We start from the raw sequence: 57,367 nt of genomic DNA on the forward strand, positions 1-57,367 counted from the left end.
GGCGCGGGTGATGCGGGCCCAGCAGCATGGGGCCGTCGTCCCGGCGCTGCAGGTGGATGCCTTCACCCGCACCGAGGGTGAGCGCTTGTCGATCGGGCTGCGTGTCGCCAATAATGGCGTCGGCCCAGCCATGGTGCGCAGTGTCAATGTCCTCCGCGATGGCGCGGCGACGGATGACATAGACGAAATGTTCGCCAGCCTGCCGCAAGACCAGGCCGACCGGTCGTGGGTGAGGCTGACCGGCCGCGTCATCGCGCCTGGCGAGCTGGTCACGCCGATCTCGGTCGACTGGCCGGTCGCGGAGATCGGGACTGACGACATCACCAATCTCTTTGCGGAATGGAACCGCTGGGACATCGAGATCTGTTATTGCTCGGTGTTCGATCGTTGCTGGATCGCCACCGTGCAGATCCAGGAGCGCAGACCCGTCGCCAGCTGCCCGGATCCGGGCGAGGACGTGTTCGAGCGCTACGGGTCCGAAAGCTTCATGATGTCACGGCCGCTGCCGGACGACACACAAGAACCGGCGGGAGCCGAGCAATGAAATTCACCCTCTCCTGGCTGAAAGAGCATCTGGAAACGGATCGTCCGCTCGACGAGATCGCCGAAGCCATGACCATGGCCGGGCTGGAGATCGAGGACATCGACAATCCGGCCGAGGCGCTGTCGGATTTCACGGTGGCCCACGTCAAGGCGGCGGAAAAGCACCCCGATGCCGACAAGCTGAAAGTCTGCACGGTCGACACCAAGGACGGCGAGAAACAGATCGTTTGCGGTGCGCCGAACGCGCATGCCGGGATGAAGGCCGTCTATGCGCCGCTGGGCACCTACATTCCGGGCGCGGATTTCGCGCTCGACAAGAAGCCGCGCAAGATCCGCGGTGTGGAATCCTATGGCATGCTGTGTTCGGCCAAGGAGCTGAATGCCGGCGAGGACCATGACGGCATTATCGAGTTGCAAGGCGATTGGGCGGTTGGCGATCCGGCTGCCGAGGCGCTGGGCGCGAACGATCCGGTGATCGATTTCGAGGTGACGCCCAACCGGCCGGACTGGCTGGGCGTGGACGGGATTGCCCGCGATCTCGCCGCCGCCGGTCTGGGCAAGATCACGACGCATCAACCGAAGACGATCAAGGGCGCGTTTGCCTGCCCGATCGACATCCAGCTGGAATGGGAAGCGGCCTGCCCGGTGTTCGGCGGACGCTATATCCGCAATGTGAAGAACGGCCCCTCGCCGGACTGGCTGAAGCGCAAGCTGGAAGCCATAGGTCTGCGTTCGATCAGCATCCTCGCTGACATCACAAATCTCGTTTCTTACGACCGCTGCCGGCCGCTGCACGTCTATGATGCCGACAAGATCGGCAAGACGATCCTGGCGCGCCGCGGCAAGGGCGAGGCGGACACGTTCGAGGCGCTGGACGGCAAGTCGTACACGCCGAGTGCCGAACAATGCGTCATCGCCGATGAGACCGCCTGTCTCGGCTTCGGTGGGGTGATGGGAGGTGAAGCCTCCGGCGTCTCCGATAAAACCGTCAACGTGTTCATCGAATGCGCCTGGTTCGACCCGGAGATCACCCGGGCGACCGGCCGCGCGACGGGCATTGAATCCGATGCGCGCTACCGGTTCGAGCGCGGGGTGGATACCGGCTCGATCCAGCCAGGGCTCGATCTGGCGACCGAGCTGGTGCTGGACCTGTGCGGTGGCGAGCCTTCGGAAATCCTCATTGCGGGCGAAGCCCCGGGCGTGCCGGAGCCGATCGATTTTCCTGTGAGCGAGGTTCAACGCCTGACCGGGATTGATCTACCGGCAGAACGCATCACCCAGATCCTGCAAACGCTGGGCTTTGGCGTGTCGGGCGTGGGCGACAGCCTGCATGTGGATGTGCCGACCTGGCGGCGTGACTGTACCCAGAAAGCCGATCTCGTCGAGGAGATCGCCCGGATTCACGGTTATGACCAGATTGAAGCGGTCTCCCTGCCGCCGCTTCCAGGGCGCCGGGAACCGACGGCCACGATCGGCCAGAACCGGGCGCGGCATGCGCGCCGGGCGCTCGCCATGCGCGGCTATAACGAGGCGGTCACCTGGTCTTTCTGTCATCGCGACCAGGCCGCCCTGTTCGGCGGTCATGGCGAGGGGCTGGAGCTGGAAAACCCGATCTCGTCCGATCTCGACGTGATGCGGCCGACCGCGCTGGTTCATCTTCTGACCGCCTTGCAGGCGAATGCCGACAAGGGCGTCGAGGATCCGCGCCTGTTCGAGGCCGGGCCGGTTTATCTGACTGATGCGCCGGACGGCCAGCGCCTGGCGGTGGCCGGCGTACGCTTCTGTGCGCCGGGCCGGCACTGGGCGGGAACGCGCGAAGCCGATTTGTTCGATGCCAAAGCCGATGCGATGGCGGCGCTGGAGGCGGCCGGTGCGCCGGTCGACTCCCTGCAAGTGGCCGCAGAGGCCCGCGCCTGGTGGCATCCGGGCCGGTCGGGCGTGTTGCGTCTCGGACCGAAAAATGTGCTCGCGGAGTTTGGCGAGTTGCATCCGCGCGTCCTGAAAGCGCTCGGCGTCGAAGGCCGTGTTGCCGGCTTCGAGGTCGTGCTGGATTCGATCCCGGTGCCGAAGAAGGTGGCCATCAAGGCCCGTCCGCCACTCGACCGCGCCGAGCTGACGCCGGTGAAGCGCGATTTTGCCTTCCTCGTCGATGACAGTGTCGCGGCCGATACGCTGGTGCGCGCGGCCAGGGGCGCCGACAAGGCGATGATCGCCGATGTGTCGGTGTTCGATGTCTATGCTGGTCAGGGCGTGCCTGACGGCAAGGTCTCGCTTGCCATCGAGGCCGTGATCCAGCCGCGCGAGAAGACGCTGACCGACAAGGAGATCGACGCCATTGCGGCGAAGATTGTCGCCGGTGTCGAAAAGGCGACGGGCGCGAGCCTGCGGGGATAGGCATGGCGCTCGACCCGCGACGCATGGCAGATGCCCCTGAAGCCGAGCAAAGGGCGTTTGTCATCGACGCGGTGATGGCGAATTCCACCGCTGCGGATGTGCTCGAACGGGCGCGGACACTCGATCTGCCGGACTGGGCGTTGATGGCGGGTGCCGTCTATCAGGCGGTCTGGAACCGGCTGACGGGCCGGCCTGCCGATTATGGCGTCAATGATTATGATCTTGCCTATTGCGATCCGTCGGACCTGACGGCGGAGGGCGAGGCGGCGGTGGTGAAACGGGCCGCCAAGGCGTTTGCCGATCTCGAAGCCGAGGTCGAGATTTGTAACCAGGCGCGGGTGCCGATCTGGTTTGCCGCCAAGTATGGCGTGGATCGCGCGCCCATTCGTTCGACCGAAGATGCGGTGCGGGATTTCGCCTCGCTGACGCATGCTGTGGCGATACGCCTGGACGCGAACGGCTTGCCCGAACTGATTGCGCCTTACGGTTTCGCCGAATTGTTCTCGCTGGTGGTTAAACCGATGCCGGATATTTCAATGCCAGAGCACTGGAATGCCAAAATCGCCCGGCAAAAAGAGCTCTGGCCGGAGATCGAGTTTGTGGCTGCTGTTGATTAAGGGTGGGTGCTCTTTCCTCCCCCGCTAGCGGGGGAGGGGGACCACGAAGTGGTGGAGGGGGCAACTGCCCCCCTCGTCCCTCCGGGACACTCCCCCCGTAAACGGGGGGAGAAAGAAGAGCTGCCCCTAAGCCTGCGCGGCTGCGCCCTGCGTCCCGCCCTTGCGGGCGGACCGGCGGCGGCGATTGCGGCGGCGCTGGCTGGCGCTTCTCTGGCCGGAACCACGTGCGGCCTGGCTGCCGGATTTCTGCCCGCCGCCCGGCTTGTGGCTGCGGCCCCTGGGTTCTTCCGAGAAGGGTTTCGAGGGATGCTCGATCTTGCCGTTTTCGTCGGTCACGGCGAGGCGATAGCCGATCAGCCGCTCGATATCCTTCAGGAGCGGCCGCTCTTCGGCGTCGCAGAAGGCGATGGCGGTGCCAGTGGCACCGGCGCGGGCGGTGCGGCCGATACGGTGAACATAGGATTCCGGCACGTTGGGCAGCTCGTAATTGACGACGTGCGAGACACCGTCAATGTCGATCCCGCGCGCCGCGATATCGGTCGCCACCAGTATGTTCGACCGGAAAGCCTTGAAGCCGTCGAGCGCGCGCTGGCGCTGGTTCTGCGACTTGTTGCCATGGATCGCGACGGCGGCGAGCTCGGCCTTGTTGAGGCGGCGGCAGACCTTGTCCGCGCCATGCTTGGTGCGGGTAAAGACGATGGCGCTGGTGACGCCGGGCTGGCTCAACACCTTGACCAGGCGTTCGAGTTTCTGCGGCTTGTCGAGGAATTGAACCGTTTGGTCGATCTGTTCGATCGGCCGCGCAACCGGGGCCACGGACACCTGCACCGGGTCGGTGAGGAAATCATGCGCGAGCGCGCGGATCGGCTTGGGCATGGTGGCCGAGAGCAGCGCCGTCTGGCGGTCCTTCGGCGTGGCGTTCAGGATTTTGCGGATGCCCGGCAGGAAGCCGAGATCCATCATCTGGTCGGCTTCGTCGAGCACGACGGTTTTCAGACCGTCCAAGCGGATGGCGCCAGTATTCATGTGATCCAAGAGGCGGCCGGGCGTTGCGATGAGCACGTCGACGCCGCCCTTCATGGCGCGGATCTGGGCGCCGGGCTTCACGCCGCCCATGACGACGGCAATGCGCGGACGGACGTGGCGGCCATAGGTCGTCACGGACTCGGCGATCTGCAGCGCCAGCTCGCGGGTCGGGGCGAGGATTAGCGCGGTACAGGATTTCGGTTGCGGCCGCGTGCCGGTTCTGACGATCGTGTTCAAGATCGGCAGGGTGAAGGCCGCGGTCTTGCCGGTACCGGTCTGGGCTGTACCCAGGAGATCGCGGCCTGCCAGCAGGGCCGGGATGGCCTCCGCCTGGATCGGCGTCGGTTCGGTATAACCTTCGGCATTGAGGGCCTGGAGAATCGGTTCGGCCAGGCCGAGCTGTGTAAACTGGGTCAAAAGACAACTTTCACAAATATGCGCCCGCCGCCGCAATGGGCTGCGCCGCGAATGTTCAAAAATAGGGAGCTTGCGTAGACCAGCCGCCTGGATGATCCCTCGTCCTCCGAGGGTGGGGCTTACTGCCAGCGTTCCGGATTGAACGATGGCTCGGCCTATCGGCACCGCATGTCCGGCGAGCGGACTTCTACGCGCGGTGCAAAGACGGGCGCTCTCTCACATGCCTTCATGGCAATAGCAAGGCGAAATTATCCGGTCCCGAACGCCGGATGGTAACGGACGATACCGGTCCCCGAGGGGAGGTCGCGCGGAATAACAATCTGGAAGGCGTCGCGTATTTCCGGGATGGAGCCGTCATCGGCCTGCCACGTCCAGCCACGTTCGATGGCCGGCGTGAAGCCGAAGCGGGCGTAGTAGTCCGGTTCACCGAGCACACAGAAAAAGGCCACGGGATAGGGTTTGAAATGCTCGAGACCGGCTTCGATCAGGGCCGTACCGATCCCCTTGCTCTGCTGGCCCGGTGCCACCGCGACCGGGCCGAGGCCCAGGCCGCGCAGGATGCGGCCATCCGAAAGTTCGGCGCTGGCCGGCGAAAACATGACGGTGCCGATGATGCGGCCGTGATGATCGGCCACCAGCTCGAGGCTGTCGGCGTCGTCGTCGCGCAAGGCTGCGACGATATCGGCTTCGTCCGGTTGTGCGAAGGCTGCCGTCAGCACCGCTGCGATGCCGGCATGATCGTCTTCGCCGGCGGTTCTGATTTGCATTCGCGACCGCCTAGAAAGGCAGCCAGTTGCGGCGCCGGGAATAGGCGAGATAGCCGACATTGGCGCCGGCGCGCAGGCCGACACCGGAGCGGATTGGGGCCAGCGTCATGCCGTCGGCACGCTGATAATTCACGCCCAGGCCGGCGACGAAATAGGCCGAGCCCTCAACGCCGGGAAAGCGGCGATAGATGCGGTCCGGATCGTCCATGTTGTAGACGAGAACGAAAACGCGGCTGGCATTGCCGCCGGTATCGAAGCCGATCGACGGGCCCTGCCAGTAGACATGGGCGCGCTCGCCATTGCGCATGGTCAGATAGCCTTCGCCATAGCGCAGGCCGACGCCGACAGCGCCGGCGATCTCTTCGCCAGCCACATAACCGACGGGGCGGCCGAGATCGGAAAAGACCCGCTCCACAACTGCGGCGGCCGCTTCGGCCGTCACGCCGAAGAAATCGGCGACGGCATCAACCATTTCTTCCTGGGAATAGGTGTCGACCCCCTCAGAATACTGGCTTGGCTGGCCGTAATCGGTTTCCTGGGCCCATGCGGGCGCGGCGAGGCCGGCGGCGGCCAATGCGGCGAGGGCGAGGCGGTGAAGCGACATTTCGGGTCTCCTGACGGTCGGTCTGTCCCGACATCTGAATCTGGGTGCCAATTCCGGCAACACAATGGCGATCCGGTTGAAGCGACGTTAAGCCGATTCTTTCAGCCGGACGCTCAAGAAGCTGGTGAACAATACGCGAATATCCGGATCGATGGCCGCCGGCAGTGATTTCTCGAGCTGACTTAGCGTCAATGGAAACCAGCCTTCGCCTTGCAGTATGCGGGGGTCGTCGAGCAGCGAGTATCCCATCGTCCAATTCGGAAACTGCCGCGGGACGCCGGTTTGGCGCATGATCAGCACGACATTGTGATGCCGGCCGTCCCTGCAGATCTCATCAAAAGTCTTCGAGACGTTGTCCTGCGGACCCTCGAGAAGCTGCATGAAGCTGGTGGAATCGTATAACAGCATGCCGGTGATGCCGCGTTCGGCGTTGACGCGGCGCGCGGTCGCGAGAATGTTCTCAACGTCCTTTTTCGTGACCCCGCTCTTTGCGGTCGAAATATATATGAGCCGGGAAACGTTGCCCGCCATATTCACCCCCCGGTTGAAGCCGCCAATATGAAGCCGCTTGCGATAGCTGACAAGCGGCCGTGGGCGCTAGCGCATACAGTGCTTGGCGGACCCTACCGGCAGTGCTACTTCCCGCGCCATGACCACCGATCCCAAGCTCATCCGCAATTTCTCCATCGTGGCGCACATCGACCACGGCAAATCGACGCTCGCCGACCGCCTGATCCAGATCACGGGCGGGCTGACAGAGCGCGAGATGAAGGAGCAGGTGCTCGACAATATGGAGCTCGAGCGCGAACGCGGCATCACCATCAAGGCGCAAACCGTGCGCCTGAAATACGAGGCGAAGGACGGGCAAACCTATACGCTCAACCTGATCGACACGCCGGGCCATGTCGACTTCGCCTACGAGGTGTCGCGTTCGCTCTATGCCTGCGAAGGCGCGCTGCTCGTCGTCGATGCCGCGCAAGGCGTGGAAGCGCAGACGCTGGCCAATGTCTATCAGGCGATCGAGGCGGATCTCGAGATTGCACCGATCCTGAACAAGATTGATCTGCCGGCGGCCGAACCGGAGCGTGTGAAAGCACAGATCGAGGATGTGATCGGGATCGAGGCGCAGGATGCCATCGAGATTTCGGCCAAGACCGGTCTGAATGTCGACCAGGTGCTGGAAACCATCGTCACCAAATTGCCGCCGCCCGCGGCGGGCGATCCGGACGCGCCGTTGAAGGCGCTGCTCGTCGACAGCTGGTATGATCCCTATCTCGGCGTGATCTGCCTGGTGCGGATCATGGAAGGCCAGCTGAAGAAGGGCATGCGGGTGCGCCTGATGGGCACGGGGGCGGCCTATGCGGTGGACGGGGTCGGCTTCTTTACGCCTGCGAAGAAAAACACGGACGTGCTCGGCCCGGGCGAGATCGGCTTCCTCAACGCCTCGATCAAGCAGGTGCGCGATGCCCGCGTTGGCGACACGGTGACCGATGACCGGCGCCCGGCCGACAAGGCGCTGCCCGGCTTCAAGCCGGCCATCCCGGTGGTGTTCTGCGGCCTGTTTCCGGTCGATAGCGCCGAGTTCGAGGATTTGCGGGACGCGATTGAGCGTCTGGCCCTCAACGATGCCTCCTTCTCCTTCGAGATGGAAACCTCGGCGGCACTCGGCTTCGGTTTCCGTTGCGGCTTCCTGGGCCTGCTCCATTTGGAGGTGATCCGTGAGCGGCTGGAGCGGGAATACAATGTCGAGCTGATCACCACGGCGCCGTCCGTGGTCTACAAGCTGAAAATGACGGACGGGACGGAGATGGATCTCCACAATCCGGCCGACATGCCGGACCCGGTGAAGGTCGACACGATTTCCGAACCCTGGATCACCGCGACGATCCTGGTGCCGGACGAATATCTCGGCGGCGTCTTGAAACTGTGCGAGGACCGGCGCGGCATCCAGCGGGAGCTGACCTATGCCGGCAGCCGCGCCATGGTAGTCTATGAATTGCCGCTCAACGAGGTGGTGTTCGATTTCTACGACCGGCTGAAATCCGTGACCAAGGGCTATGCCTCCTTCGATTATCAATGGAAGGATTACCGCGAAAACGACCTCGTGAAGATGGCGATCCTGGTCAATGACGAGCCGGTGGATGCGCTCTCCATGATCGTCCACCGCTCCCGCGCGGAAGCGCGTGGAAGGGCGATGTGCGAGAAGCTGAAGGATCTCATCCCGCGGCACATGTTCAAAATCCCGATCCAGGCGGCGATCGGCGGACGCATCATCGCGCGCGAAACGCTGTCGGCGCTGCGCAAGGATGTCACGGCGAAATGCTATGGCGGCGATGCGACCCGGAAGCGAAAGCTCCTCGAGAAACAGAAGGCCGGCAAGAAGAAAATGCGCCAGTTCGGGCGGGTGGAAATCCCGCAGGAAGCCTTCATTGCGGCGCTGAAGATGGACGGGGATTAATTTCCACCGCAGCGGGCTTCGGCTAGCCTCTTACCCATGACCATCGCTTACGAGACCCGTCATGAGGCCGGCACATCGCTGCCCATACACCGGCATGCGCGCGGCTATGCGGCGCTGGTGCTGGAGGGCGGCTATGAGGAATTGACCGTCGAGGGGCGGTTTGCCTGCACACCGGGGATGATGGTCGTGCATCCGGACTGGCATGCGCATGGCGATCAATTCGGGCGCGGCGGAGCCGTGGTGCTCAACCTGCCGGCCCCGTTGGCGGACGGGTTTTCCGTGATCCGGGTTGCCGATCCTTCTGCGCTCGAACGCCTGGCGCGGCGCGATGCTGCGCGCGCCGCGCACGCGGCCGCCGAAGAAGCGGACCGGGTTCTGCCGCTCGCCGCGGCGGAATGGCTGGTCGCTTTCACCCATCTGCTCGCCGCGAAGCCGTGGGCGCCGGTGGAGGAGCTGGCCGCCTCCTGCGGGGTCTCGGCCGAGCATGCGGCGCGGGCTTGCAAGCGCTGGTTCGGGCTGGGCCCGGTGCAATTGCGCAAGGAGCGCCGGCTTCAGACCGCGATCGCCCTGTTGCGAGCCGGCGCCAGCCCGGCCTCGGCCGCGCAGGAGGCCGGGTTTGCCGACCAGCCGCATCTGACCCGGCTGTTGAGGCAGGCGACGGGATATACGCCGGCGCGCTTTCCGCTCGCCTGATCCACGGGAATATCAATCCTGTTCAAGACGGATGCCGACCCGGCGCGCTCTATTGGGCTGCCGGGAAGGGGTTTGACCCTTGAGCATGGAGATGACCCTTGTTGCGAGTTTTGACATCCAGTTTCGCCGCCCTGTGGATGGCGGCGTCTTCGTTTGCCCAGGACACCGAGGGCAGCCGCGCGCACGGCCAACTCAATCCCGGCGCGGTGACCGACCTCGACGGCGTCATGACCACCGAATGGACGGTGACCCGGGCCGAAGGCATGGATGCCATTCTGCTGATCGGCGCGGCCGGCGGCGATATCATGCAGGCGGATATCTATCCCGGCGAGATTGCCTGGGTGCGCGAGCATGTTTCGGCCGACGGTCTGGCCGCCATCGATGCCATCGACCGGCGCCTGCGCCAGGAGATCGGGGTGCTTAGCGGTCCGTCCATGGCCTATTTCTTTTCTGCCCATGATGTGGCCACGATCGAGGATGTGATTGCGTCGGCCCGCGATCCGCGCGGCCGGCTGATGCCCGGATTAATGACCTCGCCGCATTGGGATGCGGACCGTTTCGAAGCTGCTGTCCAGTTGATGCCGACCATTCTGACGGCCTTCGAAGCCTTGCGGGATGCCGGGTTTTCGGCCTGGTATGCGCAGAATTTCGCCGCCGCCGTCGAAGCCGGGATCGCCACCAATCTGGCGGCTGTCTCGCCCTATGACCTGATCCCTGAGCAGGCCAATCTGCTGGGCCGCGAGCTGGACCCGCAAATCGAGATCCTGATCGCGAACTTTTCGCAGCCCTACGGCATCCGGATCATGGGCCAGCGCTTCATTGCCTATCAGGAATGGGAGCCGGCGATCCAGTTGCGGGTCGCCGCGCACGAAATCTTCCACCCGCCGTTCGACATCCATGATGGCGAGCTGGCGGACCTGCTGGGTGCGCTGGAGGCCGACCCGTGGATGGTCTCCATTGTGGAGGATCACGATCCGGCCTTCGGCTACAACACGTTTCGCGGCGTGATCAATGAGGGCTCGACGCAGGCGCTCGACCAGATCGTCGCCGACCGGCTGGGCTTTGCGCGCGATCCGGTGCAGCGCTGGCGGCATGCCGACGGTGGCATGCATTTGTTCGCGGCGGCGGCTTATCACGCCATGGTCGAGGACGGTTTCGCGGACACCGGCGGCCATTATGGCGACTGGCTGAAATCGGCGCTCGAGCGGGGCCTGCTGTCCCCGGAGGACACGCGGCGCAGAGCCGCGGAGATCGTCGGCTGGGACACGGTGAACCAGTGGGGGCCGGATCGGGTGGCGGACTGAACACCACGCCTCTGGTTGCCGGCGCCCTTTCGCCTATATTATGGCGCGGTATCAATTCCGGAGACCCGCCATGATCCGTTCTATTGTGGCCGCGAGTGCCGCGCTTGCCCTGTCCACTGCCGTTTTCGCTGAGCTCGAACCCGGTGACACGGCCCCCGACTTCACGGTCTCCGGCTTCCAGGCCGGCGAGCCGGCCGAGTTCACCCTGTCCGAAGCGCTGGCGAACGGACCGGTCGTTCTGTTCTTCTTCCCGGCGGCGTTCACCGGCGGATGCGAGGCGCAGGCGGCCAGTTTCGCCGAGAGCATTGATGAATTCGAAGCGTTGGGCGCGCAAGTGATCGGGATCACGGCGGGCAATACCGACCGCCTCGCCGAGTTTTCGACCCAGCATTGCGCCTCGGCTTTTCCGGTGTTCGCGATCGCTGACGGGATGATGAGCGAATATGAGGTCGGGCTGATGATGCGTCCCGGCTGGACGCAGCGCACGACCTATGTGATCGGCGCCGATCAGACGATCGCGCTCGAATATACAGAGATGAGTCCTTACGAGCATGTCGACCGTTCGCTCGCCGCGCTGCGGGCGATGTCGGACGCGCAGTAGTCAAGGCTTCTATTCGCTCCGGAATCCTGTTTTGCTGCTGTGCAGCAAGGCGGGACCGGACCGATGAAAGCACTCCTCCTCGAGAACATTCACCCCGATGCCGATGCGGCGCTGGAGCGCGTGCCGGGCGTTGACATCGAACGCCGGGCGTCGGCGCTGGATGCCGCCGATCTGAAGGCTGCGCTGCAGGGCGTGCATCTTCTCGGCATCCGCTCGCGGACCAAGATCACCGACGAGGTTCTGGCCGCCGCGCCGGACCTCCTGGCGATCGGATGTTTCTGCATCGGCACGAACCAGGTCGATCTCGACGCTGCCGCACGCCGGGGCGTGGCGGTGTTCAATGCGCCGTTTGCCAATACGCGGTCGGTGGCCGAGCTGACACTGGCCTCGGCCGTCATGCTGATGCGCGGGATTCCGGAGAAGCTGGCGGCGATCCGACGCGGCCAGTGGATGAAATCCGCGTCCGGCGCGCACGAGGTGCGGGCCAAGAAGCTCGGCATTGTCGGATACGGCAATATCGGTTCGCAATTGTCGGTGCTGGCGTCCGGGCACGGCATGCATGTCTATTTCTACGATACCGAACCGAAGCTGGCGCATGGCAATGCCCGCCCGGTCGGCTCGCTGGACGAGTTGCTGGCGCTGGCGGACGTTGTCACGCTGCATGTTCCGTCAACACCGCAAACGCGCATGATGATGGATCAGGCGGCAATCGCGAAGATGAAGCCGGGCAGTTTCCTGATCAATCATGCGCGCGGCGATCTGGTGGATGTCGACGCCCTGGCGGCGGCGTTGAAGTCGGGTCATCTCGCCGGTGCGGCGATCGATGTCTTCCCGGAAGAGCCGGCGTCGAAGGATGATGAGTTCATCAGCCCCCTGCGCGCTTGCGAGACGGCGTTGCTGACGCCGCATATCGGCGGCTCGACCGAGGAAGCGCAGGCGGCGATCGGGACCGATGCCGGGCTCAAGCTGACGCGATATGCGACCAGTGGCGGGTCGGCCAAGTCGGTGAATTTTCCCGAGCTGGAGGCGGGCGACATGGTGCCGGGGCGCACGCGCATCCTGGCGCTGCACGGCAATGCGCCGGGCTATCTCTCGCAACTCACCAAGGTGGTGTCGGGCGCGGGACTGAACATCGCCTCGCAATACCTCAACACGGCCGGTGAGCTCGGCTATGTTTCGACCGATGTGGAAGGCGTGGTGCCGGACGACCTGCTGGCGACCTTGCGGGACGCCTCCGGCACCATCCGGATCCGGACGATCAGGGCCTAGCCGAGCAGGAAGCGGCGCAGATCGTCGATCGTATCGGCATAGTCCGGTGCGCGCTCCGCGACCGCTTCGCGCCGTGCAATGGCGCCGAAACCGATGAAATGATCGGCCGCGCCGCGGTTGAGGGTTTCAAGGTCGGTGACCCCGTCGCCGACCATCCAGACAGCCGAGTGATCCTGTTGGCGGCGCAAGCGCTCGAGAACTTCCGGCTTGCCGCCATTGTCGGAAAGCGGATTGGCGACATCGATACCGGCGACGATCTCGCCCTCCCACTGGAAGGTGTTGGCGAAAATGTCGCCGGCCCCGAAACCGAGATCGCGCAGGACCAGCCGCAACAGATCGGCAAAGCCGCCGGAAATGGCGCACGCCCGGTCACCGCGCGCGCGCAATGCGGCAAGCAATGCGGGCATGCCCGGCGTGACGTGATCGCGCAAGGCGACAGCGGCGGCGGCGATGTCAGCGCGTTTGAGCGTGGCCAGGTCGAGCCGTGCGATCAGGGACTGACGGAAGGACAGGGTTCCATTCATGCCGCCCGAGGTCAGTTGCTCAATGGTCTCCGCGGCGCCCGGCCCCAGTTTCCGCGTGAGAGCGAAGTCGAGGCTTTCGACCGCGAGCAGGGTTGAATCGACGTCAAAACAGACAAGGCGGGGGGCGCTAATCAATGAGGCCGGCCTTCCGGCCCCAACCGGTGTAGTCGCCTTCACGCCGGGCTTTCAGCTCGTCCTCTGACGGATTACCGAACATCGGCTTGGGTTCGATGCCGGCCCCGTCGAGAATACGGTTCATGTAGGCGTAGAGCGCCGCGACGGCCACGGCGTCGTAAAGCGCATCCTCACTCCAGCCCGCTTCGTAAACGGCTTTGGCCGAAGCGTCGGTCGTGTCGCCCGGGGCCTGGGTGATCTGACGGACGTGCTCCAGCAAGGGCACAAGTTTCGGATCGATGTCGGAATAGCGCGGCCCGGACACGACCAGCTGATCGATCAGCTCGGCATTCACGCCGAAAGCCTGCGCCATGGCCTTGTGAGCGCCGAAACAGAACCGGCAAGCATTGAGACCGGAAACGTAAGCCGCGATCAATTCACGTGTGGCGACATCCAGCTCGGAGGGCTCGCGCATCAGTGCGTCGTGCAGTTCTAGCAGCGGTTTCACGCCACGCGGAAAGCGCCGGAACAGGGCTTCCAGATAGTCGTCATCCTTGAGGCTGGGATAGCGTGGCATGTCAGTCTCCGGCGGGACGGCGATCCGTCTAACTCTCGCGCAGATATCCCCAAGTGTGGAGGCGGTCGGAATCGTCAATCCAGCGATCGCCAATATCGTCGCGGAAATACATGTTGGGGATCAAGATGTTCTGAATTCGTGCGTAAGCCTGTTTCTGCGCTTCGCGCATAGTGGCGCCGGCGCCGGTCACGACCAGCGCGAGGCCCGCGCCGCCGGTGACCAGCCACTCGTCATTGACCCGCTTCACATCGTGTATGTGGACACCTTCGGTGACCGGCCGTTTGAAGACGATGGCGGCGCCCTTCGAATAGCTCTCAAACGTCTCCTTGTCCTTGAACGGGTAGGGCGGCACGACGAGACGCACGCCGACCTGGAATCCCTTCTTGGCCTTGAAACGAGCTTGCCCGCCGGTGGCCATCTGGTGGAAGAAATCGGCCAGCGGCATGGCCAGCCCATCGGACTGAATCTGGATCGTCGGGTAGCCGAATCGCGAGGTGAATTCGAGCGGGTAGATACCTTGGCTGTTGACGATGCAGTTGAGGTCCATATAGCCGACGAACCCCTCTTCCGCGAGGCGCGGGGCGAGCTTGGCAAGGGTTTCGCGAAACAGCCGGTTCGGGCCCGACCAGAACATGGACGTGCCCATTTCGCCGGTGGCCGGACCGACATTGCCCGGCAGCAATTTCTTGTGTTCGAAATTGATGTTGATCGGGTCCATGAACTCGTTGCCATTAAAAAAGCCACCGACCGCGACCTCGACTCCCGTCACCTTGTGCTGCAACTGGAAGACCTTGATCGTGTCGGACCAGACCCGCTTGTAGGCTTCCAGCACGCGGGCGACATCGGACCCGTCCTCCTCCATGCCGACGAACAAGAGGCGCTTGATGTTCTGGGCTTCGCCCGAGGGTTTGATCACATAACGCCGCGGATTGGCGCGGACATGGGCGATGGCTTCGTCGAAATCGGTAAACTCGCGGTAGGGGAGGATATTGATGCCGGCTTTCTTCAGCTCTTCCTGGCCGAAGGAACGATCGTCCTCGAGACGATCGGTGTAGGGCGTGCCGCCGATAACCGCCTTGCCGCGCTCGCGCAGGGCCCGGGCTTTCTCGCCCTGACCGAGCACGTCATCGAACACGATGACGTCGGCCCAGTCGACATGGTCTTCCCAACGGTCGATCTTGGGGATGAAGCCGTCGCCGATATCCGCTTCGGCCTTGTTCTCGATGCAATAGCGAACCTCATGGCCTTCGCGCGTGATGCGCCAGGCGGAGTCTACCAGATAACCGTCCGTTGAGATGAACAGGTAACGGCGCGGTGCAGAATCGGTCATGGTCGGAAGTTCTTCGGCTGCGGCTGTGTGCGCAGCTTGGCCGATCGGAAGCGGAATTGGCAATGGCGCAGTCGGAACAGCGCTGCGTTAGCGGCCCCAGCGGGCCCGCCAGCCGCGTTCATCGACATGCACGAAGGGGCCGCGAACCGTATTGGGCCCGTACTCGCCCAAGCCGCCGACAAGATCGCCGAACTCGTCATCTTCCCACATGGACTCGATGACATCATATAGCGCCGCGGCATCCTCACGCGTGACGAGGCCATCGCTATTCAGATCGTCCATGCGGCCATCCCCGTCGGTGTCGATGAAGATATCCGCCGCACCGCCATAGATATGACGGGAATAGCGGCCATTGCCGATCGCCGCGTTATAGGCGGGTGTCCGATAGCCGGACATGACGAAGAAGGTGTCGGTGCGCCATCCGTGGGCGTTGACCGCAGCGAGGATGATTTCGAGTTTGGCCAGCAAGCGTTCGCTGACGATCAGATAGGGATTGCCTTCGGTTTCCTGTTTGCACAGGAACTGGCCGAGCGTGAAATGGGGGGAAATCCGAAGGTTTCGCAGGTTTTCCGGGACTTCGGCAAAATGCGTGGGCGCATTGTAGACCGGATTGCCGCGATAGGCCTGGCCCGGATATTCGCCAAGCCGGTAATCGCCCACGCGCCCGTTGGCCGCTTCGTGCATGACCAGGATGTTGAGCTCCATGATCTGCCCGTCACCTGTGGTGATGATGGCGGTTTGCAGGCCGGGGGTCTCCGGTGCGGTCCATCGCAGGCTGCGGCCGGTGACGGTTTCGCCGGTCGGCATGGCCCAACGCAGCTCACGACTCGATGACAGCGGGATGGTTTCGCCTGGCTGCGCAAAGAGCGTGAAGACACGATAATTGATGTCCAGTTCGCCCCGCGCGGTCACGGTGAATCCGGCCGTGCCCGGATCGAATGCGTGGGACAGGCTGCGCCCGACCGTGGACGGTGCAGGTTCGGTCATGTCGCTGTGGCCGAGGGCCGGCTGGCCGACGCCCATCAGCAGGCTGGCGGGCAAGAGCGCCCGGCAGAAATGTCTGAACACCTATTGTATCTCCAGAGGCGGCGGGGGTGCATCCATCGCATCCCTGACCGCCTGATCACGACCATATATATCATTCAGGAATCTGACACCAGTCGATTCGTCGGGCACGACCGTCGCATAGAGGACATGCACCGGTATCCCCTGCGCGAGGGAAACGCGGGTTTCGGTATTGCCCGCGGCAACACTTTCGATGCGCTCGGATGGCCAGGCGGGCGTTTCGGCGGCGACCCAAGCGGCCAGCGCCAGCGGATCGCGAACGCGGATGCAGCCGGACGAGAAGTTGCGCCGGCGTTGGGCGAAAAGGCCGCGTGTCGGGGTATCGTGAAGATAGACATTGTGCCGGTTCGGGAAGATGAATTTCACTTCGCCCAGGGCATTGAGAGGGCCGGGCGCCTGGCGCAGGCGATAGGGAAAATTCGATGCCTCGACCTGGGTCCAGTCGATCGTGTCAGGATCGACGAGATTGCCGGACCGGTCGATGATCTGGAAGCCGAGCCGCTGGACGGAAGACGGATCACGCCGGAAGGCCGGCAGCTTGTCACGAATCGCCAGGCTATGCGGTGTTTCCCACCACGGGTTGAGGACGAAATAGGTCATGCTTCCGGAGAAGACCGGGGTCCGGCGGAATAACTGGCCGACGACGACATCATGGGTCCGTTCCATACGGCCGTCATTCCAGGCTTCGAGACGGTAATCGGCGATGTTCACGAGGATATGACGCCGGCCCATATCCTCGGGTAACCAGCGCCAACGTTCCAGATTGATCTCGATCTGCCGGACGCGCTCTTCGGCCGACATGTTCAGCTGCCGCAGGGTTGCGGTGCCGATGACGCCGTCAGAATCGAGACTGCCACGGTCCTGAAATCCGCGCACTGCATCCACCAAAGCGTCGTCGTAAAGCTCGGGATTTTCGCTCTCGGCTGCAATATGGCCGGTCGCGGCAAGGCGGGCGCGCAGCTGGGCAATCCGCGGACCGCTGTCGCCCGGCCGTATCAGATCGCCATCGTCAATCGTGGGCCAACCGCCCTCCGCGGCGATGGTCCGGTATTGTGCCAGCGCATCGCGCAATGCCTGATAACCGGGCTGGCGCGGTGCCAGTGCTTCCAGACTGTCGGCGATACCATTTTGGGCCAGCGCCGACTGCAGATAGGCGGAAAGATCGCGGCCCCGACGCGCCGCGGTCCAGTTCGGTTCGATGCTGACGGGATCGAGCCGCCCGGCCAGCAAATGCGCTGCGAGCGTCAGATAGGCATCGGTGGCCAGTTCGTCGATTTCGCGGTCGCCGACCTGCGGATCGGCGGCCTCCAGCGCTTCGAGATGATAATCTTTCGGATCGAGGCCGTGACTGGCAGCGCCACGAACCGCCAGGAGGAGGTCGCCGAGCAGCTGAGCATTGGCTGGCCCGGTCCAAGCCAGTGCCTGGTCCCGTTCCTGGTAGAACCGGCCCGAGGTTTCGCAGGCGCGGCACTCGGCGGTCAGGCCGTGGGCCGCCCCTGCCAGCAGCAACCAGCCAAGGGCATAAAGTCTTGTTCGCAGCATGAAACGCTCCCGGTCCGTTGGGCGGGAGAAGGCTAGCGTGATTTATCCCGCAACGGCAGGGGCAATTGGACACACGACGCCGGTGCCGCCGATGCCGCAATATCCGTCTGGATTCTTCGCCAGATATTGTTGGTGATCATCCTCGGCGTAATAGAAAGGCCCGGCTTCGGCGAGTTCCGTTGTCACGTCACCGCGACCGGCCTTGTCGAGGGCCTTGGCGTAGGCTTTCGCGCTGTCGAGTACGGTCCGCTTCTGGGCATCGTTGGTCCAGTAGACCGCGGAACGGTATTGCGTGCCGACATCATTGCCCTGGCGCATGCCCTGTGTCGGGTCATGGCTTTCCCAGAACAGTTTCAGCAGCGTTTCGAGGCTGACCGTGGACGGGTCGTAGACAATGCGTACCGTCTCCGTATGGCCGGTCGCGCCGGTGCAGACTTCCTGATAGGTCGCATTCGCCGTGTAGCCGCCGGCATAACCGACGGCTGTCGAAACGACCCCTTCGGTTTCCCAGAAAATCCGTTCCGCACCCCAGAAACAGCCCATGGCGAAGAAGATCACCTCCTCGCCCGGTTTGACTTCGGTGAGCGAGGCGCCGGTCACATAGTGCGGCCTGGGTAACAGAATGGCGGTTTCGCGTCCCGGCAAGGCTTGCTCGGCCGGGATGGGTTGAGTTTTCCAGCGTTTGTCGAACCAGGCCATGACGGCCTCCTTTAATCCGGTGTTGGACGCTATAGATAAGATCGCGCCGCCGCTAGGCCAGAGGCGACGTGGTCACGTCTTCGGGAGTTTGTTCAGACCATGCTGCGCTCCCTGCTCACATGCTGCTTTTGGCTGGCCGGCATGGTCAGCGTCCCTGCTGCCGCTCACGCCCAGGGCGGGAATGTATTCGGCCCGACGGTCCGGGCGGGCGACCGCACCGCCGAATGGCGGGTCCTTGCGGTTATCGGCAGTGACGGAGGTTGGACGCGGGCGACGCGGCTGCACTATCAGCACGCTTTCAACGATGCCTTGCGATTGCGCGGTGTTGTGCAAGCCGTGGCCGAATCGGGTGAAAGCTGGGATGCCGATTTCGCACGCGCCGAATTGCTCTGGCAGTATCGCGAACAAACCCCGTCCGGTTATCAAGCGGCGTTTCGGTTCGACGCGCGGCTGAATGCACAGGGCGCTCACCGGTTTGCGGCGAACTGGGTTCAGCAGTGGGATTTTTCGGAGGATTGGCGGTTGCGCGCCATCCTGCTCGCGGATCATGAGGTTGGGGCTGGTGCGGGCTCGGGTGTCCGCCTGCGCCATCGCGCCCGCCTGTCGCGACGTTTCGGTGAGCGCCTGAATGCCGGGATCGAGACGTTCGGCCGTTTTGGAAATCTGGCCGACGGATTGCCCAGCTTCGATGCGCAGCGCCATTCCGCCGGACCCGCCTTGTTCGGCGATTTCAATGCGCGCTGGCGCTGGCATGCGACGTCGCAATGGGCGTTGACGCGCGCGGCCGACGATACGCCGCTGCGGGTGCAAATCTACCGGCGCTTCTAACCGCCCGCTGTGCTTGACCCGAAGGGTGGCTTGGCTATTTTGCGCGCCTTCCAGTGCGGAGAGGTGGCCGAGTGGTCGAAGGCGCACGCCTGGAACGCGTGTAGGCGGGCAACCGTCTCGAGGGTTCGAATCCCTCTCTCTCCGCCACTGCACTCATCGAACCAGTCTCAAAACCTAATTCCCGAGCGCCGGGATCCCAAGCCATGCGGGATAATTGGCCGGAACCTTAAGACTCGCCAGTCATACGAGTTGCCGGGGTTCTGGCCAAAAATGCCCGTTTTTCTCAAAACCTGAAGACTCTGAGAATTTCGTACGGCAGTCGGCAATAGGCTGTTCAGGGCACAGATTTCAAACGATTTTTCGGGTTGAGACTTCGCCGGTCTAGCGGCGGCAGTTTTAGATGATCCATTGGGTGGATCGGACACTTGGCTCGAACTCGAGAGGTTCAGGCGAACCAGTTGTCCTGTTCTGACCAGTCCAGAGGAAAGGGCTCCAGCGCGGTCTTGAGCGACAGCCCGGCTGGCGGTTTGCCTGCCAGGACGGCTTCAACGAGCTTTGGCGACAGGAGCGTCATTCGAACGACGCGAGCGAGATAGGTCTCGGAGATACGCTCGGCGCGGGCCAGATGCCGGACGGTTTTAAACTTGCCGCTGTCGAGCATGTCTCGCCATCGATGAGCGCGTGCGATCGCTTTGAGGAGAGCGTGGTCCGGCTTGGCGAATTCCGGACCAGCGCCAGCTGCATGAATCTCCTTGCGGCCCCTGTGCTTGCGAAAACTGACCGGCACCCGGAGGATGAGCCGGTTACCGATGCGCTCGCTTTCTATCCGGGCCTGGCGTTCCATGGATCAGGCGGCCTCGCGTGCTTCGCCAGCCAGACGCTGCAGACCGTCAAGGCGTAGAGTGATCTCGACATACTCGAGATGGACGACGACCTTTTCGACGAGGAGATTGACCAGGCGGGCCTGTTCCTCCGGAAACAAATTCTCCCAGATTGGCGTCAGTTCATGGATTAGATCTGCGAGTTCATCTTCGCTGACTGAAAGCCCAATCACTTTCGACGCACGGCATGCGCTGAAAAGGATCTCCGGTTCGTGTAGGAGCCCCTTGATGCGCTCGATCACAAGGCTTTCGATCTCGGTCGCGCTGATGCGCCCGATCGGACAGGCGCCGGCACCGTTCGCCAGGACGGTTTGGCTTACGTAATAACGGTACCGCCTCTTCCCCTTGTTCGTATGGCTGGGAGACATCGGCGCGCCATCGGGTCCGAAGAGGATCCCCTTCAGCAGGGCCGGGGTTTGCGCGCGAGTCCGCGCAGCCCTTTGCCGATTGTCGGTCTTCAGGATGGCCTGAATTTTCGCCCAGGTGATCTCGTCGATGATGGCCTTGTGGCGCCCGTCATAGACCTCACCCTTGTGGCGAATCTTCCCGATATAGATAGGGTTGGAGAACATCTTGTAGAGCCGGCTTTTCGCGAAGTCAGGCATCGATGACGATGCCCGTGTCTCTTCTGATAAGCGTTGGACCGAACCGAGTTCTATAAAACGCTTGAAGAGGTGCTGCACAATCCGGGCTTCCGCCGGCTTTTGCACCAGCTGCTTGTCGCGGCTGATGTATCCAAAGGGCAAAGGTCCGCCCATCCACATGCCGCGCCGTTTTGAGGCGTCGATCTTGTCGCGGATGCGCTCGGCGGTGTTCTCGCGTTCGAACTGGGCAAAAGACATCAGCACGTTGAGCAAGAGCTTGCCCATCGCATCGCTGGTGTTGATTGACTGCGTTACGGCAACGAAGCTGACATCATGTGCTCGGAAGAGTTCGATCAGATACGCAAAGTCCATGATCGAACGGCTGAGACGGTCGATCTTGTAGACGACGATGATGTCGACTTCGTCGCGCTCGACGAGCTTGATCAGACGCTGGATAGCGGGGCGATCGAGCGTGCCGGCGGAACAACCCGGATCCCGGAACTCCTCGTCGATCGCGACCCAACCTTCGTGGCGCTGACTGGCAATAAAGTTGCGGCAGGCTTCAGCTTGCGCATCGAGGCTGTTGAACTCCTGATCAAGCCCCTCTTCCCGGGATTTGCGCGTGTAGACCGCGCAGCGTTTCGGGCCGGTCGATTGCGATGCGAAATTCATCGCCGCCCCCGGGAGTCCGAAAGCCCGAAAAAGCTCCAGCCATTCCAGCGCGCGCCGGTGATCGCATAAGCGATCGCCGACAGTGATTTGTAGTGCTTGGTGTTGAACTCATAGCCGTCGCGACGGACCGTCACGTGATATTCGACGCCCTTCCATTCGCGGACCAGGCGGGTGCCGGCAATGGGTTTGTTATCTGCTCGCTTGCGCCGCTTGGCGTAGTCGCCTCCATCCATCTCCTCCGCCAAGGCCAAGAGACGTTTCCGCGATCGGGGCCTTAGGCCGCCGTGCTCCAACTCCTGAAGTCGATAGGCGAGACGCGCCTCAAGCGAGCGCCGGTTGAAGACAGGCGGCGGGACTTCAAACAGGCTCTGCCAGCGATCCTTCAACTCCGCGAAGGAGAGGTCGCCAAGTTTCGTGATCGGGGTTCGAGATGTCGTTTCCATGGGTCATTCACCGTGAACACGACCGCTCGACGTCGCTGGAATGTCCAGTCGAATTGTCACGCGTCTGTGGGTGTAATGCCCTGGCGGCCCCGACCGCCAGGAGCTGGCCAATCTCGCCGATCCGTTCGGCGGCCGAGAGCTGATCGACGGCAAGCGGATTGGTCCCGGTCAAAGGTGACGTCAACTTGTCAACGTCAACGTCAACCATTTTGGAATCCTGTGTGTCTGGCGAATTTAAGCGCTTCGCCGCCCCGTATACTGAATTACGCGGGGAAGGACCCGTGGATAGCTTATTTTTGGATTGGGTCATTGCGAGTGCATTGCCTCCCGAAGGACGGAAAGCGGAACCGGAACTATCAATTTGCTCTCATCTCGCTCCCGGTAGCGCTGCAGACCGATTGCAGACTTCATCCTGTCCTTGTCGAAGCCCAAGGTCTTGCAGGCAGAAAACAAGGTTCGGGACTTCCCGATATAGTCCAAATACCAGACCAAAAAAAAGCCATGATAACCAGCTTTTGGGCATTCCTTCGGGTCATGGAACAGGCGGAATCCAGGTTCGCCGCCACTTGCAAGAAGATCGGCCATTTCACGATAGCCTTTTTCTCGAAGCACCTCCGCGAAGGCCATTTCGGCATCGATACCATGCTCACGGTTTAGCCTTTCGAGCTCTCGCAAAGCCGCCTCGTGACCATGGTGTTTATTAGTATTTCTAGATTCATTAGGGGGCGCAGCGGTCTCGGTTTCGTGCCTGTCTGACCCTCCCCCGGTTCCTTCGCCGTCATTTTCATCCGGCGAGGGATCAGAATGGCCCCCGTGTTTTGCCGGCCACCTAGCCTCCAGACGGTCCAGCCTGCTCCACTGGATATAATACTTGCTGCTGGTTCCGCTCGTGGTGGCAACTCGGAGCAATCCAACGCTTTTCAGGTGGTTGATCGATCTTTTAACCGTGCTGACGGAGTAGCCGCTCTCGAAAGCGATGCGGCGGATTCCAGGATATGCGTATCCTTTTCTTGCATCGACACGCATGGCGATTGTCAGCAACACACATTTGTAGGGAGATCTGATCGACCTCGCATCGCGGATATCAAAGAATGACCGGCGTTTCTCTACTGGCATGACACCTCCTCATTGCCTGTCTCGGGCGATTGTTGAGGACGTCATGGCAAGCTGCGCAGATTTCGATCGACGCCGATTGCCTGACGTAACGATCAACTCAAATGAAGCAGGGCAGAGACAGGCGCAAACGCCAAATCCAACCATTGAAGGCGGAAATTTCAGCGATTGATTTTGTCGGACACCGGTTGACGCTCAAGATTTAGATCTATGATCCAACGACATAGGCCAGTGGTCTTGTCCATACTCAGCGAGAATCTGGGCGTCAGCGTCATATCCTCTAGGTCTCGCGAAATCCGGAAGCTCTTGGTTCCATCGCTGGCTGATCTGTTGGCCGAGCTCGAAACAGATTGCCAGATTCCGGCAATCTCCCTCGGAGAGTTCGGAGGCTATTTGGTAGGAAATTGTGGCTTCCAATCGACTGGATCTGATATCCTCGAGCCTTGCACGGATCGCTTTCAGGGCTGTTGAGAGGCGTTTCTCAGCCGTCGTGACTGCGAGACTCTTTTCACCCCAAACGCTCCTGATCATTTCGATCAAGAAGGTGCGCCCATAATTCCACCCGCTCGGCATGAACGTATCGAAGTCTATGCCTTCGCGGTGGTTTTCATAGAGCCAGTACAACAGCGCTTGCTCAACGTGATGGTCTTTCCAGAATTCCTTATGGTGCCCTTCTGGCAGGTTTGCGCTGACCGTATTCTCGGCAGCTACGATCGAGGCGCGGATTGCCGATAGCGAACCATCGAGCGTGTTTTGCCGCGCTGTTCTGGGCCCGGTATTGCCACCGTAATGGGGTAGATAAACGTGATCTTCGAAGCTTGGAATGTCGTCCGCAATGTGAGCGGACGCTTGCCAGGCAAGAAAATGCCTGCACGCTTCCTGCCAGATTGTCGGTGCAAAGAGGTTCACGCCACGCGGCGCCTTGCTGCCAACAGCCTCCGCCAAACTGGATACAAAGTCGTCGAAATCATCGATGGCTTTCTTGTACTTCTTCCGAAGGTCTTTCAGGCCGCCGTCGCCGAATGTCAGATCGTACCTAGCCCTGTATTCAGAACATTCATCGACAAATTCGTTCCAGAACGGCTCGAACTTAAAACTTGTTTGTTTCTCAAATTTTTGTGCGATCTCACGGAGCGACTCGTTTGGTTCGATCTGCCGGCGAATTTTGGCTTTACGAATGTGAACAGCGCTCTCGCCGGATTCGAGTACGGCGTTGATATCTGGGTGATCCGCGTACTTGAAGGTGACGCGCGTCTGTTGGTTAAGGAATTTGCGGGCCAAACGACGCATTTCGAGAGAGTGTGGTGGATGATGCATGGGCGAACGAGTCTAGAGGCCATGGAAAGCGATCACTATTCTTGGATCTATGCCGCCAAACGGAGCCTGCCAACCGTTTGTTTCCGGTCGAACCGGCGCTCTAAACAAAAACCCCTGCTGTTGTTTCAACTTATCTACGCCTAACCATCTGCCACGACGTGCTGACGTGGCGCTTTCCACTGTTTTCAAAACGCCTCAAGGTCTAGTTAAGCGAACGGTTCACCCACCTCTATCTTAAGGCATATGGATTGGTTTATTCGAAAAAAGACCAGTCCACGGTCGCTGTAATAAGGTGCGATTCTTCTGACGGTTTATGGCCTGACTGGCCATTGCAAATAGGATAACATCCATAGCGATTGAGGAAATCGCTCAAAAAGAAACTCTCGATATCGAATAGATTTTCATTTCCGTAGTTGCTCAGAACTTCGGCAGAGTAGAAAGAGAATTTCACTCTTTGTGCCATTGCGTAATTGCTAATCCCCATGTTGCCAGATTGACCAGACAAATGGCCGCCAAGCCGTTTGAATATGCTATTTTGCTTCGAGTCGCTCATGCCGATGTAAATGAGCTTCGAACTCCCGAGGGGATACGCGATCTCGCTTTCTGTTAAGAAGATGAAGTAAATGCCGACCACACCTCGAACGAACTTGATTTCCTGTTCGCTTAGGTTGTATGAGTGTGTGAATAGGATTTTCATTTATCCATTCTAATCAATAGGATGGCCTATGGCTCTTAATCACATCAAAACCGTTTCCGAGGTCATATCCGAGTTTTTGGAGACCCAGGCGGCAGATGGAATACTGGACGCGGACACCGTTGCGGCTGTCAACACTCTTCGAAAGCACGACGATCTTAGCAAGATCAAATTGCTGCGTAAGTTGGAGGAGATTCGCAAGGAATTGCTGAAGGCTCAGGTTGCGAATTTCGAGGGCGAGGGTGATGACAAAAGTTCGCAAGATTAATGTCTCGCGATTCCGCGGGGCACGTTTCGATCTTTCCCTAGACTTTTCAAAGAAGCCTAAGAGCGTTGCCATATTTGGTGATAACGCTTCAGGAAAAAGCACAATTACAGACGCTCTTGAGTGGTTCATTTATGATCGCGTGAATCACCTGTGGCGGGAGGATTGCAAACTTGATGCGCTACGCAACGTACTGGCCGACGGGAAGCCCAGTTGCGTCGAGTTGGAGTTTGCTGGCAAAGATTTGCACGGAGTCAAGGAGCTCTCAGAGGCGCTAAAAACCTCCGCAAATTACGCCAAAGACGATGCAGAAAAACTCGTCAGCGCCTTAAAGGACGACAGAATCATCCTGAGGCACGCCGATATAGTGAATTTTCTAGATGAGACGAAGAGCGTTAAACGCAAAACAATCGCTGAAATTATCGGTTATGGCGAAATAACAAAATTCAGGGACGCTCTTCTTCAAGCAAGAAATTCGCTTGATAAAGAGCCGGAATACACCTCTGCAAAGCAGCATATTCAGCGTCTTCAATCCGCTATGATTGCTGAAGTAGGGCAGGTTGTTCCTAACAGAAAAGAATTCCGCGTCGTGGCCTCAAATATCATGGAGCCATTTGACCTTGCGGTAGAGGTGACAGATGAACAATCTTTTGCCGAAGCTCTGGACGAACTACGGGGTCAGGGCAGCAGTGAAGATAATATACGTTTGGCCGAGAGGCTCGCGCATCTTGAGAAAGCTTGCAGCGATCTTGTCCGCGACATCGACCAACTTTCGCAGGATGCCGCAGCATTCATCGTGAAATATAATGCTCTCGTTAAGGAAGGTGAGAGCGTCAACAAGCTTCGGCTTAGTGATTTTCTGACACGCGGCAAAGCTGTCTTGGACGACAAGGTTTTTACAGACCCGCAGTGTCCATTTTGCTTGGAGCCCTTCGAGCTTGCGCAACTCCAGGCAGAGGTTGGCAAGCGCCTTGAAGCGCTTAAGGCTCTACAAGAGCAGCTCGATGAAGCGGGCACGCTCAAGGATGTGCTTGCCGAGACCGTCACTAATGCGGGTATCAAGACGAAAACCATCCAAGAGACGTATTCTGATCTGGAAAACTTTTCATCGCTGATAGCGGCTGCCAAGTCTGCGCGTCCCAAGCTGCGTGACTATCTGAAAGATCTGAAGTCTGCATTTGATGGTAAGAAGCACTTCGAGGGGCCTGGCGGATTCGATGCCGATTTGAAGACATTACGCACCGAAACTGAAAAGGCCGCAAAAAAAGCAAATGAAGCTGCGCAGAAGCTGAAGCTTACAGAATTAGAGAAGAAAGTGGCGGCCGCGCTGACAAGGCTCACAGCCGTGAGCGATCAGGTAAACGAACTTGAAAGATATCAGAGCATCGGGAAGGCTTACGAAGTCCAAATAATCACGCTCTCTTCGATGCTGGACGCTTTCATCAAAGTTCAAAACGCGGCCCTGCAAGCAGTCCTCGATACTATCAGCGACGATGTGGGAAAATTCTACAAAGCGCTGCATCCGAAGGAGAGCGTGGATAACGTTCGCCTGACAATGGTCGGCGATGAAGGTGTAGAGTTTCAATACACATTTCACGGCAAGCCAACCCAGCCACCGCGCAAATTCTTGAGCGAAAGTCACCTGAACAGCCTCGGCGTGGTGCTGTTTCTCGCAAACGCTCGCATTTTCAACACGCACGCCAATTTCCTTGTGCTGGATGATATCGTCACAAGCTTCGATATTTCGCATCGACGTAGACTTCTGCGCCTTTTGCGCGATGAGTTCTCAAACTGGCAAATCATAATCCTCACACATGAGAATATCTGGTTCGACATCATCAAGAAGGAGATGGCGGAACAAGGTTGGGTCTTTCACGAGATTAGGTCTGACGACGCTAACGGCATTTTGCTCGAAAACAGTCCCTCGACCCTCAAACAAATCATCGAAGAGAAGAAGGGCAAAGAAGACGTTACAAATGATTTGCGTAAATTGCTGGAACTTGTCCTTAAAGGTATCTGTCAGGCTCTTGAGGTTAAAGTCGCCTTCCGTTTCAACGACATTAACGAAAAGCGAATGTCAGATGAGCTGATCAATGCGTTAAGATCAACTCTTAAAGCCAAATCGCCCGATCTACTGGACACGAAAATTTTCTCTGAGCTGGCAGGCTCGACTCTCATCGCCAACCTGGTCTCTCACGACAATGCCGATAGCATCGTCGGCGAGGACATCGATGTGATGCTCGAAGATATCGAGAAACTGGTCGCCTTGTTTGTCTGCGAACATTGTGACCGCCATATTCGCGCCGCAGTCAGTGTGCCCGGTGAGAAAGCAATTTCGTGTAGGTGTGGGAAAACTAAAATTCCTTGGAAAACCTAGGTGCGGGAGTTTCCTGAAACCAAATTCATTTGCTCGTTGCGGTCTATCCCATGATACGATTCGTGTAATTCTTACCTAGCGTGTACTCGCCAATTTTCGGTTAGTTGTCGCGGAACACGTGACGATCGACATGATCGATCGCCTCTCTAAGTATCTTTCGTGTACCTGCGGCAATGCGTTTCAGCCCAAGTTCGACCGCCATCGTCTCGACCGGATCACCGCCCTTTGCGAGCGCTTTCACAGCGAGACCGAGCAATTCTGAATGCGGAATGTCGCGCCAACTGCGCTCATGGCCTCCGGGGGCGAGACCACGAAAGGCGGTTATGTCGGTGGGCTCTGCACCCTCTGGCCAAAACACGGTTTGGCCATTTTGTTCTTTGGAATGCGTCCGCGCGCTCTTCACTGAATCCCAGAGCTGGGACTTGATCTGGCTCCCTGTGCGCTGGAAGCCATGCCGGCGCGCGACGATCTCGCTCAAGTGCTTGAAAGTGATTGGGCCGGCTTCGTCGATGATTGCGGCGGCGAAGCGGCGCAGCGTCATCTGATAACCCGGCTCGTAGAAGCGCGCCGGGTCGGTGGGAATGTCTGCGGACGCCGTCTCTGCCGGCGGCAGGTTCATGAGCGCGGGCTGATCGAGCTCCGTCGAGGAGGCGACGCGCGCCGGTTCGGGCTCATCGTACTCGACCTCGTTGGCGGCGGGGGGCTTTCCGTTCGTATCGGCCGCGGATGCGTACGTGCTGTCAGGCTCGGACTTTGTGGTGTCCGCCGGCGGCGTCTGCGGCACGGAGACGCCGACAACCATTGCGTCCTCCTCGGTTGCGGGCCTCTCTTTTGAGACTTCTCCGGCATCTTCAGCCTGCGCAGCGCGTTCGGCGTCCAAGATCGCTTCAAGGCGTTCGCAGACGGTCTCCAGCGTGCCGTTCGGATCAATGAAAAAATCCGTCGACCAGATGCGCACGAGCGTCCAGCCGAGATTCTCTAGAATGGCCTGGCGCACCCGGTCGCGGTCCCGCGCGGTGGGCGAGCTGTGATAGGTCGCGCCGTCGCATTCGATCCCGGCGAGGAAAACGCCCGGCCGGTCGGGATGGACGACGCCCAGATCAACGCGGAATTTCGATACGCCAATCTGCGTGCGCACGTCCCAGCCGCGCGCGCGCAGGCGCTCCGCGACGCGGCGTTCAAAATCGGAATCATAATCGTCGAGCCCGCCGATGGAAACGACTGCTTCGCCAAGCGCGGCGGGCCCGCGTTCGGCGAATTCAAGATAATGGCGCAGATCGCGCAGCGCCCGTGCAGACGTGCGGGTGAGGTCGATCATCTCGGGGCTGAAGCTTGCGAAAATCACGACTTCGGTGGTCGCGCGCGTGATCGCTACGTTGAGCCGACGCTCACCGCCTTCCCGGTTCAGCGGCCCGAAATTCATCGACATGGTCTTGGCGCCGGGCGTATCCGGCCCGTAGCCGATGGTAAGCAGGATGACGTCGCGGGCGTCGCCCTGAACCGTCTCTAGGTTTTTCACGAAGATCCGTTCATCGGCCGTGTCGCCGAAATACTCCTCCAGCGCGGGATCGGAGCGGCGTTCGTCGTCCAGAAGGTTCTCGATCAGGCGCTGCTGCTCGGAATTCATGGCGACGACGCCGATGGAAAGCTTTGCGAGCTCCGGGTCGTGCAGGCGGCGCACGATCTCAGCCACTACCGCCTTGGCCTCCTCTGGGTTCGTGCGGGTCTTACCTTTCATGTAAAGCCCATCGACTTGGCGAAAGCTGACTGCCGACTGGCGGGTCTCGCAGGAAGGGTAGGTGACGAGTTCACCCCCGTAATAGCGGTGGTTCGAAAACGCGATAAGGCTTTCGTGGCGGCTGCGATAATGGCCGGTGAGGCGGTGGTGCTTGACGCTAGCAGCCAGCACCTCGTCGAGAATGCTTTCAAGATCCTCGCTAACGCCGTCCGTGCCGTCTGACTCGCCGTCGCCGCTATTGGCCGATTTGTTGAAGAAGTTCGTGGGTGGCATCTGCTTGGGATCACCCACGACGATGGCATTGCGTCCGCGCGCGATGGCACCGATGGCATCCGGCACGGTGATCTGAGAGGCTTCGTCGAAGACCACTAGATCGAACATCTGATCGCCGGCGGAGAGAAATTGCGAGACTGAAAGCGGGCTCATCATCAGACACGGCGTCAGCTGGCTAACTGCATCACCCATTTGCGCGATCAGCTCGCGCACCGCGATGCGCGGGCGCTTAAGCTGCATTTGGTGACGCAGCACGCCGTAGCCGGATTGGCGCTTTACGTCGTCTGGAGAAGGGATGTCGCCGCTGAGCCTGGCGCGGATATAGCCCGCCGCCATGTCGGACAGTTCCTGATCGAGCTTTCTGAAACGCTCGATCTTGCGTTCGTGATCGGGCGCCGAGAAACGCTTTAGCGGTTCGCGCGCGTCGACAAAGCGCTCGGCGAGCCAGAAATAGTAGGCGGTGCGTAGCGCCTCACGTGCGTCCGGGGATGCGATCACGCCGGTTTCAATTGCTTCGACCAACTCGCTGATGTGGTGCTCGCGTGCCTCGCGCTTGGCGCGGTTCAACAGCGCCCAGCGCTGTAGTTTGGGCTGCAGGTCGATGATGGCGTGGCATTGCTCGGCGAGACCGGCGAGCGGCGTGTCTCCGGCTATTGCGCCGGACTTCGCCCGGGCAGCGAAAGCGTCGCGCGCCTCGACGAACCGGTCTTCGGCGTCGATCATCATCTCGCCGCAACGTCGCAGGGGCGCGTCGTCAGCGAGCAGCTCGCGTCCCTCCACCAGGCGCAACCGCAGAGCCTTGCGCACCGCGGCGAGGTCTTCTGCACTGTCGCTGAGGGCGAGCATTGCGGCGTTCAGCTTGCGCCCGGATTCAAGCCTTGCGCGGGCGGCTTCGGCGTCTTGATCCAGTCCTTTCCAGTCGAGACTGGCGGGAAGCTCGGATTCGGCCTTGTCGAGCTCTTCAAGGTTCGCTTGCATCGCCTGAAGCACGGGCAGGTCACGGTCGAGATCTGGACGCTTGGCGAGGCCGGCCTGCTTGGCTGCGGCGCCCTTAAGCAGGAAAGCCTGCACAGCACCAATGACCGGGAGGCTCGCCTTCGCCTTCGACCACTTGGCCGACCATTCGGCCACCGGGGCGTTGCGCGCGGCGTCATCGGAATAGTCAGTACTGAGCTCGTTCTTATTCAGACGATAGGCCTTCAGCTCCTCTATTCCGCGCTCGACCGCGGCGAAGTGGCTGCGGGCCTCTGGCGTGAGGGCAAATCCCAGATCGTAATCGTATGCAGCTCGTAGTATGCGTGCCAGATCGGCGAGTGCCGAGGCGCGCACCGGTGCGGCGTTCCCGGCGGGCAGGTCGAACTTGTCCTCAAAATCGCGCAGCGCGGTTTCAAATGCACTCGCGCACTCGGCCAGACGCCCGGCGTCGGTGGCGATCTCGCCCTGCCAGGCGAGCGACCAATCGTCGGCCCCGACAAGCGAAAGCGCATCTTGATCGGCGGGCGACACCGCTTCAAACGCGCTCGCCAAGCGATCAGCAAGATCGAGCAGGTCGGTCCAAGCCTCTTTCGAGCGCACCGGATCCTCGTCCAGCCCGCCCGGCCAGCCGAGGCGCACCCGATGAACATCGCTCCAGGCCACTGCGCGTGCGATGGCGGCGCGCGGCGTGACGCCCGCTGCGCCCGGTGTATGGAGCGCTTTGACCAGAGCGTTGAGATCATCGCGGAGCGTCTTGACCTGCCGGGCCTGCTCGGACCATTCGCCTGCGGTGTGCAGGGTGCGGTTGGTCCAGGCCTTGCCGAGCTGATCGATCACCTCACGCTTGTTCGCCTTATTGGAATGAAGCTCCAGGCAGAAATCGCTAAGGCCAGCGTCCTTCAGGCGCTCGTAGACGACCTCCAGTGCAGCCATCTTTTCCGACACGAAAAGAACACGGCGCCCGAGCGCCAGATTATGGGCGATTATGTTGGCGATGGTCTGCGACTTGCCGGTGCCTGGCGGGCCCTCCAGCGCGAAGTCGCCGCCTTCGGCCGAGGCGTGTACCGCGGCAATCTGCGAGCTGTCGGCAGGCAAGGGCATGAACAGCTCGCCCGGATCAATCTCCTCGTCCAGCTGGTGGGACTGCAGAACGCTTGCCGACGCCGTATAGGGCTCGCGAGGACGCTCAACGAGATGCTCCACGAGCGCGCTCTGCTTAAGCTGATCGGTGCGCTCGCCCAAATCCTTCCACATCAGATATTTCGCGAAGGAAAAGGTGGAGAGCACTACCTCTTCGGTGACTTCAAAGCCGGCCATTTCGCGCACCGCCCGCCGCATGGCGTTCCAGATGCGCGGCACGTCGACGCCGCTTTCATCGATGGGAAGATCGCCTTCCAGCTCCGGAATACGCAAATCGAACTCTTGGCGTAGGAGCTCCAGGAGCGTCATGTTGAAGACCGGATCATCTTCGTGGGTGCGCAGCTTCACGCCGGAGGCGACGCTGCGCCGTTCAAGCTTTACAGGTTTGAGAAGCAGGGGCGCGCGATAGCTTCGGGTTTCGTCGGGCGATTGTTTCCAGCGCAGAAATCCCAGCGCGAGATAGAGCGTATTCGCGCCGCCTTCCTGAATGTCGCTCCGGGCCTTGCGGTAGAGTTGGACAAGGCCGGCTTCGAGATCCTTAGCGTTGAGATCGGCGACGATCTCGTTGCGTTCCAGAGCGTCCTCGGCGAACTTCGCACGTAGATCGTCCCCGGTGCGCGCAACGTGTAACGCCTCGTCCCGGCCTTCGCCGAGGGTCATGCGCGGAATGATCTTGATGGTCTCTTCGTCCGCAAGCTTGTCTTCAAGACGCCCCGGATCGGGGCATTCAATGCGGATCGCGGTTCGCGACGGTTTGAGGTTTAAGAGTCGGTTGCGTTTGGTAAGATCGAGAAGGCTGCGCTTCCACTGATCGAGGCGCGATTGCGGGGTGTCCGGCGGCGGCGCGTCGTCGACGCCGAGATCGAAGCCGGGAAGCTCCGGCGCTGGGTCGAGCCCTTCGATGATATCCGAAAGCGCGCCGGGGACTGCGATCTTTTCAGCGGTCAGCGAAGAAAGCGGCGTGATCTGCTGGGCGCGGGCGCGCTTGATGTCGAGAGCGTAGACAAAATCCTCTTCGACAGCTTCTGCAACGCGGCGCTTGCCAGCGTCGATCGCCTGCTTAAAGCGCGCCGGCGGCTCTTGCGTGACAAGGGTGGTTTCAAACAGGACCAGCTCGTCGAGATCCATGCGCCGGCGCAAGTCCGCGGCCTCGTCGGTGGTCACCGCCTGCAGAGTTTGCGGCTGCAAAAACACGCCGCACAGCGCATGGCCTTCGGTGAAAGCCACTAGTCCGTTGAGCCCCGCCTGCTCCAGCGCGGCGGCGAATAGGACCGTGGTATCGAGGCAGGTCGCAAGGCCGCTCTCCCAGACATGGCTCGGCGTGCGCACTTTCTGGCCTTGGCGCTCGAAGCTCGCCGGCGGCTCGCAATAGGTCAGCCGCTTGGCGGCCACCGCCGACCAGATCGCCGAGGCAATCTCGTAGACACGAGAGCGTTTTCGCGATTGATAGCCGTCGATCGCGGGATTCTTCCCGGCCCGGCGCAGCACGTCGCTCGCCTGCTTGACTACCACTTCGATCGCCGGATCGTTCGGTGCCACGAATGCGGCGAGGAGCTCCGGCATAGTGTTGGCGCCGCCCCATTCATTGCGGGCGAGGGCTTCGAGAGGAAAGCGCTTCTCGTCAATCAGCGTACCGCCGTGGGTTAGCCGCAGCACCGCCTCGTTGCGCTGCCGCTCGGTCAGTGCGGAAAGTGTCGCGCCGGGCAAAGGGACGTGGCGGTCCTTAATGCGAAGATCGCTGTCTGCGCGCAGCCTGTCGATTGTCCAGCGCCGCGGCGCAACGAGCTCCGGCTCGGTCGTTAGTTCAAGAACAAGATCTTCGAGGGTTTCTTCCGTTGGGTTCGCGATCACTAGGTCCGCGATGAGCGGCACGTCGTTTTGTTGCGTGGCAAAGGTCACCTTCGGCGCGATGGAGGCTTGGATCTTGATTTTTTTTGGCGCTTGCTCGTCGGCGCCAGTTTGATTTTCAGGATCCATAATAAGCTGCCAGATGTGCCGATAATGCACCAGATGCTATCTATAGATGTTGGATTTTACAATTCCGCATGGACGAGCGCTCGGGCTTATTTTGCCGATCCGTCACGATTGTAGTGCTGCGCCTTCATTCCGCCTTGCGTGAAACTACCACTCAAAGAAGCGCATAATGTTCAATATGAGGATACTCCGTGTCGCGCTTTTCGGCCGCTAGATCTGCCGAGCGTAGGCGAGGTCGTCGTGCTCGAAAGCCGTCGTCATGCGAGCGATCTCAGATGCTGGTGCTTGCCGGCAATTTGCGAACTCTCGCCACTGGCTGACCACGGCTGCGCACTCTCGAATGATCTGATTGCCGTCATCGAGACGAAGAAAGAATTCGGCGACCTGCTGAAGAAGTTGAAGAGACGCGGTGGATTCATCGTAATCAATACGCGTTTTCAGGATGCGTGCGCCGTCCGGCACAGGGTTCAGATCGTAGCAAGGACTTAGCTGCCAGCCTTGGCGACCGGTCCAGAGAAATCCGTGATTGCGCAAATGGTCATCGGTATTGCTGATGAGTATTGTGAAGGCGATCCGACGAAAAAGTTCGATACGATCCCTCTCCGGATAGGCTCCTCGGCTTGTGATGATATCAACGATCTCTAAATAGCTGCCATCGCGGTCGCCATCTTCATGTTCCGTCATTGCCATGGCGCTGATAAACGGAATGCGTTGATCGCCGTTCCGATCGAACCGTTTCGTGACGAATATTGGACCGTGGGCGGAAGGCAGCAGCTCGTGCTCAACCGTCGTGATGCCACATGCTTGCGCCATGTCGAGCGCAATCGCTTCCCATCGCGATATAGAATACTGATCCGTTTCCTTCGGGAATTTCGCGATTGAAAGGCGTCCATGCTGATCAAAGACAGATGCCTTCGGGCGGGCACCGCCCAGGGACGAGCCGGGCGCGAAAATCAGTAACAGATCCTCGTCGGTCTCCTCGCCGTTCAGAATGCGCTGTGACGCTTGGAGCAGATCGCCAAGCGCTACCGTTGTCGGGACGCCCCGTGTTTGCGGAGATAGGAATTCCTCCTGCCCTTGCAGCTTGAACCGTAATGCCCCTAACCGGGTGAAATCAGAGACGCCGAGCAAATAATCCGTTTCGTGCAAGGTTCGAACAGGTCGCCTCTCGCGTTCGGCAGACCTCCGCTCTGCTCGCCGCATGAGCTCTCGGCCCCACGTGTCAGGAGCGCTATCGCCTAGGGTCCCGAACATTTCCCTATTTGCAGGGGGAGTTATTACGCCGGCGACCATCGGAATAGTTGGGTCGAACTGAAATGCCTCCGGTGCTTTGAGCCACAGTTCGTCGTGCTCATAGGTGACCCGCTCTCGGCGGGCTCCTGCGTGACGACGCAATGTTCCCACGCGACGCTGTTGGCCAAACGCGTCCAGATAGACTTCAATATCAGTCACGTTGACGGACTCTCTTTGGAAGTTGTTCAGTGGCAAGGCGTTCTCCGAGTTCATCGTTGAACTCGCCGATGCCATTGAGAATGCCCAGTGCCTGCATGACCAACAGGTAGGCACCTATCCGAACATTCGGATCACCTTTTTCGATCCGGTACAGTGTGCTTCGAGTAGATCCCGCGCGCTTGGCAACGAGCTCCATGGACAATTTACGCAAGATGCGCGCTTTTTTTAAACCGGCGCCCAGTGTCCGGAGCTCCCGTTTGACAGCCGGGGTTACATTCAACGTTGGGGCAACCATTTGTATCATCCATAACTCAATAAGCTTCTTTATGTATCACGTATTATACACTTAAGAAAGTTGATAAAGAGTGCGCTTCGCTGTGGCCTGGGACGGCTCAAAGCTCCGAACGCCAGATCTAGGCTGGTTATATCAAGCGGCCCGCTACCGGTTCCGCCGCGAAGAGTTTGTGATGAGAAAGCCGTCTAGCTACTCCAAGGCGCTGATGTCTTGAAGAAAGCTGCGTGCGCAAATGCCACTGGTATCAGAATTGCCGACAGTTGGCGCATAATATCGAGTATAAGATATGGTTTCGGGGAATGGGATCGGTGCAATAGGCCGGTGCAAATCGGTCTCAGCGGTCTTATGATTTGCTGGCGGCATGAGGGATAATATACTCTAGCCCGTAATCCGTACTCATGCTTACGGTTCGAGAGCGATAGGGCTGAACTCCTACAAATGGCACGGCTGACTTCAAATCTGGCAATTGGCTTGCCCACGCGTTTTTTTACGTGGGTGGTGATTGCCTTGATGGCCCTTCCAATTGTCGGCACTGAGGCATCGGCAAATCAGAACCCGCGCGATGCAACATCGGTCGAGATGCCGATGGAATGCGATCATGACGCGGCTGTGCAAATGACTTGGTCGCATTCGAGCGAGGCGTCGAAGCAAGAACAACCGCCCTGTTGTTCAGATTGCGAAATGCCTGATTGCGCCACAGGTGCGAGCACGCCTGTTTTGACCATTCTTGTGCCTGCTGCGGAGGAGTTACCCTTACCGACTCTCCAAGGTCACGCATTGGCCAGAAACCGTTCTCTGTTTTCCGCAGAGTCCAGCGCCCCGCGAAAACCTCCACGCGTTTGATGGATCGCCCGCCAAGGGCATCCATTCCTGATAACGCCTGGAGAAAACTATGCTTGTGCAAATTCTGGCTCTCGCAGCCTCTTTCGCGGTCGTCGCCGATAACGAGCTGCGCCCGCTCAGCCTACCCGAAGCCGTGCTGATCGCTCAGGCCGCCAACGAGCCATCATCATCTGTTTTCGATGCTCGCGCCGACGCGCTCGTACAACAGGGGGCCGCTGCGGACACGCTACCGGACCCTGTGTTCTCCGCTGGCATTGCCAATGTGCCGCTCACGGACCTTGATCCGAACCGCGAACCAATGACGCAAGCGCGAATTGGTGTGCGCCAGATGTTTCCGCGCGGTGACACACGGCGTCTAATTCGCGAGCAGAGAACGGCGGAGGCCAGAGCCATGCAGGCCAGCCGCAACATGGCCGATCGGCAGATTACGCTGTCCGTTCGTGAGGCGTGGCTTGAGATATTCTATCTGGACCAATCCGCCGATCTGACACGTGAACGCCTCGCCGTTGTACAAGACTTGGCAGAAGTGGCGTTGTCGGCCTATTCGACGGGCCGCAATAACAGCCATGACGTGACAAGGGTTGATCTCGAAGAGAGCATTCTCGAAGCGCGCCTGATTGATATCGAACGTAGCCGGGATCAGGCGGTGGCCGATCTGTCGCGCTTTGTCACTCTGCCTGCTGCGCGCCGGCCTCTACCGGATGTTCTGCCCGTGCTCCCGCCGGTTCCCGAGCGAGAAGCAGCGCTGGAACGTCTCGCCGGCCATCCCATGATCCAGTCTCACAATGCGCGCATAGATGCACGTGAGCTGGGCATTGATCTGGCGCTTCAAGAATATCGCCCGGCTTGGGGCGTCGAAGCCGGATACGGGCTTCGCGGGAGCCGGTCGGATATCGCCAGCATCGGTGTCAGCGTTCAAATGCCGCTCTTCAGTCGCGACCGTCAGGATGAGACGGTCGCTTCTGCACGTAATCTTCGCCGCGCCGCCGAGCTGGAGCGTGCCGCAACTCTGCTCGATATGGCGCAGCGCCTAGAACGTGAGCTGGCTCAACTAAACCGTTTGGGCGAAAGCGCGCGCTTGTATGAGGAAACAGTACTTCCCCGGGCCCGAGAAACTGCCGAATCCGTTCTCCTCGCCTATCAGAATGAAAGTGCGGATTTCGCCGAACTCGTTCGGTCAGAACTCGCGCATCTCGATGCCGAACTCGCTCTATTGCGCATTGAAGTCGACATGTTGTTGGCACAGTCGCGAATTCTCTACCTCACCGGAGATATCCAATGAAACGGACTTGGATGATATTTGGAGCCCCGCTGTTTTTGCTGGGTTTGCTGACCGGCATCGGCGCCACGCTGATATTACCCACTGAAGGCGGGGAAACCAGTTCATCGACTGGATCTGCCGCCAGTGATGAGCCGCGCATCCTTTATTGGGTTGCGCCGATGGATCCGAACTTTCGCCGTGACGAGCCAGGCCTTTCACCCATGGGGATGGAGCTCATTCCGGTCTATGAAGGCGAGGCAGCGTCTGGCAGCTTTGTCGAAATCAATCCTGCCGTCATCAACAATATCGGCGTGCGTACGGCTCGGGTCCACCGACAAGCCTTTTCGCAAACCGTCAACGCGGTCGGTTATGTCCGGCTTGTTGATGATCTGACGTCAGTTGTCGATGTCCGTTCAGAGGGTTGGATCGAAAATCTCCCGGTCGCCGCGATCGGAGATCAGGTCGAGGCCGGTGAACTACTTTTCTCAATCTACGCGCCAGATATCGCGACCGCGCAAAGCGAATATCTGCAAGCTGTTCGAACGGGACGGCAGGTTCTCATTGACGCCTCTGCATCACGCCTGTTGGCGCTCGGGATGACAAGCGGACAAATCCAGGCATTGGCACGCCGAGGCAGGCCGGCGGCCCAAACCAGCATACTTTCGCCACGTTCGGGGATTGTCACCGAGTTAGCTGTCAGGGAAGGCGCGTTTGTGCGCCCCGGCAATCATATCATGACCATCGCTGATCTGAGCGAGGTCTGGGTGATCGTTGACGTGTTTGAGGACCGCATCGCCCAGATTGAACGTGGCCAAACCGTCCGGATCACAACCGGTGCGCAGCGCGGGCGCGAGTGGATTGGCGAAGTCGAATACGTCTATCCAACAGTCGACCCGCAAAGCCGAACAGTACCGGTAAGAATTCGCCTCGAAAACGATGATTTGAGCTTGCGGCCCGACACTTATGTGAATGCTGTGATTGAAGCGGAGCCGCGGACGGGCGTCCTGATGGTTCCGCGCGAAGCGGTGATACGAACCGGACAATCCGAACGCGTCATCATCCATGACGGAGAAGGACGGTTTCAACCAGCCCGGATCGTCACCGGTGCCGAATCCAATGGCATGGTGGAGATCCTGTCCGGGATTGGCGAAGGCGAGCTAGTCGTCGTTTCCAGTCAATTCCTAATCGACTCGGAAGCCAGCCTGCAGGGCGTAATGTTGCGCATGTCGCCGCCGGGTGAGATCGCTGGATCAGGCCACCAGACTGACCCGTCAGCACGCAATGAGCAGGTGGGTGGCGTTGGTGTCGTCGATTCCCTGATGGCCGGCCACGGTATGATTGACATCACGCATGAGCCGATTGAGGCGCTCGACTGGCCAGCCATGAGCATGTCCTTCCTGGCGCTCGAGGGTGTGTCCCTGGATGCAATAGCGATCGGTGACCGCGTGATGTTCACGTTGCAGCAGGACAACGGCAATTGGCGGATCAGCGCAATTGAGACGCTTGAGGATGACGCGATGGATCATAGCGGGCACCAGATGCCGGCCGATGAGGCAGAAGACGCTAATCCACATGCTGGTCACGGAGATCACCAATGATTGCCGCCATCATTCGCTGGTCGATCAGCAATCCGCTCATCGTTATTCTTATGGCGATCTTCCTGACGGCGGGAGGCATTTGGTCCCTCTCACGTACACCGTTGGATGCGATCCCCGACCTCTCGGATGTTCAGGTCATTATCAAGACGACCTATCCAGGCCAAACGCCGCAAGTTGTCGAAGATCAGGTCACTTATCCGCTGACAACAGCTATGCTGGCCGTGCCGGGGGCTGTGACAGTCCGTGGCTATTCCTTTTTCAACGACAGCTATGTCTATGTGATTTTTGAAGACGGAACCGACCTCTATTGGGCCAGGTCGCGGGTTCTGGAATATCTTAGTCAAGTTGCGCCCACTCTTCCTGACGGCGCTGCACCGGCGCTGGGGCCGGACGCGACGGGCGTGGGTTGGATTTACCAGTATGCTTTGGTTGACCGGACCGGGCAGCATGACCTCTCGCAATTGCGCAGCATTCAGGATTGGTTTCTACGCTACGAATTGCAGACCATTGAGGGCGTTTCAGAGGTCGCCACAATTGGCGGCATGGTCCGACAGTATCAGGTCATAGCTGATCCCGACCGTTTGCGCGCCTACGGCATCCCACTGTCGCATGTACGGATGGCAATTCAGCGCGGCAATCAGGAAACCGGCGGCCGCGTCATCGAAATGGCGGAAGCCGAATATATGGTCCGGGCATCGGGCTATATTCAGGGCGAGGACGATTTGCGCGCCATCCCCGTCGGACTTAGCGACAATGGCACACCCGTCTTGTTGTCTGATATCGCCGAAATACAAATTGGCCCGGAACTCAGGCGCGGTGTCGGCGAGCTCAATGGCGAAGGTGAAGCCGTCGGCGGTGTCGTGATCATGCGCTATGGCGAGAACGCCATGGCGACGATCGAGCGTGTTGAGGAACGTCTGCACGAGTTGCAGGCCTCCCTGCCAGACGGGGTCGAAGTTGTCGTGACCTACAATCGGGCGGGATTAATCGAGCGAGCTATTGATTCCCTGAAAGAGAAGCTCACAGAAGAGTTTTTAATCGTCATCATTGTCTGCGCGATCTTCCTTTTTCACTTTCGCTCGTCATTGGTCGTTCTGTTCAGCTTGCCTGTCGGGATCCTGACAGCCTTCATCGTCATGTACATGCAGGGCATCAACGCGAACATCATGTCGCTGGGCGGAATCGCTATTGCCATTGGAGCGATGGTAGATGCGGCCATTGTGATGATTGAAAACCTTCACAAGCACATTGAGCGCGAGCCACTGACGCCGGAGAACCGCTGGCGAATTGTCGGCGAAGCGGCAGGCGAAGTGGGGCCGGCGCTTTTCTTTTCGCTTTTGATCATCACTGTCAGCTTCGTGCCGATATTCGCGCTCGAAGCTCAGGAAGGGCGGCTTTTTCATCCTCTGGCCTTCACCAAGACCTATGCGATGGCGGCGGCGGCCGGATTATCGATCACGCTTGTACCGGTTCTCATGGGTTGGTTCGTACGCGGCAAGATCACTCCAGAGCACAAGAACCCGATCAATCGCGGGCTGATTGCCGGATACAGGCCTTTCATCAATGGCGTACTCAAACACCCTTGGCTGATGATCGCCGTCGCAGCGATTGCTCTGGCCAGTGCGGTCATTCCCTATTCTCGGATGGGTAGTGAATTCATGCCGGATCTTGATGAGGGTGATCTTCTTTACATGCCGAGTGCCTATCCAGGTGTTTCAGCGAGCGAGGCCGCAGAGATTCTGCAGCAAACCAACCAGCTGATCATGACGGTCCCCGAGGTCCTGACCGCCCACGGCAAGGCCGGCCGCGCCGAGACGGCAACGGACCCAGCCCCCTTGACGATGATCGAAACGACCATCCAGCTTCGACCGCGCGAGGAGTGGCGTCCGGGTGTCACGATGGATGACATTCGGGCAGAGTTGGACGCACTAATTGATGTGCCCAGCCTGACCGATGTCTGGATCATGCCGATCCGCAACCGCATCGACATGCTGGCGACCGGGATCAAAACGCCCGTCGGCATCAAGGTGTCGGGTCCCGATCTCGATGTCATTGCCGAAATCGGCCAGCAGATCGAAGATGTAATCGGCGATGTTCCGGGTACGGCATCGGTCTATGCCGAGCGCGTGACAGGCGGTCGTTTTATCAATATCGATGTGAACCGCGCAGAGGCAGCCCGTTTCGGGTTGAATATTGCGGATGTGCACGATTTCGTCCGCACCGCGATTGGTGGAATGACGATTACCGAAAGCGTGGAAGGCTTGGAACGCTATCCGGTCAATCTGCGCTATCCGCGCGATTACCGCGGATCACCGGATGAGTTGCGGGCTTTACCGCTGATCACGCCCACCGGCGCCGAAATTCCGCTCGGCCGTGTCGCAGACATATCCATCTCCGACGGGCCGGGTGTGATCAGAAGCGAGAATGCGCGCCTGAACGGGTGGATATATATCGACATATCCGGCGTGGACATCGGAACCTATGTCGCTGACGCCCAGCGGGCGGTGATCGAGCAAATCGACCTGCCGCCGGGCTATTCGATCAATTGGTCAGGCCAGTACGAGTTCATGCAACGCGCGCAGGCCAGACTTTCTCTGGTTGTACCGGTAACGCTTGCCATTATTGTTCTTCTGCTTTTTCTGAACTTCAAACGTATCGTTCCGGTGATTTTGATCCTGGGTACGCTTCCGCTATCGCTGGTCGGTGGTTTGTGGTTGCTCGATCTGCTTGGCTACAACATGTCGGTGGCGGTTGGCGTGGGCTTCATTGCGCTCGCTGGAGTCGCGGTCGAAATCGGCGTGATCATGATCGTTTATCTCGAACAGGCCCTGAACAAGCGGCGAGAAATCGCTATTGGCGAGGACCGCGATGTCACCCTGGATGATTTGCGAGAGGCGGTTGTTGAGGGAGCTCTGATGAGGGTTCGCCCGATCATGATGACGGTTGCCGTTATAATCGCCGGTCTTTTGCCGATCATGTTGGGGTCAGGCACCGGCTCTGAAGTCATGCGCCGTATCGCAGCCCCGATGGTGGGTGGAATGACCAGTGCGACCGTCCTGACCCTGCTTGTCATTCCGGCAGCTTTTCTGATCTGGCAAAAAATTGTGCTCACACGGACCAAGCGGATCGACCAAGCAGATCCGGATGCCGAAAGGTCGGTCGAATGAATATGAAACAAGCCTCGGGACGTACTGGTTTGCCCGCGAAGACAATCCGCTACTATGAGGATATCGGCTTACTCTCGCCTGCAAGAGGCGAGAATGGCTACCGCAGCTTTTCTGACTCCGATCTGCACAAGTTGACATTCTTGGCGCGATCCCGGTCGCTGGGGTTTTCTCTCGACGACTGTCGGCAACTCCTTTCGCTCTATGACGATGATGAACGTAGCAGCGCCGATGTTCGCGAACTCGCTGTACGGCACATCGCGGATGTTGATCGTAAGCTCGGAGAATTGAAGGATATCCGCCGCGTTCTCTCAAAACTTGTGAGTGCCTGTGATGGTGATCACCGACCCGATTGCCCGATCATGGACAGCCTTTCGGGTCATGAGAAAGCCACCTGAATCACCCGTTGGATTGAGAATTGGCACGCTCTTGAAACATCTCCTTGACCTTCCAGCAGCTGGAAGGTGCAGGGTCGCGATAACAAAGCCGAAACCGTCAGATTCTCGGCGTTGAATCGAGGAGCGCAGATCATGGCACGCGAACACAAACACAAACACGAATGCTGCGGCGGTGAAGGCCTGCCCGACAGTGCTGGACACAAGACGCCAAAGGCCGAGGATCATTCGGGGTGCGCGACAGACATTGAGTCGCCCGTGGCGGCAAAGAACGAAAAATACGATACCGTTCCGGCCGGCCATCAAGGCGTTGTCTATACTTGCCCGATGCATCCGGAGGTCCGCCAGACCCACCCCGGTTCATGTCCGCTGTGTGGTATGGGGCTGGAGCTGGAATCAGCCACCATGGTTGAAGATGGCCCCAATCCGGAACTGGTCGATTTCACGCGGCGCTTCTGGATCGGTACGATCCTCACCATACCGCTTCTTGTGTTGACCATGGGGCCGCTGATTGGCTTTCCTGGTGTTCGCGAGATTCTTGGCGAGCGCGCCACACTCTGGATCGAGCTGATTTTGGGCACTCCCGTCGTCCTCTGGTGTGGTTGGCCGTTTCTTGAGCGCGGCTGGAACTCATTTCGTACGTTGAATCTCAACATGTTTTCGCTCATCGCGATGGGCGTCTCTGCAGCATGGATATTCAGCGTTGTGGCTGTATTGGTGCCGGGCATTTTTCCGGACGGTTTCCGCAGTGCGGACGGTCATGTCGGCGTCTATTTTGAGGCCGCCGCGGTCATCGTTGTCCTGGTTTTGCTGGGCCAGGTGATGGAATTGCGGGCTCGCGAGGGCACCGGCAAAGCCATTCGGGCTTTGATGGATCTGTCCGCCAAGACGGCAGTCGTCATTCGCCCGGATGGTTCAGAAGCTGAAATCCCGCTTGAAGATGTTCAGCTGGGCGACCATCTGCGAGTCCGCCCCGGTGACAAAGTGCCCGTGGACGGCAGGGTCGTTGAAGGGCGCTCATCAATTGACGAGAGCATGATATCCGGCGAGCCGTTGCCAGTCGAGAAAACCACTGGAGACACAGTGACCGGAGCTACAATTAACGGCACCGGAAGCTTGGTCGTGGAGGCCACGCGCATTGGTGCCGACACAATGTTGTCCCAGATAGTGGAAATGGTGGCCAACGCTCAACGGTCGCGCGCCCCCATTCAGAAATATGCCGATAGGGTGGCAGGTGTGTTTGTTCCTGCGGTCATCGGTGTCGCCATCATCTCCTTTATATCATGGGCAATATGGGGTCCTGCGCCGGCGCTCTCTTATGCGTTGATATCAGCCGTCGCGGTTTTGATCATTGCGTGTCCCTGTGCGCTGGGGTTGGCGACGCCGATGTCAATCATGACGGCGACGGGGCGCGGTGCTCAGGCCGGCGTATTGATCAAGAACGCTGAAGCGCTCGAACGGTTCGAGAAAATCGACACGCTGATTGTCGACAAGACGGGCACGTTGACAGAAGGCAAACCAAGACTTGTCGCGGTGCTTCCCGAAGCCGGGCATGACGAGGTGGAAGTCCTTCAATTGGCGGCATCCCTGGAGCGTGGGTCGGAACACCCCCTCGCTGAAGCCATTGTACGAGGTGCAGACGCGCGCGGGATTGTTATATCGAAAGCTGAAGACTTTGACGCGATCACCGGCAAGGGCGTGAAAGGCATTGTTGATGGTCGTGAAGTCGCGCTGGGCAATGCGCGCTTGATGGCGGATATGGGGCTGGAAAGCCAACGCTTGGCCGAGAAGGCCAATGCCCGCCGAGACGAGGGCGAGACGGTCATGTTTGTCGTCGTGGATGGGTTGATCGCTGGTCTTGTCAGTGTTGCTGACCCGATCAAGGAGACCACGCTTGATGCGCTGGACGCCCTGCATCAGCTCGGTTTTCGGATCATTATGGCGACGGGCGACAACGAGCGCACCGCGAAGGCCATTGGAGCCAGGCTCGGCATAGACGAAATCCGCGCTGACGTGCTTCCCGCCGACAAAGCGGAGATCATTCGTGACCTTCAAACCAATGGCCGAAAGGTGGCCATGGCTGGGGACGGCGTGAACGATGCGCCCGCACTGGCCCAGGCCGATGTCGGTATTGCGATGGGAACCGGCGCGGATGTTGCCATTGAAAGTGCGGCAATCACGCTTGTTGGAGGCAATCTCGATGGCATTGTCCGGGCCCGACGACTGGCCCGCGCAACGATGGGTAACATCCGCCAGAATTTGTTCTTTGCCCTAATTTACAATACGGCAGGCGTGCCCGTCGCGGCGGGACTGCTATTCCCCTTCTTCGGCATTCTGATCAGCCCAATGTTTGCGGCCTTCGCCATGAGTGCGTCTTCGATCTCGGTCGTTGTGAACTCGCTACGGCTGCGAGGAGCGCGTCTGTGACGGACAGCAAAAGCCCATACACGCCGCCATTGAGACATAATTGGCTGACGCCAGCCTATGATACGGCAATTCGGGTTCTGACGCGGGAAAGCGCGTGGCGTACGGCGTTAATCCAACAGATCAACCCGTTGCCAGATGACAGGATTCTCGATGTTGGTTGCGGGACCGGGACACTTGCCATCGCGTTGAATAGACTGGCGCCAGAAGCGGATATCATTGGGATTGATCCCGACGCTGCCGCGCTGGAACGTGCTCACGCCAAGGTCGACTCAGGCATCCGGTCTTTGCGCTTCCTGGAGGGTTTTTTATCCGAGGCTGCGCTACCTTTGAACTGGAAGCCGACCAAGATCATCTCCAGCCTTGTGCTTCACCAGACTTCAAAGACTACGAAACGCCAAATTCTTCACGCGATGCACGACCTGCTCGATGAGAAAGGCGAAATCCATATTGCCGATTATGGATTTCAGAAGGGCCTGGTCATGCGAGCGTTGTTTCGCTTGACGGTTCAGATGCTCGACGGCGTCGCGGATACCCAACCCAATGCCGACGGCATATTGCCCGAACTTATGCGTGAGGCCGGGCTGACGGTCGACGAAACACGAACATTGGTAACACCAACCGGTTCTATTTCGCTCTACCGAGCCACGCCGCGCGGACTACTTGCGCCATAGAGGCCTTAAAGATGCAGACTTCTTACAAAGCGGACAGCCTGACTCTAGCCGGAGCCGTCGCGATGGGAACCGGTGTCATGATCGGCGCCGGGATTTTCGCATTGACCGGTCAGGTTGCAGAGCTGTCCGGGCCGCTATTCCCGCTCGCTTTTTTGTTGGCCGCCGTAATCAGCGGCTTCAGCGCCTACACCTACATCAAGGTTTCCAACAAATACCCTTCAGCCGGCGGGATCGCGATGATCCTGAAGAAAGCTTATGGATCGGCCACCATTACCGGCGGCGCGGCCTTGCTTATGGCTTTCTCGATGATCATCAATGAAAGCCTCGTGGCGCGGACCTTTGCCACTTACACGCTGCGACTGTTCGATCTCGAAAACACAGAGATACTGGTACCAGTCTTGGCGCTGGCTCTGATCATCTTTGCTTTCCTGGTCAATATTGCCGGGAACCAGATCATCGGTGGTCTGTCGAAGATCGCCGCTATCGCCAAGATCGGCGGTATTCTGGTGTTTGCGACTCTGGTGTTGTGGGCCGCCGGATTTAGCTTTCAGCCTGCAGCAGCCGGCATTGCCGAAGAGACGTCCATAACGGGATTTCTGGCCGGCGTCGCGCTGGCCATCCTTGCCTTCAAGGGCTTCACAACGATCACCAACAGTGGCGGTGAAGTGAAAAACCCGAACCGGAATGTTGGCCGCGCGATCATGATCTCCCTGACGATTTGCCTTGTCGTCTACATGCTGGTCGCCTTCGCAGTGGGATCGACTCTCTCGATCAGCGAAATTGTACAGGCGCGGGACTATTCTCTGGCCGAAGCCGCTCGTCCAGCTTTTGGCGATGCGGGCATCTGGTTCACGGTCATCATTGCCATCATCGCGACGGCTTCCGGTGTGCTTGCCAGCATTTTTGCGGTCTCGCGCATGATCGCAATGCTGACAGACATGAAGCTAGTCCCGCACAGGCATTTTGGCATGCCCGGTAACATTCAATCACACACACTTGTCTACACCGTTGTCGCAGCGGGCACCTTGGCCGCATTTTTTGATCTCGGCCGTATCGCTTCAATGGGGGCGATATTCTATCTCGTCATGGACGTGATTATCCACTGGGGCGTTCTGCGCCGGTTGCGGGCAGATGTCGGCGCCAATCCTGTCGTATTAATCTGCGCCATTCTCTTTGATCTCATTGCGCTCGGAGCTTTCCTCATGATGAAGGCGATGAGCGATCCCGCCATCATTTTAATCTCGGCAATGGGGATCATCGCCATCTTTGTCTTTGAAAAATACTATCTGTCACGGCGCCGTGAAAACGATGGTGCCAGCGAGGCCAACCGTCATGGCTAAGATCAGCCTGTTCGAACAATTGGTCTATGCGACGCTGGGTAGGCTGATGGCGCGCTCGGCGCAAATAACATTGCTCTCGCGGGAACTGAAATTTGAAAATGGCGCGGTCGGACGCTGGCTCAAACCGGACATCGATCGCTATCGGCAGGCGGCCAGCCGCAAAGCCTTCGAGTTGCGTGACATTGACGCCCCGCGACCCGGCATTCTTGGTGGCAAGATCATGGTCGAAATGACCGTGCAGACAATGGCAAACTACCGTGCATTGCGAAATGCAGGCATTGAACGCGCCTGTGCAATACAACTTGTTGCTGACATTGTTTGGAGAATTTATTCGAGCATGCTCAGGCTGTATTCTTGGCCTTTCCGATTAACGACGCGCGATCCTTCAAGGCGAATTAGCCGAACGATCAAAGCCTTATTGTGGTTCCCTTTCAATGCACCCGGTGCGCCAGATTACGCCGTTCAACATTGGGAGAAAAATGGCAATACCTACACCCATTTCACGCACTGTCCGCCGCAGAGTTTCGTTCGAGCACTGATCACTTCTGAAGGCGATCATGGTGAACTGAACGCCTTCCGTGAGAGCTGGTGTCGATATGACTGGCCCGGCGCTGACATTCTCGCAGACGATGGCTTGCGCGGCCATTATGAGCGTCGTCAGACGTTGTCGCACGGCGATGGCGTTTGTGACATGTGCTGGCGGGGACGTGTAAAGCGACGCGCTGTCGAGACCCAGCAGCCAGTTTGAGGGAATGAACCCGTCATTGCGTAATCCTCCATTCCGGTGGTGTGGAGAGATAATTGACGGTTCGCAGCTTTCTGAGCGCACTTGTGCTGATATTGGCGATTGGCGTGACGGATCCAATTGCGATGGCTCAACCGCCTGGCGAGCGCGCTGAATCTGACAGAACTCCTGAGGTCGTGAGCGATGTGCCGTCGGGCGTGGTTGAGCCGCATGACGATGCGGGAACGCCGCCCCACGAACATGGTGAAGCAGGCTCACCTGACAACCTCGGACGCACGGCGCATGGACATGATGTTTCTGCAGCTGTGACGGACCACAACGGTTCAGAGCTGGAAGCGCGCGCGACTGACGGTCACCACGCTGGTGAAGATGCCGGTGTTACGGCAGACCACCATGGCATTGGTGCGGAGACGGGTGGTCACGCTCATTGGGGCGAGGATGGACCTCAGACCGGTCTGGACCGCGCTATAGCCAGGACTGGCGCTCTGCATACTGTTGCAGTTCATTTTCCCATCGCTCTGATTCTTGCTGCCGTTCTGGCGCAGGCGCTGGGCTTGATAACCGGTCAGGCCACTTATTCTGCCATTGTTCGTTTTCTGGTATGGACCGCCGCCTTCGGCGGACTTGCCGCTGGAATATTGGGCTGGGCACATGCCGGGCCTATCGCATCGACCGAGGTAGGCATCATGTCCTACCATCGCTGGCTTGGCACCACCCTAACCATAGGTCTCTTTATCACAGCAGGCGCGGCAGAGTGGAAACATCGCAGCGGACGGCCGGTCGCAGTATTAGTGTTGACAGTGCTGCTTTTTGGCGCGGCCATTGGCGTAGCGGTCAACGGGTTTCTAGGCGGCTCTCTGGCGCATGGCGGCCTGGCCCATCTGATGGGCAGTTAGAACGCTGTGTCTGTTTATCCAGCCGATCTTCCATCGCTTACCCGGCTCCGCTTTTTTGCGGCTCTGTGGGTCGTTTTCTACCATTGGCGCGAGCCCTGGGCGGTGGATGTCGATGCGGTCACGGCTCTTTTCGCGATGGGCCGTTTCGGCGTTGATCTGTTCTTTATCCTGTCAGGTTTTGTGCTGGCGCATGTCTATCTTGCGGCACGTGAAAAAGGACAGTTCGACTTCCCGAAATTTATCATTGCCCGGTTCGCCCGCATCTATCCGCTACATGTCGCCACGATAGCGCTGCTTGCGCTGGTGGCTTTGGGAGCCTGGCTTATAGGCATTCCATTTAGTCCGCAGGATTTTCCAATTGCGGATCTGCCCGCCAATTTTTTGATGGTCCACGCGTGGGGATTTGCCCCCAACTCCGGCTGGAATGGTCCGTCTTGGTCAATCAGCGCCGAATGGTTCGCCTATCTGGCATTTCCCGCCTATTTGATGATTGCAATTGCTTTGGCCAAACGACCCATCATTTTGGCCGGGATCGCATTCGCGTCCTTTCTTATTTTCGATCAGATTCACCAAGCCCTGTTTGGTGAAAGCCTGCCGATGGCAACAGAGCGATTTGGCGTTCTGAGGATTATCCCTGAATTTCTGATCGGGATTGCCATTTACCGGCTGGGTTGTCGCTTCCCCCTCGGCCGGAATACAGCCTTGGCAGCCTTTGCGGTGAGCCTCATCGTGTATCTGTTGGCGGCACATTGGGCCTGGGACGACCGCATCATAGCGCTTCTTGGGGCACCGCTTATCTACACATTGGCTGAGTTGGACCGACGTGCCCAGACGGTGCCCGAGAGGGACCCTGTACGGTACCTGGGCGAGATATCCTATGCGATATACATGCTTCATGTTCCGTTCTTCATGATCGCGTTCAATCTGTTCCAGGATGTTTTTGGTCTGATCGACGAAACCATTTCGACCATTTCTGTTTTGGCAATGCTCGCAGCGATGCTGGCAGCGTCCAGCGTGACTTATGAATGGCTCGAGAAACCCTCAAGACGCGCCATACGCCGATGGGGCGACGCTTGGCTCGCAAATCACCGCGCGAAATCAGTCGCGCGCTCACAAGGAGACTGAAATGTCAAAACTCTTGGCTCAAGCCTTGGCTGTTGGTCTGTTCGCGACAGCTCCTGCGTTTGCCCACGAAGCGCATGATGTCGAGGCGGCGCTTGAGGCTTATTCCGGAGCGCTAGCGGCGGAAGATGTCGCGGGAGCGGAAGCCTGGGTGTTACCTGATGGCGAGGACTTCACGATTTTTGAGGGCGCAGGCACCAATTTCGGATGGGCAGATTACCGGGATCACCACCTGGCACCAGAATTTGCTGCCGAGGGCTTTGATATCGACGTGTATGACTGGAATGACTACGACATCATGATTGACGGCGACCTGGCAGTCGCAACGTTTACCATCCGCATGGAATATGTGTCGCATGGCGAAGCCCGTGAGCGGGACGCGCATGGAACCGCAATTCTGATACGGACTGAAAATGGTTGGCGATTGCGCCATCTTCATACATCCTAGGAGGTCTGCAAGATGACAAATAATCTGATCGATCGACGCCTCGGCGATATGGCTGCGGCGAAGCCAGAGATCGACGAGGAAACGTTTTCCGCCGCGGTCTGGCAGCGCATACACAGCCGTCCAAACCCATGGCGCGTGCTTGTTGAAGGCTTACAATCTGTCAGCCCAGGTGTTGCATGGCGGGCTGCGCCGGCGGCGTTGGCGCTCATTGTTGGCAGCGTGTCAGGTGCCGCGATGGCAGCGGGTCGCGATGTCGATGCCCTGGACGTGTTCTCGAGTCATGCGCCATACGCGATCTCGGCATTGGCAGATCTGCCGAAAGAAGACTTGTGATGCTTCGCGCAGGTCTGGTCGCCGTGGTTCTCGGCGTTATCGGTGGGCTCGCCGGGGTCTGGATGGGCACGACGCTGTTTGCAGCCGATCAGGATGAGACACCCAGCCTCCATACCATTGTCCATCATGAGTTACACCTGTCGGCCGAGCAAGACGCACTTATTGACGAGCTGGAAGCCGCCTTTGCCATTCGGCGCAATGCGCTGGAAGCACAAATGGCGGAAGCGCGTCAGGCCATGGGTGAGGCATTGCTGGAAGATCAGGAGCTGTCCGATGAGGTCTCCATGCATGCTCAGGCGATCCACACCGCGATGGGTGAGCTCCAGGTTGAGACGCTAAGGCACATCTTGGCGATGCGGGCCGTACTCACCGACGACCAACGCGCATCCTTTGACATCAAACTGGCAGATGCATTTGATGCCGGAAGGTGATGCGCTGCAGTCCGATGGCAATGCCGTTGATGCTGACCTCGTAGCGCAGGCTCGCAATGGCAGAAATCAGGCCTTCGATTTGCTCATGCGGCGCCACTCGCCCATGGTCGTGCGGTATCTAACACGTGTTCTCGGGAACGTGGAGGATGCCCATGATGCCGCTCAAGAGACCTTTGTTGCCTTGCATCGCAATTTGCATCGTTTCGACCCAAGCCGTTCTTTCGTGGCCTGGCTATTTCATATGGCGCGCAACAAGGGGCGTGACGCCTTGAGAAAGCGAACGGCCATGCGCTGGCTGGGCGGCGAAGATTCAATGGAGCAGTATGCAAGCAAGGCACCTGCACCGGATATCGAAGTTTCCGACCGGCAGTCGCTTGAGCAAGTCGAAGATGCAATCCGGGACCTGCCCGAAGGATTGAAAACCCCGTTACTGTTGTCCGCCATTGAGGGCCTGTCTCATATGGAAATCGGCACAGTCATGGGGCTGACACCGAAAGCCGTTGAAGTGCGGATTTATCGCGCAAGATCCAGATTGCGTGATTCAACTGCAGAGAAAGGTGAGGGCGCCGATTAGCCCTCACGTAGTCAGACATAGTTTGCGCCTGCCGGAGTTGCCGGTTTCTTCCTCCCCCTGGTTCAAACCGAACCGGTGGCGCAAACACCAATTTAAATGGAGCCTCGAATGAAAAACCTTCTAATGACGTCCTTTGCCGTATCAGCTTTCCTGGCGTCGCCGATTGCTTTTGCGGACAGCCATGGGTCACACGACCATCATGCGACAGAGCCAGCCCCGACCCAGGAAGAGTGTCGCGCTATGCACGACAATATGATGGCGCTTCATGATGACAGTACCGATGAGAACGATGGGAATATGCCCGAAATGTCCGATGGGGATCATGAACGCATGATGGCCTGCCACGCGATGATGGAGAACATGGATAATGGCCACCACGGCGAGGGCGACATGTCAGGCCACAGCGATATGCACAATGACGGTGCGCATGGCGACCACCACGGCAATCACGAGATGGGCGCCGATGACGACAATCCATCTCATGACCACGACTAGGCGTCGCAGCTGCTAGGTTTTTCCGGCGGTGATGTGCCGCCACTGGTCCTTGGGGGCGCATCAATGACATCTCTATTGCGCTGGACAATCCGCATTCACAAATGGCTCGCACTGATCGTCGGCATCCAGATCATTCTCTGGGTGACCGGCGGCGTGGTGATGAGTATCATTCCGATTGAGACGGTTCGCGGCGAGCACAACATCGCTGAAGTCATTCCCGTCGAGCTGAATACCGGAAACCTCATCTCTGTCGACGAGGCGGTCGATGCAGCCTCGCCGCCCAGTGGCCTGTTGGAAGCCCGGCTGCAACACTGGCATGGGCGGGCTGTCTGGAATGTCATTGCTAGAAATGAAACCAGCCAGCTGGTTGACGCGGCGACGGGTGAATTACTCACCCCGATCAATCGGGAACGCGCCATCGAATTGGCGCTGGCCGATTATGCGGGTGAACCCCAGATTTCAGCCGTTGAGTATTTCGAAGAGCCGACTTGGGAATACCGCCGCACTGGGCCTTCATGGCGCATTTCCTTCGCCGATGGCGAGGGGACGCGAGTTTACGTGTCGCCGGAAACGGGGTTGATCACAGCTCGCCGCAATGACGCATGGCGGTTTTACGATTTCTTCTGGATGCTCCACATCATGGACTATCAGGAGCGCGAGAACTTCAACAACCCGCTCGTGATTACCGCGGCCCTGTTGGCGTTGGTGACGGTGTTCGCCGGACTAATTCTACTGATTCTTCGCACACAGAGATTGCTCAGGATGGCACTCGCCCAGCGTTCGATTTCACGCGATTAGCATGCCGGGCATCACCGATTCCAAGACTCTACATTTCTATGTTGCTGAAAGAGCGTCGATAACAGCGCAATCGGGCGTGTTTCCGCGATGGCATTGGCGGGTGATTTTTGTCAAATCGCGTTCAAGTTTTTCGAGGTCATTGATCTTCGCCTGAATAGTTAAAATGTGCTGTTCAGCCACGTGGGCAATCTCGTTGCAGGAATAATCACCGCTGTTGATTGTTTCGAGTAGGCTACGAACATCGCCGATGGAAAACCCAAGCTGCCTCAATCGCAGAATAAATCGCAAGCGGTCAGCATCTGCTTTGTCGTATAATCTGTGCCCGCTGGTGGAGCGATTAGTAGGCCCGATCAATCCAATGTTTTCATAGTATCGAATTGTTTCAATGTTGCAGCCGAGCGATTGGGCCAGCTGTCCGCGTTTGAGGGCATCTCTCATTTTTGTGATCAAGCTTCCAGAATTTATACCTTGTGCCTGTACTAACTACAGGGCGTAAGAGTCCTTTATGTCAAGGGACACATCATCATCGGCCAAAGCCATACCGTTTCTCCACGGAGGAGGTGTTTTCGGCAGTTTTCTGGCTTTGATCGGAGCGTCCTGCTGTGTTGTACCGATCCTGCTGGTACATCTGGGTGTGGCGACCAGCCTTGTCGCAAAGCTGGCTTGGTTGACTCGGATACAGCCTGTCCTGTTCGGCATATCGACATTTATCCTTATCGTAGCTGCTTTGCTGGCCCTCCATCGTGGCAGCGCCCGATGGATGTTTTGGGTCTGGTGGAGTGTCGGTGCCCTTTTCCTGATCATGACAATGCTCCTTCCATTATATGAATTCCAGTTACAACGAGCGCTTTTGGAATGGATGAGAGGATAGATGAGCCAATCACCGCCGACATTCGGGTTTGCTGAGAGCAACACCATTCAGCCGCCGGGTCCGATTGGCCGTTTTGTACGAGCCATTCTCGCTTTTGGGTCGCTATACTGGGTCTTTGAAATTACGCGCCAAGGCGAGTTGTGGACCCTCACACACCCGTATACCTTGCTCTTCACACTGATGGCGCTTTATCTGACGCCCTACGCAGTCAATATAGGTTTCGGGGTGAGATTGGGCTTCTGGCCGAGAATTGTTGCAATCGCTGGAATCGGACTGGTTGCCATTTGGGGGTGGAATCAAAGCGGAATCTGGACATCGCAACCCCTGTGGTGGGCAGTTTTAGCCCTGAATATCTATGTCTTTTCTCATCTTGGCATTTCATTCGCTCTGTCCGCACTTTTCGGGACGCAGGGGTGCGAGATGCGTTCTATTCCAATCCTGCTTGGAAGGTTATCCGGGCGGCCCGCACGCGATCATCATTGCCCCGGCCCGATTGGCCAGCTTGATAGGTGGGAAGCTTCCATATGGTCGGGCAACCGCAATGAGTGACCAGCAGCGTTTGGCGATGGAAATGATTTTCAAGTCAACTCTGACATGCCCTGAATGCGAGACCATTCACCCGGATTTACTCATGCCAACGGACGCATGCCAGTATTTCTGGGACTGTCCCTCCTGCAAGATGGTCATCAAGCCGCTCGCTGGCGACTGCTGCGTGTTTTGTTCCTATGGGAGCGTTGACTGCCCACCCATCCAGTCTGGCACTTGTTGCGAGTAATCGAGCGGTCACAGTCCTTGATCAACCCAAACGGCAGGCTCGACCGTTCATTCCGTTATTTGTGGAAGAATCGATGCAAGGGTACGAAGACGATGGCGATAAACCAGCCGTAGGAGAAGGCCCCGATTGCGCCGAACAGGAACCCTGTTGGGGTCAGCCACTCGAAACCGGGCAATAAGGGCGCCCAGGCTTCATGCATGTGAAATTGTTGTGGAGCGAGCAATCCAAAGCCGACACAAGTCACGAATGTGATCAGCAAGAATGTCGACAGGGTGAGCCCAAGCGGAATAATGCGCATCGGCGCACGAGTTGGTTCAGACATCAGATAAGTCCCCTAATCGCTAAGTTCTCATCCACTTACGAATAGCGGGGCGCGAACCCTCATTCCGCGTGATAACAGTCATCGTGAGGGGTCTTATGCTTGGCGGCGTATTACCTTGTGTCAGCATGTGGGGAGACGGCGTTATAATTACGTCCACAATCGGGAGCGCGTTCACCGGACGCGATAATCGGCTCACTCTGATACGCTTGGTGTTGGCAACAGCCGTTATGATTGAACACATCTTTGTGGTACCGCACGGCATTGCAGGCGGTCCGTTCGTCGCAATTCATGGCTGGTCAATTGGCTATGTTGCCGTGAATGGGTTCTTCATTCTCAGCGGATTTCTAATAGCGGGCAGCCTTGAGCATCGCGCCAATGTAGCGAGCTACACGGCGTCGCGCGTGCTTCGCATTCTTCCGGCTCTGCTGGTACTCGCGATCAGCTCCACGCTGCTGATCGGGCCAGTTGTGACGACCGCAAGCATGCCCGAGTACTGGACCAGCGCACAGACTTGGCTCTATCCGGTCAATGTCATGCTGTTCATGGACACGTCGCAAGGTCCGCTGGGGGTGTTTGGCAACAACCCGGCGCCTGGAGAATTTTCCGCCACACTCTGGACACTGCGCTATGAAGTGCTGGCCTATATTGGCGCGGCCGTGCTGTTTTTTGCCGGTTTTGCCCGTGGCTGGCGGGCCTATCTATTTTTGCTCGTCGTAGCGACGGCCGGATATCTGGTGATCAAATTCTACTCGCCCGATATTCCGGTGATCATAACACTGACCTTGCGGCTCGGAACGGCCTTTCTGCTCGGCATGCTGATGTATTCGGCAAGGCACCGATTACCGCTTCTGCCGATCGTTGCCGTCTTCGCGTTGCCAATCTGGTATTGGATGGGATCATCGCCGCTGGCCGAGACATTTCTGAATCTTGGCCTGGCGTCGATATTGTTCTGGCTAGCGTTTTCAAAGCTGGGGGGGCTGCCGACTTTCGCGAATATGCCGGATTGGTCCTACGGGATCTATATCTGGCACTATCCGGTCATGCAGACGCTCTGGCATTTTGACTTGGCTCGCACGCCATTGGGCCTGTTTCTTTGGTCTGTGCCGCTTACCTTTTTAATCTCGGCGCTGTCGTGGCACTTCGTCGAGAAGCCGGCGTTGTCATGGAAACAAAAGTTTCGAGATCAGAATGCATCGTGTCGGAGGTTATAACATAATGTATTCGTTGCTTGTTACTGTGAATTCACGCGTCGTATACATACGAGTATGAATTTAGGCGTCAAAATTTTGTTGGTCACCGTAGCATTCTTCGCGTTGGCAAGCGAAGTCGCAAGTTCAGCTGCGCCTGACCACGATCATCATTCGGATGAGAGATTTGTCGAGATTGATGTAGGTCAATCTGAACCGGCATCATCGGCACACGCCGCCCATATGTGCGTTGCGTGCCATAACTTGATGGACCCCCGCGCGGGCTTTGAGGCTTCTATTGAAGTTTCATCAACCCCATCATTTGTTTTTCCGGACGTCCGATTCAGGACGCGAGCTCTTGAGCCGCCGTTTCAGCCACCGATTGAGATTTCAGCCTGACAACTTTGTCGAACTGAAACCAACAATCGGAATTACACTAGATGAATTCAACATTTATCGCCCGGCCAAATTGGCTGGGGCGGATGACCATGGCAGCAGTCCTGCTGGCCTGGATCTCCATAAGCTCTGCCGAGGCGCAATCCGCTTCTGCAGTCCCATTCACCTTATCCGATGCGCTGAACCTCGCATTGGAAAACAACCCAATCACCGATGCAGCGCGCGAGGAAATACGCGCCGCCGAATCCGACGCTCTACAAGCCGGGCTGTGGGACAATCCCATCCTGGGCGCAGAAATAGAGGAATTTGGTTCTGATCGTGGAGGTCTCGGCGACGCCGATACCACATTGTCGATCAACCAAACAATCCCGCTAGGCGGCGATCGCGGACGGGCTCGCGATGCGGCGAGCGCTTGGGCGCGAGCAGCAACGGCAGACTTAGCGCTTCAACGTACCCGCCTTTTAGCAAGTACTGCTCAGGCCTACGTTGACGCCCAGGCGGCGTCAGAAACTCTCTCTCTTCGTACAGAGCTTCTGGAAATCGCGAATAATTCCGCAGAGGCAATACGTTCGCGTGTTGACGCCGGCCGCGCGTCTCCAATTGAACGCAACCGCGCCGAAATGCTTGTCGGGTTGGCGACAATCGCTGCCAATGATGCTGAAAGTGCTCAAGCCGCAGCCAACGATCAGCTTGTGGCAATTTGGTCTGGC

At 58.9% G+C, this 57,367-nt stretch carries 53 protein-coding genes and 1 tRNA gene (2 of these 54 running past the window's edge); 32 read left to right on the top strand and 22 right to left on the bottom strand.

The features are described 5' to 3' along the window. The 3 genes in view from ACO08C_RS08805 to ACO08C_RS08815 are tightly spaced (at most 2 nt apart) and all read left to right on the top strand, a layout consistent with a single transcriptional unit that may run on beyond the window. A protein-coding gene (locus ACO08C_RS08805; protein ID WP_421784962.1) for a hypothetical protein crosses the window boundary here: on the top strand, positions 1-544 show its 3' portion. 92 nt of this gene lie to the left of the window's left edge; the window shows 544 of its 636 coding nt (coding positions 93-636); its start codon lies beyond the left edge, outside the window; the stop codon is at positions 542-544. Beyond that, on the top strand, positions 541-2,937 hold the full coding sequence (gene pheT / locus ACO08C_RS08810) for a phenylalanine--tRNA ligase subunit beta (RefSeq protein ID WP_421784964.1): 2,397 nt from the start codon (positions 541-543) through the stop codon (positions 2,935-2,937). The genes ACO08C_RS08805 and pheT overlap by 4 nt, the downstream gene beginning before the upstream one ends. A 2-nt stretch (positions 2,938-2,939) precedes the next feature. After that, complete coding sequence (locus tag ACO08C_RS08815) at positions 2,940-3,554, top strand: nucleotidyltransferase family protein (RefSeq protein ID WP_421784966.1); 615 nt, start codon at positions 2,940-2,942, stop codon at positions 3,552-3,554. A 126-nt stretch (positions 3,555-3,680) separates the two neighbouring features. On the opposite strand, the gene ACO08C_RS08820 is transcribed toward ACO08C_RS08815, so the two are convergent. The 4 genes from ACO08C_RS08820 to ACO08C_RS08835 form a co-directional block, all read right to left on the bottom strand. Next, positions 3,681-4,997 (bottom strand): DEAD/DEAH box helicase, encoded by a 1,317-nt coding sequence (locus ACO08C_RS08820; protein ID WP_421784968.1) that lies wholly within the window; start codon positions 4,995-4,997, stop codon positions 3,681-3,683. A 248-nt stretch (positions 4,998-5,245) separates the two neighbouring features. Next, on the bottom strand, positions 5,246-5,764 hold the full coding sequence (locus ACO08C_RS08825) for a GNAT family N-acetyltransferase (RefSeq protein WP_421784970.1): 519 nt from the start codon (positions 5,762-5,764) through the stop codon (positions 5,246-5,248). 10 nt (positions 5,765-5,774) lie between these two features. Next, positions 5,775-6,368, bottom strand: a complete 594-nt coding sequence (locus ACO08C_RS08830) for a DUF1134 domain-containing protein (RefSeq protein ID WP_421784972.1) — start codon at positions 6,366-6,368, stop codon at positions 5,775-5,777. Positions 6,369-6,455: 87 nt separating this feature from the next. After that, positions 6,456-6,899, bottom strand: a complete 444-nt coding sequence (locus ACO08C_RS08835) for a BLUF domain-containing protein (protein ID WP_421784974.1) — start codon at positions 6,897-6,899, stop codon at positions 6,456-6,458. A gap of 118 nt (positions 6,900-7,017) precedes the next feature. Here ACO08C_RS08835 and lepA point away from each other — a divergent pair, with 118 nt between their 5' ends. The 5 genes from lepA to serA all read left to right on the top strand — a co-directional run bounded on the left by lepA (position 7,018) and on the right by serA (position 12,693). Then, the gene (gene lepA, locus ACO08C_RS08840; RefSeq protein WP_421784976.1) at positions 7,018-8,826 is read left to right on the top strand and encodes a translation elongation factor 4; all 1,809 of its coding nucleotides are present in this window, start codon (positions 7,018-7,020) and stop codon (positions 8,824-8,826) included. Between the two features lie 36 nt (positions 8,827-8,862). After that, positions 8,863-9,519: a helix-turn-helix domain-containing protein gene (locus ACO08C_RS08845; RefSeq protein ID WP_421784977.1), complete on the top strand. Its 657-nt coding sequence runs from the start codon at positions 8,863-8,865 to the stop codon at positions 9,517-9,519. 98 nt (positions 9,520-9,617) lie between these two features. Then, the gene (locus tag ACO08C_RS08850) at positions 9,618-10,823 is read left to right on the top strand and encodes a hypothetical protein (RefSeq protein WP_421784979.1); all 1,206 of its coding nucleotides are present in this window, start codon (positions 9,618-9,620) and stop codon (positions 10,821-10,823) included. Positions 10,824-10,893: 70 nt separating this feature from the next. Next, positions 10,894-11,424: a peroxiredoxin gene (locus ACO08C_RS08855; RefSeq protein ID WP_421784980.1), complete on the top strand. Its 531-nt coding sequence runs from the start codon at positions 10,894-10,896 to the stop codon at positions 11,422-11,424. Between the two features lie 63 nt (positions 11,425-11,487). Beyond that, positions 11,488-12,693: a phosphoglycerate dehydrogenase gene (gene serA / locus ACO08C_RS08860; protein WP_421784982.1), complete on the top strand. Its 1,206-nt coding sequence runs from the start codon at positions 11,488-11,490 to the stop codon at positions 12,691-12,693. Here serA and ACO08C_RS08865 read toward each other — a convergent pair. The 6 genes from ACO08C_RS08865 to msrA all read right to left on the bottom strand — a co-directional run bounded on the left by ACO08C_RS08865 (position 12,690) and on the right by msrA (position 18,544). Then, positions 12,690-13,352 carry an HAD-IB family phosphatase gene (locus tag ACO08C_RS08865; RefSeq protein WP_421784984.1) on the bottom strand — a complete coding sequence of 221 codons (663 nt, stop codon included), beginning with the start codon at positions 13,350-13,352 and terminating at the stop codon, positions 12,690-12,692. The genes serA and ACO08C_RS08865 overlap by 4 nt on opposite strands. Beyond that, positions 13,345-13,908, bottom strand: coding sequence for a carboxymuconolactone decarboxylase family protein (locus tag ACO08C_RS08870; protein ID WP_421784986.1), 564 nt, complete (start codon positions 13,906-13,908; stop codon positions 13,345-13,347). Before ACO08C_RS08870 ends, ACO08C_RS08865 begins: the two co-directional genes overlap by 8 nt. Before the next feature lie 28 nt (positions 13,909-13,936). Then, a complete protein-coding gene (locus ACO08C_RS08875; RefSeq protein ID WP_421784988.1) occupies positions 13,937-15,238 on the bottom strand; it encodes a phosphoribosylglycinamide synthetase C domain-containing protein in 1,302 nt (433 codons plus the stop codon). Positions 15,239-15,325: 87 nt separating this feature from the next. Continuing rightward, entirely contained in the window at positions 15,326-16,306 is a 981-nt protein-coding gene (locus ACO08C_RS08880; protein WP_421784989.1) for a D-Ala-D-Ala carboxypeptidase family metallohydrolase, read from the bottom strand. Then, positions 16,307-17,845 (bottom strand): L,D-transpeptidase family protein, encoded by a 1,539-nt coding sequence (locus ACO08C_RS08885; RefSeq protein WP_421784990.1) that lies wholly within the window; start codon positions 17,843-17,845, stop codon positions 16,307-16,309. It abuts the gene before it with no gap. A 42-nt stretch (positions 17,846-17,887) separates the two neighbouring features. Further along, positions 17,888-18,544, bottom strand: a complete 657-nt coding sequence (gene msrA / locus ACO08C_RS08890; protein ID WP_421784992.1) for a peptide-methionine (S)-S-oxide reductase MsrA — start codon at positions 18,542-18,544, stop codon at positions 17,888-17,890. A 99-nt stretch (positions 18,545-18,643) separates the two neighbouring features. On the opposite strand from msrA, the gene ACO08C_RS08895 reads away from it, so the two are divergent. Both ACO08C_RS08895 and ACO08C_RS08900 read left to right on the top strand, forming a co-directional pair. Then, positions 18,644-19,372, top strand: coding sequence for a hypothetical protein (locus ACO08C_RS08895; protein ID WP_421784994.1), 729 nt, complete (start codon positions 18,644-18,646; stop codon positions 19,370-19,372). Positions 19,373-19,429: 57 nt separating this feature from the next. Beyond that, positions 19,430-19,519 (top strand) — tRNA-Ser (locus ACO08C_RS08900). 298 nt (positions 19,520-19,817) lie between these two features. Here the strand turns inward: ACO08C_RS08900 and ACO08C_RS08905 are convergent. The 7 genes from ACO08C_RS08905 to ACO08C_RS08935 all read right to left on the bottom strand — a co-directional run bounded on the left by ACO08C_RS08905 (position 19,818) and on the right by ACO08C_RS08935 (position 25,079). Then, complete coding sequence (locus ACO08C_RS08905) at positions 19,818-20,216, bottom strand: hypothetical protein (RefSeq protein ID WP_421784996.1); 399 nt, start codon at positions 20,214-20,216, stop codon at positions 19,818-19,820. A gap of 3 nt (positions 20,217-20,219) precedes the next feature. Beyond that, the gene (locus ACO08C_RS08910; RefSeq protein ID WP_421784998.1) at positions 20,220-21,509 is read right to left on the bottom strand and encodes a recombinase family protein; all 1,290 of its coding nucleotides are present in this window, start codon (positions 21,507-21,509) and stop codon (positions 20,220-20,222) included. Then, the gene (locus tag ACO08C_RS08915; protein WP_421784999.1) at positions 21,506-21,952 is read right to left on the bottom strand and encodes a DUF2924 domain-containing protein; all 447 of its coding nucleotides are present in this window, start codon (positions 21,950-21,952) and stop codon (positions 21,506-21,508) included. Before ACO08C_RS08915 ends, ACO08C_RS08910 begins: the two co-directional genes overlap by 4 nt. A 7-nt stretch (positions 21,953-21,959) precedes the next feature. Continuing rightward, entirely contained in the window at positions 21,960-22,160 is a 201-nt protein-coding gene (locus ACO08C_RS08920) for a hypothetical protein (RefSeq protein WP_421785001.1), read from the bottom strand. A gap of 98 nt (positions 22,161-22,258) precedes the next feature. Further along, positions 22,259-23,068 (bottom strand): helix-turn-helix domain-containing protein, encoded by an 810-nt coding sequence (locus tag ACO08C_RS08925; protein WP_421785003.1) that lies wholly within the window; start codon positions 23,066-23,068, stop codon positions 22,259-22,261. A gap of 192 nt (positions 23,069-23,260) precedes the next feature. Then, on the bottom strand, positions 23,261-24,346 hold the full coding sequence (locus tag ACO08C_RS08930; protein WP_421785004.1) for a hypothetical protein: 1,086 nt from the start codon (positions 24,344-24,346) through the stop codon (positions 23,261-23,263). Between the two features lie 289 nt (positions 24,347-24,635). After that, positions 24,636-25,079: a GIY-YIG nuclease family protein gene (locus tag ACO08C_RS08935; protein ID WP_421785006.1), complete on the bottom strand. Its 444-nt coding sequence runs from the start codon at positions 25,077-25,079 to the stop codon at positions 24,636-24,638. A 28-nt stretch (positions 25,080-25,107) separates the two neighbouring features. Here ACO08C_RS08935 and ACO08C_RS08940 point away from each other — a divergent pair, with 28 nt between their 5' ends. Together ACO08C_RS08940 and ACO08C_RS08945 are read left to right on the top strand one after the other, a co-directional pair. Beyond that, positions 25,108-25,344 (top strand): hypothetical protein, encoded by a 237-nt coding sequence (locus ACO08C_RS08940; protein ID WP_421785008.1) that lies wholly within the window; start codon positions 25,108-25,110, stop codon positions 25,342-25,344. After that, positions 25,322-27,718 (top strand): AAA family ATPase, encoded by a 2,397-nt coding sequence (locus ACO08C_RS08945; RefSeq protein ID WP_421785010.1) that lies wholly within the window; start codon positions 25,322-25,324, stop codon positions 27,716-27,718. Before ACO08C_RS08940 ends, ACO08C_RS08945 begins: the two co-directional genes overlap by 23 nt. A 100-nt stretch (positions 27,719-27,818) precedes the next feature. Here the strand turns inward: ACO08C_RS08945 and ACO08C_RS08950 are convergent, their stop codons facing one another. The 3 genes from ACO08C_RS08950 to ACO08C_RS08960 form a co-directional block, all read right to left on the bottom strand. After that, positions 27,819-33,821: a DUF3320 domain-containing protein gene (locus tag ACO08C_RS08950; protein ID WP_421785012.1), complete on the bottom strand. Its 6,003-nt coding sequence runs from the start codon at positions 33,819-33,821 to the stop codon at positions 27,819-27,821. Between the two features lie 207 nt (positions 33,822-34,028). Further along, on the bottom strand, positions 34,029-35,270 hold the full coding sequence (locus ACO08C_RS08955) for a type II toxin-antitoxin system HipA family toxin (RefSeq protein WP_109261395.1): 1,242 nt from the start codon (positions 35,268-35,270) through the stop codon (positions 34,029-34,031). Then, positions 35,263-35,574, bottom strand: a complete 312-nt coding sequence (locus ACO08C_RS08960; protein ID WP_233347781.1) for a helix-turn-helix domain-containing protein — start codon at positions 35,572-35,574, stop codon at positions 35,263-35,265. The genes ACO08C_RS08955 and ACO08C_RS08960 overlap by 8 nt, the downstream gene beginning before the upstream one ends. Positions 35,575-36,457: 883 nt before the next feature. On the opposite strand from ACO08C_RS08960, the gene ACO08C_RS08965 reads away from it, so the two are divergent. From ACO08C_RS08965 to ACO08C_RS09040, 16 genes are all read left to right on the top strand, one after another. Then, entirely contained in the window at positions 36,458-37,690 is a 1,233-nt protein-coding gene (locus ACO08C_RS08965; RefSeq protein ID WP_421785015.1) for a TolC family protein, read from the top strand. Beyond that, positions 37,687-39,267: an efflux RND transporter periplasmic adaptor subunit gene (locus ACO08C_RS08970; protein WP_421785016.1), complete on the top strand. Its 1,581-nt coding sequence runs from the start codon at positions 37,687-37,689 to the stop codon at positions 39,265-39,267. Before ACO08C_RS08965 ends, ACO08C_RS08970 begins: the two co-directional genes overlap by 4 nt. Further along, complete coding sequence (locus tag ACO08C_RS08975) at positions 39,264-42,434, top strand: efflux RND transporter permease subunit (protein WP_421785018.1); 3,171 nt, start codon at positions 39,264-39,266, stop codon at positions 42,432-42,434. Before ACO08C_RS08970 ends, ACO08C_RS08975 begins: the two co-directional genes overlap by 4 nt. Beyond that, positions 42,431-42,829, top strand: coding sequence for a Cu(I)-responsive transcriptional regulator (cueR, locus tag ACO08C_RS08980; RefSeq protein ID WP_421785020.1), 399 nt, complete (start codon positions 42,431-42,433; stop codon positions 42,827-42,829). The genes ACO08C_RS08975 and cueR overlap by 4 nt, the downstream gene beginning before the upstream one ends. A 132-nt stretch (positions 42,830-42,961) precedes the next feature. Beyond that, entirely contained in the window at positions 42,962-45,253 is a 2,292-nt protein-coding gene (locus tag ACO08C_RS08985) for a copper-transporting P-type ATPase (RefSeq protein WP_421785022.1), read from the top strand. After that, on the top strand, positions 45,250-45,924 hold the full coding sequence (locus ACO08C_RS08990) for a class I SAM-dependent methyltransferase (protein WP_421785024.1): 675 nt from the start codon (positions 45,250-45,252) through the stop codon (positions 45,922-45,924). The genes ACO08C_RS08985 and ACO08C_RS08990 overlap by 4 nt, the downstream gene beginning before the upstream one ends. Positions 45,925-45,935: 11 nt before the next feature. Continuing rightward, positions 45,936-47,264, top strand: coding sequence for an APC family permease (locus tag ACO08C_RS08995; RefSeq protein WP_421785026.1), 1,329 nt, complete (start codon positions 45,936-45,938; stop codon positions 47,262-47,264). Then, on the top strand, positions 47,257-48,012 hold the full coding sequence (locus tag ACO08C_RS09000; RefSeq protein WP_421785028.1) for a hypothetical protein: 756 nt from the start codon (positions 47,257-47,259) through the stop codon (positions 48,010-48,012). Before ACO08C_RS08995 ends, ACO08C_RS09000 begins: the two co-directional genes overlap by 8 nt. A 53-nt stretch (positions 48,013-48,065) precedes the next feature. Then, positions 48,066-48,905, top strand: coding sequence for a DUF2231 domain-containing protein (locus ACO08C_RS09005; RefSeq protein WP_421785030.1), 840 nt, complete (start codon positions 48,066-48,068; stop codon positions 48,903-48,905). 6 nt (positions 48,906-48,911) lie between these two features. Continuing rightward, positions 48,912-50,030 (top strand): acyltransferase family protein, encoded by a 1,119-nt coding sequence (locus ACO08C_RS09010; RefSeq protein ID WP_421785032.1) that lies wholly within the window; start codon positions 48,912-48,914, stop codon positions 50,028-50,030. A gap of 1 nt (position 50,031) precedes the next feature. After that, positions 50,032-50,475 carry a YybH family protein gene (locus ACO08C_RS09015; protein WP_421785034.1) on the top strand — a complete coding sequence of 148 codons (444 nt, stop codon included), beginning with the start codon at positions 50,032-50,034 and terminating at the stop codon, positions 50,473-50,475. Positions 50,476-50,487: 12 nt separating this feature from the next. Further along, entirely contained in the window at positions 50,488-50,808 is a 321-nt protein-coding gene (locus ACO08C_RS09020; RefSeq protein ID WP_421785035.1) for a hypothetical protein, read from the top strand. Continuing rightward, the gene (locus tag ACO08C_RS09025; protein ID WP_421785037.1) at positions 50,808-51,239 is read left to right on the top strand and encodes a periplasmic heavy metal sensor; all 432 of its coding nucleotides are present in this window, start codon (positions 50,808-50,810) and stop codon (positions 51,237-51,239) included. The genes ACO08C_RS09020 and ACO08C_RS09025 overlap by 1 nt, the downstream gene beginning before the upstream one ends. After that, entirely contained in the window at positions 51,226-51,813 is a 588-nt protein-coding gene (locus ACO08C_RS09030) for an RNA polymerase sigma factor (protein WP_421785039.1), read from the top strand. Before ACO08C_RS09025 ends, ACO08C_RS09030 begins: the two co-directional genes overlap by 14 nt. Positions 51,814-51,921: 108 nt before the next feature. Further along, positions 51,922-52,308, top strand: a complete 387-nt coding sequence (locus ACO08C_RS09035; protein WP_421785041.1) for a hypothetical protein — start codon at positions 51,922-51,924, stop codon at positions 52,306-52,308. A gap of 63 nt (positions 52,309-52,371) precedes the next feature. Next, positions 52,372-53,106, top strand: a complete 735-nt coding sequence (locus ACO08C_RS09040; RefSeq protein WP_421785043.1) for a PepSY domain-containing protein — start codon at positions 52,372-52,374, stop codon at positions 53,104-53,106. A gap of 36 nt (positions 53,107-53,142) precedes the next feature. Here ACO08C_RS09040 and ACO08C_RS09045 read toward each other — a convergent pair whose 3' ends face one another. Beyond that, positions 53,143-53,544, bottom strand: a complete 402-nt coding sequence (locus ACO08C_RS09045) for a MerR family transcriptional regulator (RefSeq protein WP_421785045.1) — start codon at positions 53,542-53,544, stop codon at positions 53,143-53,145. 433 nt (positions 53,545-53,977) lie between these two features. Between ACO08C_RS09045 and ACO08C_RS09050 the strand changes: the two genes are divergently transcribed. Together ACO08C_RS09050 and ACO08C_RS09055 are read left to right on the top strand one after the other, a co-directional pair. After that, positions 53,978-54,526, top strand: a complete 549-nt coding sequence (locus tag ACO08C_RS09050) for a hypothetical protein (protein WP_421785047.1) — start codon at positions 53,978-53,980, stop codon at positions 54,524-54,526. A 16-nt stretch (positions 54,527-54,542) separates the two neighbouring features. Then, positions 54,543-54,752 carry a GDCCVxC domain-containing (seleno)protein gene (locus tag ACO08C_RS09055; RefSeq protein WP_421788686.1) on the top strand — a complete coding sequence of 70 codons (210 nt, stop codon included), beginning with the start codon at positions 54,543-54,545 and terminating at the stop codon, positions 54,750-54,752. Between the two features lie 55 nt (positions 54,753-54,807). Here ACO08C_RS09055 and ACO08C_RS09060 read toward each other — a convergent pair whose 3' ends face one another. Next, a complete protein-coding gene (locus ACO08C_RS09060; RefSeq protein WP_199288387.1) occupies positions 54,808-55,074 on the bottom strand; it encodes a hypothetical protein in 267 nt (88 codons plus the stop codon). Positions 55,075-55,301: 227 nt separating this feature from the next. Here ACO08C_RS09060 and ACO08C_RS09065 point away from each other — a divergent pair, with 227 nt between their 5' ends. Together ACO08C_RS09065 and ACO08C_RS09070 are read left to right on the top strand one after the other, a co-directional pair. After that, positions 55,302-56,285 (top strand): acyltransferase family protein, encoded by a 984-nt coding sequence (locus ACO08C_RS09065; RefSeq protein WP_161539491.1) that lies wholly within the window; start codon positions 55,302-55,304, stop codon positions 56,283-56,285. 416 nt (positions 56,286-56,701) lie between these two features. Continuing rightward, positions 56,702-57,367, top strand: the 5' portion of a protein-coding gene (locus tag ACO08C_RS09070) for a TolC family protein (protein ID WP_109261374.1). It continues 648 nt past the right edge of the window; 666 of the gene's 1,314 nt are visible here — the first part of the coding sequence; it begins with the start codon at positions 56,702-56,704; the stop codon falls past the right edge of the window.

The organism is Hyphobacterium sp. (assembly GCF_965229905.1).
Classification (GTDB): Bacteria; Pseudomonadota; Alphaproteobacteria; order Caulobacterales; family Maricaulaceae; genus Hyphobacterium.

What these genes read in the sequence shown, in the direction of transcription:
- pheT (WP_421784964.1), top strand. Translation starts at nt 541, where the DNA reads ATGAAATTCACCCTCTCCTGGCTGAAAGAGCATCTGGAAACGGATCGT.
- ACO08C_RS08815 (WP_421784966.1), top strand. Translation starts at nt 2,940, where the DNA reads ATGGCGCTCGACCCGCGACGCATGGCAGATGCCCCTGAAGCCGAGCAA.
- ACO08C_RS08825 (WP_421784970.1), bottom strand. Translation starts at nt 5,764, where the DNA reads ATGCAAATCAGAACCGCCGGCGAAGACGATCATGCCGGCATCGCAGCG.
- ACO08C_RS08830 (WP_421784972.1), bottom strand. Translation starts at nt 6,368, where the DNA reads ATGTCGCTTCACCGCCTCGCCCTCGCCGCATTGGCCGCCGCCGGCCTC.
- ACO08C_RS08835 (WP_421784974.1), bottom strand. Translation starts at nt 6,899, where the DNA reads ATGGCGGGCAACGTTTCCCGGCTCATATATATTTCGACCGCAAAGAGC.
- lepA (WP_421784976.1), top strand. Translation starts at nt 7,018, where the DNA reads ATGACCACCGATCCCAAGCTCATCCGCAATTTCTCCATCGTGGCGCAC.
- ACO08C_RS08845 (WP_421784977.1), top strand. Translation starts at nt 8,863, where the DNA reads ATGACCATCGCTTACGAGACCCGTCATGAGGCCGGCACATCGCTGCCC.
- ACO08C_RS08855 (WP_421784980.1), top strand. Translation starts at nt 10,894, where the DNA reads ATGATCCGTTCTATTGTGGCCGCGAGTGCCGCGCTTGCCCTGTCCACT.
- serA (WP_421784982.1), top strand. Translation starts at nt 11,488, where the DNA reads ATGAAAGCACTCCTCCTCGAGAACATTCACCCCGATGCCGATGCGGCG.
- ACO08C_RS08870 (WP_421784986.1), bottom strand. Translation starts at nt 13,908, where the DNA reads ATGCCACGCTATCCCAGCCTCAAGGATGACGACTATCTGGAAGCCCTG.
- ACO08C_RS08875 (WP_421784988.1), bottom strand. Translation starts at nt 15,238, where the DNA reads ATGACCGATTCTGCACCGCGCCGTTACCTGTTCATCTCAACGGACGGT.
- ACO08C_RS08885 (WP_421784990.1), bottom strand. Translation starts at nt 17,845, where the DNA reads ATGCTGCGAACAAGACTTTATGCCCTTGGCTGGTTGCTGCTGGCAGGG.
- msrA (WP_421784992.1), bottom strand. Translation starts at nt 18,544, where the DNA reads ATGGCCTGGTTCGACAAACGCTGGAAAACTCAACCCATCCCGGCCGAG.
- ACO08C_RS08895 (WP_421784994.1), top strand. Translation starts at nt 18,644, where the DNA reads ATGCTGCGCTCCCTGCTCACATGCTGCTTTTGGCTGGCCGGCATGGTC.
- ACO08C_RS08905 (WP_421784996.1), bottom strand. Translation starts at nt 20,216, where the DNA reads ATGGAACGCCAGGCCCGGATAGAAAGCGAGCGCATCGGTAACCGGCTC.
- ACO08C_RS08910 (WP_421784998.1), bottom strand. Translation starts at nt 21,509, where the DNA reads ATGAATTTCGCATCGCAATCGACCGGCCCGAAACGCTGCGCGGTCTAC.
- ACO08C_RS08915 (WP_421784999.1), bottom strand. Translation starts at nt 21,952, where the DNA reads ATGGAAACGACATCTCGAACCCCGATCACGAAACTTGGCGACCTCTCC.
- ACO08C_RS08920 (WP_421785001.1), bottom strand. Translation starts at nt 22,160, where the DNA reads ATGGTTGACGTTGACGTTGACAAGTTGACGTCACCTTTGACCGGGACC.
- ACO08C_RS08925 (WP_421785003.1), bottom strand. Translation starts at nt 23,068, where the DNA reads ATGCCAGTAGAGAAACGCCGGTCATTCTTTGATATCCGCGATGCGAGG.
- ACO08C_RS08935 (WP_421785006.1), bottom strand. Translation starts at nt 25,079, where the DNA reads ATGAAAATCCTATTCACACACTCATACAACCTAAGCGAACAGGAAATC.
- ACO08C_RS08940 (WP_421785008.1), top strand. Translation starts at nt 25,108, where the DNA reads ATGGCTCTTAATCACATCAAAACCGTTTCCGAGGTCATATCCGAGTTT.
- ACO08C_RS08945 (WP_421785010.1), top strand. Translation starts at nt 25,322, where the DNA reads ATGACAAAAGTTCGCAAGATTAATGTCTCGCGATTCCGCGGGGCACGT.
- ACO08C_RS08950 (WP_421785012.1), bottom strand. Translation starts at nt 33,821, where the DNA reads ATGGATCCTGAAAATCAAACTGGCGCCGACGAGCAAGCGCCAAAAAAA.
- ACO08C_RS08960 (WP_233347781.1), bottom strand. Translation starts at nt 35,574, where the DNA reads ATGATACAAATGGTTGCCCCAACGTTGAATGTAACCCCGGCTGTCAAA.
- ACO08C_RS08965 (WP_421785015.1), top strand. Translation starts at nt 36,458, where the DNA reads ATGCTTGTGCAAATTCTGGCTCTCGCAGCCTCTTTCGCGGTCGTCGCC.
- ACO08C_RS08970 (WP_421785016.1), top strand. Translation starts at nt 37,687, where the DNA reads ATGAAACGGACTTGGATGATATTTGGAGCCCCGCTGTTTTTGCTGGGT.
- ACO08C_RS08975 (WP_421785018.1), top strand. Translation starts at nt 39,264, where the DNA reads ATGATTGCCGCCATCATTCGCTGGTCGATCAGCAATCCGCTCATCGTT.
- cueR (WP_421785020.1), top strand. Translation starts at nt 42,431, where the DNA reads ATGAATATGAAACAAGCCTCGGGACGTACTGGTTTGCCCGCGAAGACA.
- ACO08C_RS08985 (WP_421785022.1), top strand. Translation starts at nt 42,962, where the DNA reads ATGGCACGCGAACACAAACACAAACACGAATGCTGCGGCGGTGAAGGC.
- ACO08C_RS08995 (WP_421785026.1), top strand. Translation starts at nt 45,936, where the DNA reads ATGCAGACTTCTTACAAAGCGGACAGCCTGACTCTAGCCGGAGCCGTC.
- ACO08C_RS09000 (WP_421785028.1), top strand. Translation starts at nt 47,257, where the DNA reads ATGGCTAAGATCAGCCTGTTCGAACAATTGGTCTATGCGACGCTGGGT.
- ACO08C_RS09015 (WP_421785034.1), top strand. Translation starts at nt 50,032, where the DNA reads ATGTCAAAACTCTTGGCTCAAGCCTTGGCTGTTGGTCTGTTCGCGACA.
- ACO08C_RS09020 (WP_421785035.1), top strand. Translation starts at nt 50,488, where the DNA reads ATGACAAATAATCTGATCGATCGACGCCTCGGCGATATGGCTGCGGCG.
- ACO08C_RS09025 (WP_421785037.1), top strand. Translation starts at nt 50,808, where the DNA reads ATGCTTCGCGCAGGTCTGGTCGCCGTGGTTCTCGGCGTTATCGGTGGG.
- ACO08C_RS09030 (WP_421785039.1), top strand. Translation starts at nt 51,226, where the DNA reads ATGCCGGAAGGTGATGCGCTGCAGTCCGATGGCAATGCCGTTGATGCT.
- ACO08C_RS09035 (WP_421785041.1), top strand. Translation starts at nt 51,922, where the DNA reads ATGAAAAACCTTCTAATGACGTCCTTTGCCGTATCAGCTTTCCTGGCG.
- ACO08C_RS09040 (WP_421785043.1), top strand. Translation starts at nt 52,372, where the DNA reads ATGACATCTCTATTGCGCTGGACAATCCGCATTCACAAATGGCTCGCA.
- ACO08C_RS09045 (WP_421785045.1), bottom strand. Translation starts at nt 53,544, where the DNA reads ATGAGAGATGCCCTCAAACGCGGACAGCTGGCCCAATCGCTCGGCTGC.
- ACO08C_RS09050 (WP_421785047.1), top strand. Translation starts at nt 53,978, where the DNA reads ATGAGCCAATCACCGCCGACATTCGGGTTTGCTGAGAGCAACACCATT.
- ACO08C_RS09055 (WP_421788686.1), top strand. Translation starts at nt 54,543, where the DNA reads ATGGAAATGATTTTCAAGTCAACTCTGACATGCCCTGAATGCGAGACC.
- ACO08C_RS09060 (WP_199288387.1), bottom strand. Translation starts at nt 55,074, where the DNA reads ATGTCTGAACCAACTCGTGCGCCGATGCGCATTATTCCGCTTGGGCTC.
- ACO08C_RS09065 (WP_161539491.1), top strand. Translation starts at nt 55,302, where the DNA reads ATGATTGAACACATCTTTGTGGTACCGCACGGCATTGCAGGCGGTCCG.